The sequence below is a fragment of the Streptomyces sp. NPDC048142 genome, assembly GCF_043202835.1.
GTDB lineage: Bacteria > Actinomycetota > Actinomycetes > Streptomycetales > Streptomycetaceae > Streptomyces.
This window is the reverse complement of sequence record NZ_JBIDBC010000016.1, coordinates 1-57,671: the sequence shown is the minus strand read 5'-3', so window position 1 is coordinate 57,671 and position 57,671 is coordinate 1. Positions and strand designations below refer to the sequence as shown.

Annotated in this window: 44 protein-coding genes, 1 tRNA gene and 2 pseudogenes (1 of these 47 running past the window's edge); 26 read left to right on the top strand and 21 right to left on the bottom strand. The window is 72.0% G+C overall.

All coding sequences use genetic code 11. The features are described 5' to 3' along the window. Together ACGF2Y_RS20930 and ACGF2Y_RS20925 are read right to left on the bottom strand one after the other, a co-directional pair. Positions 1-1,051, bottom strand: partial view of a VWA domain-containing protein gene (locus tag ACGF2Y_RS20930; RefSeq protein WP_392949488.1) — the 5' portion only. 986 nt of this gene lie to the left of the window's left edge; the window shows 1,051 of its 2,037 coding nt (coding positions 1-1,051); the start codon lies at positions 1,049-1,051; its stop codon lies off the left edge, out of view. Between the two features lie 265 nt (positions 1,052-1,316). Then, positions 1,317-1,940 (bottom strand): response regulator transcription factor, encoded by a 624-nt coding sequence (locus tag ACGF2Y_RS20925; protein WP_392949486.1) that lies wholly within the window; start codon positions 1,938-1,940, stop codon positions 1,317-1,319. A gap of 213 nt (positions 1,941-2,153) precedes the next feature. Between ACGF2Y_RS20925 and ACGF2Y_RS20920 the strand changes: the two genes are divergently transcribed. Continuing rightward, positions 2,154-3,488 carry a hypothetical protein gene (locus ACGF2Y_RS20920; protein WP_392949484.1) on the top strand — a complete coding sequence of 445 codons (1,335 nt, stop codon included), beginning with the start codon at positions 2,154-2,156 and terminating at the stop codon, positions 3,486-3,488. 250 nt (positions 3,489-3,738) lie between these two features. Here the strand turns inward: ACGF2Y_RS20920 and ACGF2Y_RS20915 are convergent, their stop codons facing one another. After that, positions 3,739-4,674, bottom strand: a complete 936-nt coding sequence (locus tag ACGF2Y_RS20915; RefSeq protein ID WP_392949483.1) for a DUF4157 domain-containing protein — start codon at positions 4,672-4,674, stop codon at positions 3,739-3,741. A 271-nt stretch (positions 4,675-4,945) separates the two neighbouring features. Here ACGF2Y_RS20915 and ACGF2Y_RS20910 point away from each other — a divergent pair, with 271 nt between their 5' ends. The 4 genes from ACGF2Y_RS20910 (at position 4,946) to ACGF2Y_RS20895 (ending at position 8,756) form a co-directional block, all read left to right on the top strand. Beyond that, entirely contained in the window at positions 4,946-5,626 is a 681-nt protein-coding gene (locus ACGF2Y_RS20910; protein ID WP_392949481.1) for an HhH-GPD-type base excision DNA repair protein, read from the top strand. Between the two features lie 238 nt (positions 5,627-5,864). Continuing rightward, complete coding sequence (locus ACGF2Y_RS20905; RefSeq protein ID WP_392949479.1) at positions 5,865-7,394, top strand: M28 family metallopeptidase; 1,530 nt, start codon at positions 5,865-5,867, stop codon at positions 7,392-7,394. Between the two features lie 270 nt (positions 7,395-7,664). Then, positions 7,665-7,961 (top strand): type II toxin-antitoxin system VapB family antitoxin, encoded by a 297-nt coding sequence (locus ACGF2Y_RS20900; RefSeq protein WP_003967677.1) that lies wholly within the window; start codon positions 7,665-7,667, stop codon positions 7,959-7,961. A gap of 192 nt (positions 7,962-8,153) precedes the next feature. Then, the gene (locus tag ACGF2Y_RS20895) at positions 8,154-8,756 is read left to right on the top strand and encodes a LytR C-terminal domain-containing protein (protein WP_392949689.1); all 603 of its coding nucleotides are present in this window, start codon (positions 8,154-8,156) and stop codon (positions 8,754-8,756) included. Between the two features lie 174 nt (positions 8,757-8,930). Here ACGF2Y_RS20895 and upp read toward each other — a convergent pair whose 3' ends face one another. Further along, positions 8,931-9,566 carry a uracil phosphoribosyltransferase gene (gene upp / locus ACGF2Y_RS20890; RefSeq protein WP_383257276.1) on the bottom strand — a complete coding sequence of 212 codons (636 nt, stop codon included), beginning with the start codon at positions 9,564-9,566 and terminating at the stop codon, positions 8,931-8,933. A gap of 102 nt (positions 9,567-9,668) precedes the next feature. Between upp and ACGF2Y_RS20885 the strand changes: the two genes are divergently transcribed. The 7 genes from ACGF2Y_RS20885 to ACGF2Y_RS20855 all read left to right on the top strand — a co-directional run bounded on the left by ACGF2Y_RS20885 (position 9,669) and on the right by ACGF2Y_RS20855 (position 14,190). Continuing rightward, positions 9,669-9,932: a hypothetical protein gene (locus tag ACGF2Y_RS20885; RefSeq protein ID WP_392949475.1), complete on the top strand. Its 264-nt coding sequence runs from the start codon at positions 9,669-9,671 to the stop codon at positions 9,930-9,932. 241 nt (positions 9,933-10,173) lie between these two features. Beyond that, positions 10,174-10,725 carry a hypothetical protein gene (locus ACGF2Y_RS20880; RefSeq protein ID WP_392949686.1) on the top strand — a complete coding sequence of 184 codons (552 nt, stop codon included), beginning with the start codon at positions 10,174-10,176 and terminating at the stop codon, positions 10,723-10,725. A 200-nt stretch (positions 10,726-10,925) separates the two neighbouring features. Then, positions 10,926-11,354, top strand: a complete 429-nt coding sequence (gene tadA, locus ACGF2Y_RS20875) for a tRNA adenosine(34) deaminase TadA (protein WP_030575722.1) — start codon at positions 10,926-10,928, stop codon at positions 11,352-11,354. Positions 11,355-11,421: 67 nt separating this feature from the next. Then, positions 11,422-11,512, top strand: a tRNA-Ser gene (locus ACGF2Y_RS20870). Positions 11,513-11,696: 184 nt separating this feature from the next. After that, positions 11,697-12,167 carry a cation:proton antiporter regulatory subunit gene (locus ACGF2Y_RS20865; RefSeq protein WP_392949474.1) on the top strand — a complete coding sequence of 157 codons (471 nt, stop codon included), beginning with the start codon at positions 11,697-11,699 and terminating at the stop codon, positions 12,165-12,167. A 2-nt stretch (positions 12,168-12,169) separates the two neighbouring features. Further along, entirely contained in the window at positions 12,170-13,447 is a 1,278-nt protein-coding gene (locus ACGF2Y_RS20860) for a cation:proton antiporter (RefSeq protein ID WP_392949472.1), read from the top strand. 287 nt (positions 13,448-13,734) lie between these two features. Then, the gene (locus tag ACGF2Y_RS20855; RefSeq protein ID WP_392949470.1) at positions 13,735-14,190 is read left to right on the top strand and encodes a tellurite resistance TerB family protein; all 456 of its coding nucleotides are present in this window, start codon (positions 13,735-13,737) and stop codon (positions 14,188-14,190) included. A 41-nt stretch (positions 14,191-14,231) separates the two neighbouring features. Here the strand turns inward: ACGF2Y_RS20855 and ACGF2Y_RS20850 are convergent, their stop codons facing one another. After that, positions 14,232-15,305, bottom strand: coding sequence for a PucR family transcriptional regulator (locus ACGF2Y_RS20850; protein WP_392949468.1), 1,074 nt, complete (start codon positions 15,303-15,305; stop codon positions 14,232-14,234). A gap of 419 nt (positions 15,306-15,724) precedes the next feature. Here ACGF2Y_RS20850 and ACGF2Y_RS20845 point away from each other — a divergent pair, with 419 nt between their 5' ends. The 4 genes from ACGF2Y_RS20845 to ACGF2Y_RS20830 all read left to right on the top strand — a co-directional run bounded on the left by ACGF2Y_RS20845 (position 15,725) and on the right by ACGF2Y_RS20830 (position 26,353). Beyond that, entirely contained in the window at positions 15,725-16,411 is a 687-nt protein-coding gene (locus tag ACGF2Y_RS20845; RefSeq protein WP_392949466.1) for a hypothetical protein, read from the top strand. A gap of 193 nt (positions 16,412-16,604) precedes the next feature. Next, a complete protein-coding gene (locus ACGF2Y_RS20840; RefSeq protein ID WP_392949463.1) occupies positions 16,605-18,749 on the top strand; it encodes a flotillin family protein in 2,145 nt (714 codons plus the stop codon). A gap of 494 nt (positions 18,750-19,243) precedes the next feature. Next, positions 19,244-24,331 (top strand): DNA repair ATPase, encoded by a 5,088-nt coding sequence (locus tag ACGF2Y_RS20835; protein WP_392949461.1) that lies wholly within the window; start codon positions 19,244-19,246, stop codon positions 24,329-24,331. A gap of 30 nt (positions 24,332-24,361) precedes the next feature. Then, on the top strand, positions 24,362-26,353 hold the full coding sequence (locus ACGF2Y_RS20830) for an NAD-binding protein (RefSeq protein ID WP_392949458.1): 1,992 nt from the start codon (positions 24,362-24,364) through the stop codon (positions 26,351-26,353). Positions 26,354-26,379: 26 nt separating this feature from the next. On the opposite strand, the gene trpS is transcribed toward ACGF2Y_RS20830, so the two are convergent. Together trpS and ACGF2Y_RS20820 are read right to left on the bottom strand one after the other, a co-directional pair. Next, positions 26,380-27,462 (bottom strand): tryptophan--tRNA ligase, encoded by a 1,083-nt coding sequence (trpS, locus tag ACGF2Y_RS20825; protein ID WP_392949455.1) that lies wholly within the window; start codon positions 27,460-27,462, stop codon positions 26,380-26,382. A gap of 339 nt (positions 27,463-27,801) precedes the next feature. Then, entirely contained in the window at positions 27,802-27,942 is a 141-nt protein-coding gene (locus ACGF2Y_RS20820) for a DUF6126 family protein (protein WP_392949453.1), read from the bottom strand. 154 nt (positions 27,943-28,096) lie between these two features. Between ACGF2Y_RS20820 and ACGF2Y_RS20815 the strand changes: the two genes are divergently transcribed. From ACGF2Y_RS20815 to ACGF2Y_RS20800, 4 genes are all read left to right on the top strand, one after another. Then, positions 28,097-29,188, top strand: coding sequence for an LLM class flavin-dependent oxidoreductase (locus tag ACGF2Y_RS20815; RefSeq protein WP_392949452.1), 1,092 nt, complete (start codon positions 28,097-28,099; stop codon positions 29,186-29,188). A 5-nt stretch (positions 29,189-29,193) separates the two neighbouring features. After that, positions 29,194-29,853, top strand: a complete 660-nt coding sequence (locus tag ACGF2Y_RS20810) for a CE1759 family FMN reductase (protein WP_392949449.1) — start codon at positions 29,194-29,196, stop codon at positions 29,851-29,853. Between the two features lie 150 nt (positions 29,854-30,003). Then, positions 30,004-30,426, top strand: coding sequence for a universal stress protein (locus tag ACGF2Y_RS20805; RefSeq protein WP_392949446.1), 423 nt, complete (start codon positions 30,004-30,006; stop codon positions 30,424-30,426). Between the two features lie 77 nt (positions 30,427-30,503). Next, a complete protein-coding gene (locus ACGF2Y_RS20800; protein ID WP_392949443.1) occupies positions 30,504-34,049 on the top strand; it encodes an ATP-binding protein in 3,546 nt (1,181 codons plus the stop codon). A gap of 103 nt (positions 34,050-34,152) precedes the next feature. On the opposite strand, the gene ACGF2Y_RS20795 is transcribed toward ACGF2Y_RS20800, so the two are convergent. The 5 genes from ACGF2Y_RS20795 to ACGF2Y_RS20775 all read right to left on the bottom strand — a co-directional run bounded on the left by ACGF2Y_RS20795 (position 34,153) and on the right by ACGF2Y_RS20775 (position 38,705). Beyond that, the gene (locus ACGF2Y_RS20795) at positions 34,153-35,445 is read right to left on the bottom strand and encodes a MerR family DNA-binding transcriptional regulator (protein WP_392949441.1); all 1,293 of its coding nucleotides are present in this window, start codon (positions 35,443-35,445) and stop codon (positions 34,153-34,155) included. A 140-nt stretch (positions 35,446-35,585) separates the two neighbouring features. Further along, positions 35,586-36,443, bottom strand: a complete 858-nt coding sequence (locus tag ACGF2Y_RS20790; RefSeq protein WP_392949438.1) for an ABC transporter permease — start codon at positions 36,441-36,443, stop codon at positions 35,586-35,588. Continuing rightward, on the bottom strand, positions 36,440-37,411 hold the full coding sequence (locus tag ACGF2Y_RS20785) for an ATP-binding cassette domain-containing protein (protein WP_392949435.1): 972 nt from the start codon (positions 37,409-37,411) through the stop codon (positions 36,440-36,442). The genes ACGF2Y_RS20790 and ACGF2Y_RS20785 overlap by 4 nt, the downstream gene beginning before the upstream one ends. Before the next feature lie 57 nt (positions 37,412-37,468). Further along, on the bottom strand, positions 37,469-38,125 hold the full coding sequence (locus ACGF2Y_RS20780; protein WP_392949432.1) for an NADPH-dependent FMN reductase: 657 nt from the start codon (positions 38,123-38,125) through the stop codon (positions 37,469-37,471). Between the two features lie 172 nt (positions 38,126-38,297). Next, positions 38,298-38,705, bottom strand: a complete 408-nt coding sequence (locus ACGF2Y_RS20775) for a hypothetical protein (RefSeq protein ID WP_392949429.1) — start codon at positions 38,703-38,705, stop codon at positions 38,298-38,300. Positions 38,706-38,835: 130 nt separating this feature from the next. On the opposite strand from ACGF2Y_RS20775, the gene ACGF2Y_RS20770 reads away from it, so the two are divergent. Both ACGF2Y_RS20770 and ACGF2Y_RS20765 read left to right on the top strand, forming a co-directional pair. Then, on the top strand, positions 38,836-39,729 hold the full coding sequence (locus ACGF2Y_RS20770) for a hypothetical protein (RefSeq protein ID WP_392949426.1): 894 nt from the start codon (positions 38,836-38,838) through the stop codon (positions 39,727-39,729). Positions 39,730-39,753: 24 nt separating this feature from the next. Further along, a pseudogene (locus tag ACGF2Y_RS20765) lies at positions 39,754-39,828 on the top strand (DUF2630 domain-containing protein); the annotation flags it as partial. A gap of 95 nt (positions 39,829-39,923) precedes the next feature. On the opposite strand, the gene ACGF2Y_RS20760 reads toward ACGF2Y_RS20765, so the two are convergent. After that, the gene (locus tag ACGF2Y_RS20760) at positions 39,924-40,325 is read right to left on the bottom strand and encodes an RNA-binding S4 domain-containing protein (protein ID WP_392949423.1); all 402 of its coding nucleotides are present in this window, start codon (positions 40,323-40,325) and stop codon (positions 39,924-39,926) included. A 65-nt stretch (positions 40,326-40,390) separates the two neighbouring features. Next, positions 40,391-42,466 carry a PhoX family protein gene (locus ACGF2Y_RS20755; protein WP_392949420.1) on the bottom strand — a complete coding sequence of 692 codons (2,076 nt, stop codon included), beginning with the start codon at positions 42,464-42,466 and terminating at the stop codon, positions 40,391-40,393. Positions 42,467-42,780: 314 nt separating this feature from the next. Between ACGF2Y_RS20755 and ACGF2Y_RS20750 the strand changes: the two genes are divergently transcribed. Next, on the top strand, positions 42,781-44,283 hold the full coding sequence (locus tag ACGF2Y_RS20750; protein ID WP_392949417.1) for a VWA domain-containing protein: 1,503 nt from the start codon (positions 42,781-42,783) through the stop codon (positions 44,281-44,283). Here the strand turns inward: ACGF2Y_RS20750 and ACGF2Y_RS20745 are convergent. After that, positions 44,217-44,828, bottom strand: a pseudogene (locus ACGF2Y_RS20745) (ATP-binding protein); the annotation flags it as partial. The gene ACGF2Y_RS20750 and the pseudogene ACGF2Y_RS20745 sit on opposite strands and share 67 nt — an antisense overlap. Before the next feature lie 10 nt (positions 44,829-44,838). Here ACGF2Y_RS20745 and metG point away from each other — a divergent pair. Next, entirely contained in the window at positions 44,839-46,452 is a 1,614-nt protein-coding gene (gene metG / locus ACGF2Y_RS20740) for a methionine--tRNA ligase (protein ID WP_392949414.1), read from the top strand. 82 nt (positions 46,453-46,534) lie between these two features. Here metG and ACGF2Y_RS20735 read toward each other — a convergent pair whose 3' ends face one another. The 3 genes from ACGF2Y_RS20735 to aspS all read right to left on the bottom strand — a co-directional run bounded on the left by ACGF2Y_RS20735 (position 46,535) and on the right by aspS (position 50,051). Beyond that, positions 46,535-47,053: a Uma2 family endonuclease gene (locus tag ACGF2Y_RS20735; RefSeq protein ID WP_392949683.1), complete on the bottom strand. Its 519-nt coding sequence runs from the start codon at positions 47,051-47,053 to the stop codon at positions 46,535-46,537. Positions 47,054-47,206: 153 nt separating this feature from the next. Next, positions 47,207-47,998 carry a L,D-transpeptidase family protein gene (locus ACGF2Y_RS20730; protein ID WP_392949411.1) on the bottom strand — a complete coding sequence of 264 codons (792 nt, stop codon included), beginning with the start codon at positions 47,996-47,998 and terminating at the stop codon, positions 47,207-47,209. Between the two features lie 256 nt (positions 47,999-48,254). After that, positions 48,255-50,051, bottom strand: a complete 1,797-nt coding sequence (gene aspS, locus ACGF2Y_RS20725; RefSeq protein ID WP_392949408.1) for an aspartate--tRNA ligase — start codon at positions 50,049-50,051, stop codon at positions 48,255-48,257. Between the two features lie 334 nt (positions 50,052-50,385). On the opposite strand from aspS, the gene ACGF2Y_RS20720 reads away from it, so the two are divergent. Beyond that, positions 50,386-52,578: a SpoIIE family protein phosphatase gene (locus tag ACGF2Y_RS20720; protein ID WP_392949406.1), complete on the top strand. Its 2,193-nt coding sequence runs from the start codon at positions 50,386-50,388 to the stop codon at positions 52,576-52,578. Between the two features lie 37 nt (positions 52,579-52,615). Here ACGF2Y_RS20720 and ACGF2Y_RS20715 read toward each other — a convergent pair whose 3' ends face one another. From ACGF2Y_RS20715 to ACGF2Y_RS20705, 3 genes are all read right to left on the bottom strand, one after another. Then, positions 52,616-53,764, bottom strand: a complete 1,149-nt coding sequence (locus tag ACGF2Y_RS20715) for an AI-2E family transporter (protein ID WP_392949404.1) — start codon at positions 53,762-53,764, stop codon at positions 52,616-52,618. Positions 53,765-53,949: 185 nt separating this feature from the next. Then, positions 53,950-54,906 carry a pirin family protein gene (locus ACGF2Y_RS20710; RefSeq protein ID WP_392949401.1) on the bottom strand — a complete coding sequence of 319 codons (957 nt, stop codon included), beginning with the start codon at positions 54,904-54,906 and terminating at the stop codon, positions 53,950-53,952. Positions 54,907-55,118: 212 nt separating this feature from the next. Next, complete coding sequence (locus tag ACGF2Y_RS20705; RefSeq protein WP_006125898.1) at positions 55,119-55,586, bottom strand: SseB family protein; 468 nt, start codon at positions 55,584-55,586, stop codon at positions 55,119-55,121. 167 nt (positions 55,587-55,753) lie between these two features. On the opposite strand from ACGF2Y_RS20705, the gene ACGF2Y_RS20700 reads away from it, so the two are divergent. Then, on the top strand, positions 55,754-57,580 hold the full coding sequence (locus ACGF2Y_RS20700) for an acyl-CoA dehydrogenase (protein WP_392949398.1): 1,827 nt from the start codon (positions 55,754-55,756) through the stop codon (positions 57,578-57,580). Positions 57,581-57,671: the final 91 nt, after the last annotated feature.

Sequence of the window (57,671 nt, the reverse complement as noted above, 5' to 3'; positions counted from 1 at the left end):
CGGGCCCGATCGTGTCCGTCCCCGGCACCTGCGTCCCGAGCAGGAACTGCACGGTGCAGGTGAGCGTCGTGCCCTGCGGGGCGTCCTCCGACACATCGACGGTCTCCGCGAAGTGCGCGGTCCCGCCGCTGGTGAGCTGCCGGGTGGGCGGGTCGAGGGCGACGGTCAGATGGGGGTCGCAGACTTCGAGGCGGTAGCCCACGGAGGTGGGGAGGTTGTCGAAGCCGTCGACGATCGCCTCGGCGACCCGGTCCCCGTCGATGCCTTCGAGCAGCCGGCCGCCGGTGGCCTCGATGATGCGGGTGGCCTGGCCCGGTGTGGTGGGCGGGTCCTCGACGTAGTCCGGGTTTCCGGCGTCGCCGTTGCCGTTGAGGCCGTCGCCGATCGTGCTCTCCACATCGACGCCGATCACCCGGACGCCCTTGTCCTGGAGCGCGAAGATCGTGTCGTCGATGGTGTGGCCGTTGCTGGGCGAGTGGCTGGAGGCGTCCCCGACGAGCACCACGACCGGGCTCGCCCCGTCGCGGAACACCGTTGTGCCGCCCGCGCCGTCGGCGATCTGCCACAGCCCGTTGATCCAGTCCTCCGAAGGGCCACGGCTCGCACCGCCGAGGTCGGTCCTGAGCTGGTCGACGCCCTCCTGCACCTTCTCCAGGTCGTCCGTCAGCCCTGTGAGCACCTGGAATCCCGCGTCGACATCGCCCTCCTGGTCGCCGAACGTGGCCACCGCGAAATGCGAGTCGGGCTGCTCGGCGAGGATCTTGCCGGTGATGGCGGGCAGGTTCTCCCGGACGCTCCGGATCGGTTCGGCCATGCTCGCCGTACCGTCCACCAGCAGGATCACATCGGGCCGGGGCGGGATCGCCGGGGTCCGCACCTGCTTGTCCACGCCCGTCGAACCGCCCGGGTCGAGCGCCTCCTCCAGCGTCGCCGGGGTGACCCACGGCTCCGGCGGCACGGGCACGGCGGACGCGACGCCGCTCACGCCCGAGGCGGGGGCGAGTCCGGCGGCCAGCAGGAGCAGGACGAACGCGGCCGACCGGCGGCGCATCCCGGTGCGACTGCCCGCCCACGTTCCCGGCCCGGTGCGGCGGGCCTCCCGCGTTCCTGGGCCGGTGCGGCGGGCCTCCCGCGCTCCCGGCCCGGTGCTTGGCTGAAACCACCGCACAGCGTTCCCCTCCCGCGTCCTGCCACGTCCCGCCCGGTACCCGGAGACCACCGTCGCGCGCCGGCCGCCCCCGTACCGAGTTGGGCGAGCCACTCCCTCGGGTAGCCTCAGCTGCCCTATGGGGCAAGGGCGTTCGGGAAGCGGCCCGTCAGATCAGGCCCTGACGCATCGCGTACGCCACCGCGTGGGAGCGATTGCGCAGTTGCAGACGGGTCATCACCGAGTGCAGCACGTTCTTGATCGTGCGCTCGGAGTACGCCAGCTTCGTCGCGATGTCCGCCGTGTCGTACCCCTCGGCTACCAGGCGCAGCACGTCCACCTCGCGGGAGGCCAGGCCGGTGAAGTGCAGACCGCGCGGGCCGAGCACCTGGCCCTGGAGCCTGCCGACCTCTTCGAGGAGGCGTCCGAGCAGGTCGGAGGGCAGATGCCCCTCGCCCCGGGCCACCGTGCCGATGACCTGCACCAGATGTTCCGGGGTCGAATCGGACCGCCTGACGACCCCCGCGACCCCGCACTCCGCCGCGCTCACCAGCTTCTGCTCGTCGATGTCCGTGGTCACCAGCACCGTGCGGCAGGTGCTGGTGCGCTGGATGTTACGGAGGACGCGCAGGACTTCGTCGTCCACGGCGTCCACCACCATGACCACGACCTGGGGCGCCGCCTCGCCGTCCCGCTCGACGACACTGACCTCGGGGCGGGCGCGCAGCTGACTGGCCACTCCGGCCTGGGAAATCGGGTCCTGCGCCCGTAAAACGACAGTGATGCGCTCCATGCGAATGCTCCCCCTGGGCACCAGCCGGAAGCGTCACACAGCAGGCACAAGCTCCACAGCTGTAGTCGTCCGCCCCATCCGTTGTGAGGCGGTCTGAAGATTCCCGTTCCTCCCCGCGAGGAAACTGAAAGGTTGCTACGGGCATCAAATCTGCCCGAAAGTGTTCCTCCGTGACCGGTGCCCGCCCCCCGGCCCGGTTCTACGGTCCGCCGTATGAGTCTTACCGCAAGCCTCGACGCGTCGTCCGCCACCGTCGCACCGGGCGAGGAGGCGACCCTTCCCCTGCAGATCCTCAACTCCGGCCGGACCGTCGAGGAATACCGCTTCGAGGTGGTCGGCGCGTGTGCCGCCTGGTCGGCGGTGGAGCCCGCGGTCCTCTCCCTGTACCCGGGCGACTCCGGAACCGTCTCGCTGGTCCTGCGCCCGCCGCGCGACGCGACGGTCCCCGCGGGCGGGACGACGTTCGGGATCCGGGTGATACCGACCGGCGACCAGGGCGACACAGTGGTGCCCGAGGGCCGGGTGACCGTCCTGCCGTTCACCGAGACGACCGCCGAACTGGTCCCGCGCAGCTCGAACGGTTCGCGGAACGGACGGCACCAGTTCGCCGTCGACAACCGGGGCAACGTCCCGGTGACGGTGCGGCTCGGAGCCCAGCCCGGTACGGAGCAGGCGCGGGTGGTGTTCGCCGCCTCCGAGCTCCGCATCGAGCCGGGGCACGCCGAGTTCGCGAAGCTGCGGGTCCGCCCGGCGAAGCGGATGTGGCGCGGCACACCGGTGACGCACGCCTTCCAGGTGTTCGCCGCCCCGCAGCCGCCCGAGGGCGAGGAGCCGCCGGCCCCGGTGCTGGTGGACGGCTCCTACCAGCAGGAACCCATCCTGCCGCGCTGGCTGCCCCGGGCCCTGCTCACCGCGGCTCTGCTGCTCCTGGTCCTGGTGGGCCTCTGGTACGCGCTGCTGCGCCCGGCGGTGAAGTCCGCGGCCCGGGAGGCGGTCACTCCCGAGGCGGTACGGTCGGCCGCGGCGGCCGACCGGAGCACGGCCCCGGACGAGGGCGGCGCGGACTCCGGGGGCGGCGACTCCGCCGGTGCGGGCACGGGCGGCGGTTCGGCCGGGCCCACTCCGTCACCCGGCCCTTCCGCCCCGGGCGACAGCGGTGGCGGCGACGCGGCGCCGGGCACCCCGACCAGTGCGCAGGCCCGGGTACAGGACGCGGTGGGCGGCGGCCCGAACACCGGGACGGCCCTGGAGGTACCGGCCGGCCACACCTTCCAGCTCACCGACATCGTGGTGCAGAACCCGCAGGGCGACGCGGGCACGGTCACCGTCACGGCCGGCGAGGACACCCGGGTCCTGAGCCTCGGTCTTGAGAACTTCCGCGACTCCGACTACCACTTCGTGACGCCGATCCTGGTGCCCGCGGGCGGCAAGGTCACGATGACGATCGACTGCAGGCGGGTCGGCAGGCCGGTGGGCGCCCCGGCCCCCTCACGGTGCTCGTCCTCGATGTTCCTGGGCGGGACGATGCGCCCGGACACGGCAGGCTGATCCCCGCGTCGCCGGCCGGCCGACGCGTAACCCACCAGACCCGCCGGCCGACGCGAACTCCGCCGGCCCGTCGGCCGACGCAGCCAGACTGTTGCGGGCCGAACCGACGCGGACGGTGCCAGGCCGGCCGACGCGGACTGTGCCGGGCCGGGGGCGTCTCGCGCTCCCGTAGGGCCGGGGGCGGACCGCACTTCCGTAGGACAGGAGGCGTCTCGCACTCCGGTAGGGCAGGAGACGTCCCGCACTCCCGTCAGGCCGGGGGCGTCTCCTCCTCCTCTTCCTCCCCCGGCTTCTTCTCCGCCACACGCTGCACGAACGCCCCCTGCACGTCGGCGGGTTGCTCGTCCTCGTCCTCCGTGGCCGACCGCTGCACGGCAGCACCGGCGGCGGGCGCGGGGGTGGATACGGGCGCGGATACGGGGGTGGCGGCGGCCGGGGCCGCCTCCGGCGTGGGATCGGCCAGGACCCGGTCCGCGTTCGCGACGGCTTCGCGCTCGAACCGGTCCGAAGGGTCGCTGACCCGGATGCCGCCCGGGGCCTCGGTGCCCTCCACCGGGCCGTTGCGCTGCTGGATCACATGGGTCAGCTCATGGGCCAGCGTGGTGCGGCCCTGCGGCGATGCGGGGTCGTAGGCGTCGCGCTGGAACACCACGTTGTTGCCGACGGTGTACGCGTGCGCGCCGACGCCCTTCGCCGACTCGTGCGCGGCGGAGTCGTGGTGCACGCGCACGTCGGAGAAGTCCGCGCCCATGCGGCTCTCCATGTCCGTACGGGTGTCGGTGTCCAGGGGCGAGCCGCCGGAGGAGACCACGTCATGCACCGGCGACCGCTGCTCCGCCGCCTCCTCCGCCTTCCCCTCTTCCTCCGGCCGCCCGGCCCGCTCGGCGGCGGCTTCCGCGGTCCCGGACCGGGCCCGCTGGACCATCGCCCCGAGTGCGCCGTTGCCGGCCGTCCGCTGGAGCAGTCCCATCCCGGCCGCCCCGACCACATCGGCCCGGCCCGCGGCGGCTGCCCGGAAGACATGGTGGGCCTGCTCCCCGGGTGCCTCCGCAGCGGTTTCACCGCGCTGCTCACCGCGCTGCTCATCGCGCTCGTGGGCCTGTTCCCACCCGGCGCCTCCGCCATGCCCGCCGTGTCCGTGGTGCTCGTGGTGTTCCTGCTCGATGTCGTGCGCGTCCATGCTCATCTCCCTGACCGCACCGCCCTCGGCACTCCACGATGGCGGCGCGCCCCCCGGACCGTCCAGCCCGCGCCCCGGCCGGACCGGGGCATCCGGAACTGCCTCATCGGGCAGCGCGGCGGCACGGACGGACGCGCACACGACGGCCGGCCCGCTCCCCTTGGACCCACCGGCGGGTGGACCCACCGGCGGGTCTTACTCCCTTCGGCCGACAGGGAAGAGGCCATCGGCGCAGTCCCGGTCGCCGTCGTCCGCCGGGCTCGCGATGATCGGCGGCATGACCACCAGCGACAGCGGCAAGGACATCACCCTGCGGATCGCCCAGAATCCGGCGGCCGACGAACTCCTCGGCCGCAGCCCGCTGGCCGCCCTGGTCGGCATGCTGCTGGACCAGCAGGTACCGATGGAGTGGGCGTTCACCGGCCCGTACACCCTCGCGGAACGGATGGGGTCCGACGACCTGGACGCGGGGCGGATCGCCGCCTACGACCCCGACGCCTTCACCGAACTGTTCACCGCCAAACCGGCCCTGCACCGCTATCCCGGCTCGATGGCCCAGCGGGTGCAGCAGCTGTGCCAGTTCCTGGTGGCGGAGTACGACGGCGACGCGAGCGCGGTGTGGCGGACCGCCGCGACCGGCGACGAGTTGCTGGAACGCCTCAACGCGCTGCCCGGCTTCGGCGCCCAGAAGGCCCGGATCTTCCTGGCGCTGCTCGGCAAGCAGTTCGGCGTACGGCCGACGGGCTGGCGGGAGGCGGCGGGACCGTACGGGGAGGCCGGATCGCACCGTTCGGTCGCCGACATCACGGGCCCGGAGTCGCTCGTCGAGGTGCGCGCGTACAAGCAGGAGGCCAAAGCGGCGGCGAAGGCGGCCAAAGCGGCGAAGGGCTCCGGGACATCGCCCGGGAAGGCAGGCGCGTCGTCGCCGAAGAAGCCCGGCGCCTCGCGGAAGAAGTGACGCGGCCATGCACCGGAACAGGCCGACACCTACGCCCTACCGATCAGAACCAGCCACAACGGTTCACAGGCGTCACGCCACTCGCTAACTTTCGCAGCACATTCGTTCAGCCGTTCAGATGCTGAGCCGTTCGGATGCCGAGCCGTTCAGATACTGAGCCGTTCGGAGCACCGGCCGCTCAGAGCACCAGCCGTTTCGGACCGGAAGGACTCCTGTGCACGCAACACGTCGCAGAGCCATGGCTGTCGTGGCCGCCACCGCCCTGGCCACACCGCTCCTGCTGGCCGCGTCCCCGCACCCCGGGCGCCCCGCACCGCACGACCCCGGCAAGGAAGCAGCCAAGCTGTCACGGGAGTTGGTGAGGAAGGCGTCCGCACGCGACGCCCACCGCCACCTCCGGCAGTTCCAGGCGATAGCCGACTCCGCCGAAGGTCACCGTGCCGCCGGCTCACTGGGCCACGACGCCTCGGCGGCGTACGTCTACCGCCAGCTCCAGCGGGCCGGGTACAAGGTCTCGTACGAGAGCTTCCGCTTCACCTACACGGAGACGCTGGCCGAAAAGCTCTCCGTGGTGACGCCGACGCCCCGGGACGTCACGATCAAGGCCATGACGTACACGCCGTCGACGAAGACCGGCGGGCTGACGGCAGGGCTCATCGCGGTGCCCGACGACGAGACTCCGGGCTGCGAGGCGGCCGACTACGCTTCCGCGAACTTCACCGGCAAGATCGCGCTGATCAAGCGCGGCGGCTGCTCCTTCGCCGCGAAGCAGGCGGCCGCCGCCGACGCGGGCGCGGTCGGAGCGGTCATCCACAACCACGTCGATGGCACCCTGTCCGGCACGCTCGGCGACGTCGCCGCCGGCCGGATCCCGACCGGCGGTCTGACCAAGGCGGAGGGCGAGAAGCTCCTCGCCGACCTCGCGGACGGTGAGGTCACGGTCTCCTTCGAGATCCGCGAGCTCCAGGAGGACCGCGCCACCCGCAACGTCATCGCCGAGACGCCCGGCGGCAACGCGGCGCGGACCGTGATGCTCGGCGCCCACCTCGACTCGGTGACCGAGGGTCCCGGCATCAACGACAACGGCTCCGGATCCGCCGGTCTGCTCGAAGTCGCCCTGCAACTGGCGAAGTCGAAGAGCAACCCCGCCAACAAGGTCCGGTTCGCCTGGTGGTCGGCCGAGGAGAACGGTCTGATCGGCTCGGAGAAGTACGTCGCGGCACTCTCCGAGGAGCAGCGCGAGCAGATCGCGCTCTACCTGAACTTCGACATGATCGCCTCGCCGAACGGCGCCCAGTTCGTCTTCGACGGCGACGACTCCGATCAGACCGGCGAGGGCCCCGGCCCGGAGGGCTCGGCCCAACTGGAGCGCGACATCAACGAGTTCCTCGACGGCAAGGGCAAGCCGCACGAGGGCACGGACTTCACCGGCCGCTCGGACTACGGGCCGTTCATCGAGGCCGGCATCCCCTCCGGCGGTACGGACACCGGGGCGGAGGGCATCAAGACGGCGGCCCAGGCCGAGGTGTTCGGCGGCGAGGCGGGGATCGCGTACGACCCCTGCTACCACGCGGCCTGCGACGATCTGGACAACATCGACATGGGCCACTTCGACACCAACATCGACGTGATCGCCAACGCCGTCGGGACGTACGCCCATGACCTGCGCTCCCTGACCCGCCCGGTCACCCCCGAGACCGGCACCGGCACCGGAACGCCCGGCAGCGGCGGCGGCCTGCGCGAGGGCCACGGCCGGGACACGGAGTAGCGGCCACCGCCGGAGCCCGTAGGCGGCGGACCCCGAGCACGTGAACCGTGAGTGAGCCCGGTACGGATCCCGTACCGGGCTCACTCACGTCCCCCTCCGCATGGACGCCCGCCCCGACGTCCAGCCCCGTATTCGCGCTGCCGCTCCCGCTGATCCCGGCAACCCCTGTCCCGGTATCCCGCCCTATTCGGCGCTATACGCCCTTTGTGCCTGCACCGAGGCGAGCTTCCCTGGCTGCGCCCGGTGGCCCTTGCCCGGTAGGCTTTCCGTGTGATCTTCAAGCGCATCGGAAATGGGAAGCCATACCCCGACCACGGCCGGGAAAGCACCCGCCAGTGGGCGGATGTCGCGCCGCGTCCGGTTCGCCTGGACCAGCTCGTGACCACCAAGGGCCAGCTGGACCTGGAGACCCTCCTCGCCGAGGACTCCACGTTCTACGGCGACCTGTTCGCGCACGTCGTGAAGTGGCAGGGCGACCTCTATCTGGAGGACGGGCTGCACCGGGCGGTCCGCGCCGCGCTCCAGCAGCGCCAGGTGCTGCACGCCCGCGTCCTCGACCTGGGCTGACGCCTCCCGCCGCCCGCGCACCCCGCCGCGAGGCACCCGCACACCTCACCCGGTTTCCGCACCCCGCCGAGACCCGATTCGGGCCTTTCGGGTGCTTTCACGCTCATCCGGGTGCCCTGCGTTGATCATTTAGTACGCATCATCACCGGGTCGCACTACGCTGCGTCCATGAGCATGCTCACTCCCCCCGGCATGGGCGGAAAGTACCGCATCACGGGCGACGCCTACCCCCGCATGCGCCGCCCCCGGCATCGCCGCAGGCTGGTCCTCGCGGGCATCGGGGCCGTCGTGGCCCTCGGCCTGGCCGGCTGGGGCACCCTGCAGCTCATCGACGTCTTCACCGGCGGCGACAAGAGCGCCCGCGCGGCCGCCCACGAGCGGAACTGCCCCACCCCGAAGCCGTCGGCGGCCCCCGTCAAGGCGCTGCCGAAACCGGCCGCCATCAAGGTCAACGTCTACAACGCGACGACGCGCAGCGGGCTGGCCAAATCCGCCGCGGAGGAACTCAAGAAGCGCGGCTTCACCATCGGCGAGGTGGCCAACGCGTCCAAGGAGTACGACAAGAAGGTGCCGGGCGCGGGCGTGCTGCTCGGCGCACCGAGCGCGACGAACAGCAGCTTCACGGTGCTCGACACCCAGCTGGCGGGCACGGTGCACAAGACCGACACCCGCAAGACGGCCGAGGTCGACCTGATCCTGGGGGCGAAGTTCAAGGCGTTCAGCACCCCGCAGGAGGCCACCGCGGCGATGGCGGCCCTGACGAAGCCGGCCCCGGCCCCGTCCTCCTCCTGCTGAGCCCCCGCACCTGAACCCCTGCTGACCCCGCACACGGAAGCGCGCCCCGCCCCGGCACCGTACGAGACCGTACGACGCCGGAACGGAGCGCGACACCGGGAGGGTCAGGACCCGGCCCGCCCCCGTTCGGCCGTTCCGCCGCCTGTTCGGCTGTTCGGCTGTTCGGCCAATCAGCTATTCGGCCGTGCCGTACATCCGGTCGCCCGCGTCCCCGAGGCCCGGCACGATGTAGCCGTTCTCGTTGAGCCGCTCGTCGACGGAGGCGGTGACGACGGTGACCGGGGCCCCGGCCAGCTCGCGCTCCATGACCTCGACGCCCTCGGGCGCCGCGAGGAGGACGACGGCGGTGACATCGTCGGCGCCGCGCTTGATCAGCTCGCGGATGGCCGCGACGAGGGTGCCGCCGGTGGCCAGCATCGGGTCCAGGACGTAGACCTGGCGGCCGGAGAGGTCCTCGGGCATCCGGGTCGCGTACGTCTCCGCCTGGAGCGTCTCCTCGTTACGGATCATGCCGAGGAAGCCCACTTCGGCGGTCGGCAGCAGCCGCACCATGCCGTCCAGCATGCCGAGGCCGGCGCGCAGGATCGGGACGACGAGGGGCCGGGGATGCGAGAGCTTCACCCCGGTCGTGGGCGTCACCGGGGTCTCGATGTCGACCTGCTCGGTGCGCACATCCCTGGTGGCCTCGTAGGCGAGGAGGGTGACCAGCTCGTCGGCGAGCCGCCGGAAGGTCGGGGAGTCGGTGCGCTTGTCGCGCAGCGTGGTGAGTTTGTGCGCCACCAGCGGGTGGTCGACGACGTGGATCCGCATGCGTCAACAGTAACCGCGCCGCCCGGCACTCTGCGCTGGCATCAACCACCTGTTCGGAGGGAAGGTGGGGGCATACGGACCCAGCACTGGGGTGGTGTGTCGATGGCTGACGGGGAACTGCGGCGCAACCCGGCCTCGCGCGGGCCGCGCGACGGGCGCGACGCCGAGGGCGCGGCAGGTGACGCCGAAGACGCGGCGGGTGACGCCGAGGGCGGGCAGGAGAGTGACACGGCCCGCCGCCGCCGACGCGCCCAGTTCCTCCGTGAGCTCCACGAGGCCAAGCAGCTGCGCGACCGGGTGCAGCCGCGCCGGGCCCGTGCCGCCCGGATGCGGCAGCAGATGCGGATGCGCACTTTCCGCTGGTGAGGCCGGACCACCAGCCCTTCCGTACCCCCTCCTGTACCACCGGCGCACTCCCTCGCCGACCGGCTCGTCAGGGAGAGGGCCGACCAGGCACTCCTGGAACTGATGGCCGACGCAACGGCCGAAGAGGTCTCGCACGGCGCTTGTTTCTGCCACGATGCCGATGGAGCGGGGCACAGGACGGACGGATGACCGTTCGCCCTCCCGCCGGACCGATTCGCCTATGACCAGTGGGAGAGTCACGGTGTACTTCGCCGCACTGCTCGCGCGCACCGAAGACGGGTGGAAAGCGAGCGATACAGAGCTCGACGATGTGGAGACCCTGTCCGATCTGACGGATCTGGCCCGGGAGATCTCGGTGGACGAGGACACGGTCCTGGTCTACATCGAGCAGGAGGACGCCTGGTTCGGCGTCGTCCGGGTGGACGGTGAGGAGGACCCCCGAATCTACGTCTCGGACGCGTCCGCCGCCGCCCGCTCCTCGTACGGGGAGATCCTGCTCACCGACGAAATGCTCGGCCGCGAACCAGGGGCCGAGGACGAGATCGCCGCTCTGGAGGAGCTCGTCGACCTCGACGGCACCGAGGACGGCGAGCCGGAACGGTCCGCCTCCGCGGCCGTCGACCCGGACGACGCCGCCGACCCGGACGCCGTGCCTGCGGGGCCGATCGGTGAACTCGGGGTCCTCGCCGACCTCGGGATGTCCGAGAAGGAGCTGCTCACCCTGCAGACCGACGCACTCGCGGAGATCGCGGAGGCCGTGGGAGCGGCGGAGATCCTGGAGTCGGTCCGCTGAGGGCGCTCCGGCATCCGGGCCGGTTCCCTGCGGGGCAGCTTCCCGTACGCCGTCCCTTCACCACCTGTCCCGTCCCGTCCTGTCCCGTCCGCTAGGGTCCGCGGGTGACCGCACGACCGCCGATCCCCTCACCAGAGCCCGCCCCGGATCCCGTACCCGATCCCGTACCCGATCCCGTACGCGATCCCTGGCAGGCACCGATGCGCCGCGCCCTGGCCGAGGCCGCGCGGGCGGCGTCGGCCGGCGATGTGCCGGTCGGCGCCGTCGTCCTCGGCCCCGACGGCACCGAGCTGGCCGCCGCCCACAACGAACGCGAGGCCACCGGCGACCCGACCGCGCACGCCGAGATCCTGGCCCTGCGGCGGGCGGCCGAGGCCCACGGCGAGTGGCGCCTGACCGGCTGCACACTCGTGGTCACGCTGGAGCCCTGCACGATGTGCGCGGGCGCCCTGGTCCAGTCCCGGGTGGATCGGGTCGTCCACGGGGCCCGCGACGAGAAGGCCGGCGCGGCGGGCTCCCTCTGGGACGTCGTCCGCGACCGCCGCCTCAACCACCGCCCGGAGGTGATCGGCGGCGTCCTGGAGGACGAGTGCGCCGAGCAGCTCACCGCCTTCTTCCGTGCGCTCTGACCCCGTACCTCCGGGCCGCCGGGAACCGATTTCTGTCCACGCCCCGGGATGGTCTAAGCTCTCTCTCGGTAGCGTGTCCGAGCGGCCGAAGGAGCTCGCCTCGAAAGCGAGTGTGGCGTAACCCGTCACCGTGGGTTCAAATCCCACCGCTACCGCCATCGACGCCCTCCCGGACTGCGGAAACGCAGTCCGGGAGGGCGTTCGCGTGCCGCCAGGCACCGACCCCGGCCCGCCGCTTCCCGCGCCCGGCTGCGGCCCCTCGCCGGAAATTCGCCGCCCGATAAGGTAATGGCCGGATAAAGAGATCGCCAAGCGCGCCGCCGCGCGTCCCGGGAGGAAGCCATGGGAACCCGCCGCACGTCACTGCCCGGAGTGGGTGCCCAGTACGACTTCACGACTGTGACGGGGCAGCACATCTCGGTCGTCGTCCACAACGACGGTCGCCGGTTCATCGGGTTCTACGAACAGGACGACCCTGATGCGTGCCGGCTCTCCGTCCCGCTGACGACGTCCGAGGCCACCGCACTCGCGCACCTCATCGACCCGGCGCCCATCGACGCCGTACGGACCGAGGGCATCGACCTCGTCACCGAGCACATCCCGCTGGGGTCCCGCTCCCCGTACGGCGGGCGGCTGCTGGGGGAGACGCGGGCGCGGACCCGGACCGGGGCGTCCATCGTGGCGGTGCTGCGCACCCACAGCGCGCATCCGTCGCCGGAACCGGATTTTCGACTGGCCATCGGGGACACGCTCGTCGCCGTCGGAACGCGTGAGGGCGTCGACGCGCTCTCCGAGATCATTGCGGAGGGCTGACCGTGCATGACACGACTGCGTTGCTGGTGGAGCTGGGGGCCGTCATCCTCGGGCTGGGGCTCGTCGGGCGGTTCGCCGGCCGGATAGGGCTCTCTCCCATCCCGCTCTACCTCCTCGCCGGGCTGGCTTTCGGCCACGGAGGCCTGATTCCGCTCAAGGCCAGCGAAGAGTTCACCATGGTGGGCGCCGAGATCGGCGTCATCCTGCTCCTTCTGCTGCTGGGCCTGGAATACAGCGCGTCCGAGCTGGTCACCAGTCTGAAGACGCAGTATCCGTCCGGTGTCGTCGACTTCGTGCTCAACGCGACGCCCGGCGCCGTCGCCGCCCTGATCCTCGGCTGGGGTCCCGTGGGCGCCGTCGCGCTCGCCGGGGTCACCTGGATCTCCTCGTCCGGCGTGATCGCGAAGGTCATGACGGATCTCGGCCGGCTCGGCAACCGCGAAACCCCGGTCATCCTCGGCGTCCTCGTCATGGAGGACCTGGCGATGGCGGTGTACCTGCCGCTGCTCACCGCCATGCTCGCCGGGGTCAGCCTGGCCGGCGGCAGCCTCGCGCTCCTGATCGCGCTCGGGGCCGTCGGACTCGTCCTCTACCTGGCGCTCCGCCACGGCCGTCTGATCAGCCGCGCGGTCTCCTCCGACAACCCCGAGATGCTGCTCCTGGTCGTCCTCGGCCTCACCGTCCTGGTCGCCGGCATCGCCCAGCAGCTCCAGGTGTCCGCGGCCGTCGGCGCGTTCCTCGTCGGCATCGCGCTCTCCGGCGAGGTCGCCGAGGGCGCCCGCAAGCTGCTCACGCCGCTGCGGGACCTGTTCGCCGCCGTGTTCTTCGTCTTCTTCGGACTCTCCACGAACCCGGCCGACATCCCGCCGGTGCTGCTGCCCGCGGCCCTGCTGGCCATCGTCACCCTCTTCACCAAGATCGCCACCGGCTACTACGCGGCCCGGCGCGCCGGAATCGGCTCGCGCGGCCGCTGGCGGGCGGGCGGCACCCTCGTGGCGCGCGGTGAGTTCTCCATCGTCATCGCCGGTCTGGCCGTGGCCACCGAGCCGCGCATCGGTCCCATCGCCACCGCGTACGTCCTGATCCTCGTCATCGTCGGCCCGCTCACCGCCCGGTGGACGCAGCCCGTCGTGGCGAGGATCGAGGCCCGTCGCGGCGGCGGCAAGGACACGAGCGGCGCGGCGGCGGAGAAGGAGCCCGTCGCGCCGTCCGGCGCCGAGCACCGGCTGCCGGCGCACGCCGACCTCACCCCGGAGCCGGTCGGCGAGGGGCGCGAGTAGGCGAGACGCGCGAGTAGCCGCGTCCCTGCCGCAGCCCCAGCCGCTGCCTCTGCCCTGCCGCTCGCGGCCCACGACGAAGCCCCCGGACCATCGCGGCGACAACCGCGGCGCGTCCGGGGGCTTCGTCGTCGCAGGCGTCAGTACGTCTCGGCGCGTTTCCGTTCGTCTCTTCCCCAAGGCCGCGGAGCCGCTCGAATCCAGGGCCCGGAGCGGCCCCAACTGCTAACCTCTACACGTTTGTAGAGTTTTCCCAGCCCCGCCTTCGCACCGCAATGTAGGGAGATGTCATGGCTCTGTGGGATCGCATCAAGGAATCCGCTTCGTCGATGCAGACGCAGTTGGAGGCGAAGAAGAACGAGCTGAAGTCGGGGTCGTTCCGGGATGCGAGCATGGCCATGTGCGCGCTGGTCTCCGCCGCCGACGGCTCCATCGACCCGTCCGAGCGCCAGCGCGTCGCGTCGCTCATCGCGACCAACGACGTCCTGCAGAACTTCCCCGCGGACGATCTGCAGCGGCGCTTCAACACGTACGTCGACCAGCTCACCGCCGACTTCGCCCTCGGCAAGGTCAGCGTGCTCCAGGAGATCGCCAAGGCGAAGAAGAAGCCGGCCGAGGCTCGGGCCGTGATCCAGATCGGCATCGTCATCGGCGGCGCCGACGGCGACTTCGACGCGTCCGAGCAGTCCGTCGTGCGGGAGGCGTGCTTCGCGCTCGACCTGCCGCCGCACGAGTTCGACCTCTAGAGAACCGCGCGGGGCAAGCCCCACGGGCCGGCCGGGGCGCGTCACAGCTCCTTGGCCGGCCAGTCCAGCAGCCGGGCTCCGATCACCGCCGTCTGCAGGCTGTAGCGGTGTACCGGGTCCGAGGGGTCGGACCCGGTCAGCTGATGGATGCGCTCCAGTCGGTACGTCAGCGCCCGTACGCTCAGGGCCAGCCGGCGGGCCGTCTCGGCGGCGACACAGCCCGCGTCGAAGTAGACCGCCAGCGTGTTCAGCAGCGGTTCCGCGCCGCCCCTCGCCTTCTGGAGCGGGCCCAGCTCGCTGCGCACCAGGTCGGACATCGCCTGCCGGTCCCGGGTCAGCACCGGGTAGACCAAGAGATCCGCGGCGTACAGCACGGGGTCGTCCATCCCCATCCGGTCCGCCAGACCGAGGGCTTCGAGCGCCTCGTCGTACGAGTGGACCACCCCGCCAGGACCCTTGTGCGGGCGGCCGATCGCGACCCGGCCGCCGTCCGTCGCCGCGTGCGCCTGCTTGGCGAAGTAGCGCAGGACGTCGGGCTGGCTGCCCGGGGCGATGCAGACGATCCGGCCGTCCTTCGTCGTCAGCAGGATCTTGCGGCCGCTGAACCGTGCCAGCAGCGCCGTCTCCACACTGCGCGGCACCGCGTCCGTCTCCGTGTACGCCTCCGGGCCCGACGCCACCGCGACCGCGTGCGCCCGGGAAAGCCGCAGGCCGAAGCGGGTCGCCCGCTCCGCGAGCCGGACCAGATCGCTGCGCCCGTAGAGCAGATCGTCGATGAACTCCCGGCGCGCCGCCTCCTCCCGCCGTACGGTGAGCCGCTGGGCGCGCTCGAAGCCCTCGGCGAACGCGTCGACCGCCTGCTCCACCGCGGCCAGGACGGCGTCGGCCACAGCAGGGGAGTTTCCGGCAGCGGCGTGCGGCCAGGCCTCACGCGTCCGCGCCAGATGCATCGCCACCAGGGCACGCAGCTGATGCCCCGCGTCCGCCGCAGCACGGCCCAGCGCGCGGCTCTCCTCCAGCTCGTTACGCGTCAGACGACGTCCGGTCAGGGCGACTTCACCCAGAATATGAGCATAATTACCCAGCACTTCCTCGGGGATCCTCGGCTCGGCCACGCACTTTCCTCCGGCCTTCCAAACAGTCCTGCCATTTCCCCAACGCACAGGGGGCGATGCCGGTGCCCGGCATGAGCCAAGCCTAAAGATTGCCGGGATCCGGCAGTGCGTCGCACCGGCCCCGAATGTCAGGATCAGATCAGCAACAACACGGGGGAAGCACACACGGGGGAGCACGGGGAACGGGGGAACGGGAGCCCTTCCCGGGTCTCGGATCCCGGATCGTCCACGGGGGACCGGGGATGGTCCGGGGCCCGCCGAGGGGGCTCACGGGGGAACCACCCGGCCGTTGCGGCAGGTTACGACAACGCCGCAGCGCCGGGCCCCGGCGCCCGCCGGCCGCTCGCCGCCCCCGTACCGGCATCTTGGACGCGCACCGCCACAGGGCCCGTGCGCAGAACCGCAGGGGGGTGGGACCGATGGACGAGTTCCTGGGCGCGGCACTCGGATTCCCCGCCGTCATCTTCGGCGCCGCACTGGTGGTCGTCGTCTGCTTCTGGCTGCTGGTGCTGGCCGGGGCCGCCGGCCACGACTCCTTCGACGCGGACCTCGACACCGGCCCGGCCGGTCTCGGCGGTGTCCCCGTCTCCGTATCCGTCTCGCTGCTGGTCGTCTTCGCCTGGTTCGGGAGTCTGACCGGTACGGTCCTGCTGCACCGGAGCGACACCGGCACCGCCACCCGCGCCGTACTCGCCGTCGCCGTGCTCGCCGGGTCGCTGTTCCTCGCCTGGGCGGCCGTCCGTCTCCTCCTCCACCGCTTCCGCCGGTACTTCCCGGCGGAACCTCCACCATCGCGGCTGGACTTCGTCGGGAGTCTCTGCACGATCCGCACCGGTTCCGTCACCGCGACGTTCGGCCAGGCCGAGGTCGTGTCCCACGACGGATCGACGGCCATCGTGCAGGTCCGCCGGGCCGAGCCGTTCCCGTCCCCCGCCCGGCCGTCCGCGCCGAGCGCCGAGGAAGCGCCGCTCGTCATGGGCGGCTCCGGACTCCTCTACGCGTACGACGAGGACGGCGAGTTCTTCTGGGTCTCGCCCTACGACGCGGCGCTCGATCCGGGCCCGGACACCCGACCGCACCGGCTACCTGACGGGACGAACGGCTGACCCGGGCGGGCCACCGGGCCATCGGAACACCGAAACACCGGGCGGGTCACCGGGGCTCCCGCCCTCCCCGGCGGACACACCCGTAAGCCTCGTCCGCCGTCGGCCGCTGTCCGGCCGCCCGTCTCCGTGCGGGCCGGCCACCCCGACTTCGCTTGTGCCACTTCCCTACCAACAAGCCGCCAAGGACTCTTCTATGGATGCCATCTCCTTGGGCATCGGCGTGCTCATCGCCGTTGTCCTGCTCGTCGTCATCGCCATCGCCTTCGTCATCACCCGGCTGTTCCGCAAGGTCGAGCAGGGCAAGGCGCTGATCATCTCCAAGACCAAGAAGGTCGATGTCACCTTCACCGGTGCCGTCGTCCTGCCCGTGCTCCACAAGGCCGAGACGATGGACATCTCGGTGAAGACGATCGAGATCCGCCGTGCCGGACGCGAAGGCCTCATCTGCCAGGACAACATCCGCGCCGACATCCAGATCACCTTCTTCGTCCGGGTCAACAAGACCCGCGAGGACGTCATCAAGGTCGCGCAGGCCATCGGTACGGGCCGGGCCAGCGACAAGGCCGCCATCCAGGAGTTCTTCTCCGCGAAGTTCTCCGAGGCGCTCAAGACCGTCGGCAAGCAGCTCGACTTCGTCGACCTGTACACCAAGCGCGAGGAGTTCCGGGACCGGATCATCCAGGTCATCGGCACCGACCTGAACGGCTACCACCTCGACGACGCCGCGATCGACTTCCTGGAACAGACCCCGATGGCCCAGCTCGACGGGGCCAACATCCTGGACGCCCAGGGCATCCGGAAGATCACCGAGCTGACCGCGATCGAGCACGTGCGCACCAACGAGTTCCAGCGCACCGAGCAGAAGGAGATCACCCGGCAGGACGTCGACGCCCGCGAGACGATCCTGGAGCTGGAGCGCCGGCAGGCCGAGGCGGAGATCAAGCAGCGCCGGGAGGTCGAGGTCCTGCGGGCCCGCGAGGAGGCGGCCACCGCCCGGGTGCAGGAGGAGGAGCGGCTCGGCTCGCAGACCGCGTTCATCAAGACCGAGGAGCAGCTCGGCATCCAGCGCGAGAACCAGGCGCGGGAGGTCGCCGTCGCGCAGAAGAACCGCGAGCGCGTCATCGCCGTCGAGAGCGAGCGCATCGAGAAGGACCGGATGCTGGAGGTCATCGGGCGCGAGCGCGAGACCGAGCTGAACCGGATCGCCGCCACGAAGGAGGTCGAGGCCGAGCGCCGCGAGGTCGCCGACGTCATCCGGGAGCGGATCGCGGTGGACCGTACGGTCGCCGAGCAGGAGGAGTCGATCCTCACCCTGCGCGCCGTCGAGGACGCCGAGCGGTCCCGCAAGTCGGTCATCATCGCGGCCGAGGCGGAGGCCCAGGAGAAGCTGGTCAAGGACATCAAGGCGGCGGAGGCGGCCGAGGCGGCGTCCACGCACCTGGCGGCCGAGCAGCTCACACTCGCCGAGGCCCGGCTCAAGACCGCGGACCTCGACGCGCAGGCCAAGCTGCGGCTCGCCGAGGGCATCCAGGCCGAGACGGCCGCACCCGGGCTCGCCGCCGTACAGGTGCGCGACGCGGAGGCGGACGTCACCGAGAAGGCCGGTCTCGCGGAGGCGGAGGCGACGGCGGCCCGGCTCAAGGCCGAGGCGGAGGGCTCGCGGCTCAAGGCACTCGCCACGGCGGAGGGCACCCAGGCGCAGGCGACCGCCGACGCGGCGGTCATCGGCGAGAAGCTGAAGGCGGAGGCCGCGGGGCTCACGGAGAAGGCGGCCGCGATGGCGGCGCTGGACGAGGCTTCGCGCGGGCACGAGGAGTACCGGCTGCGGCTGGAGGCGGAGAAGGAGATCCGGCTGGCCGGCCTGGAAGTGCAGCGGCAGGTCGCCGAGGCGCAGGCCACGGTCCTGGCGACGGGTCTGGAGAACGCCGACATCGACATCGTCGGCGGCGACTCGGTCTTCTTCGACCGGCTCGTCTCGTCGGTCTCGCTCGGCAAGGCCGTCGACGGGTTCGTCGACAACTCGCAGACCGCGCAGGCGCTGGCGGGGCCGTGGCTGGACGGTTCGTCGTCCTTCACGGACGACATCAGCCGGGTGCTGGGCTCGTTCTCCACGGGCGATGTGCAGAACCTGACGGTGTCGGCGCTGCTGATGAAGCTGATGGGTCCGGGGTCCTCGGGGGCGGCGTCGGGGCAGGTGCAGCAGCTGCTGGCGGCGGCGAAGGAGCTGGGTCTCGCGGATCTGCCGGTGTCCTCGCTGACCGGTGCCGCGGGGGGCGGTACGAAGGTGGCTCCGGCCGCTGACGTCACGGCCCGCAACGGGGCCGGGGCGCTCGGGTAGCCCGATATCTCCGGCCCGTCCGGCGTTGGAGAACGGAACCCCCGGCCGGCGGGCCCGGCGGTCCGGTGCGCGTCCCACGGGGGTGGGCGCACCCGGGCCCGGCCTGCCCGGCAGGGGCGGGCCCACCGGCCCGGGGGTTTCGTCCTCCAGCGCCGGACGGGCCGGGTTTCCGGGCCCGCCCCCGCACGCCGGGAGGCGGGCCCACGGCCCGGGGGTCCACCCTCGAACGCCGGACCGGCCGACCCCGGCCCGGACCGGCCGACCAGGGTCCGGGGCGGCCGACCAGGGTCCGGGGCGGCCGACCAGGGTCCGGGGCGGGCCGGCCAGGGTCCGGGGCGGGCCGGCCAGGACCCCGGGCAGGCCGACCACGGCCCCGGGCAGGCCGACCACGGCCCCGGGCAGGCCGACCACGGCCCCGGGCAGGCCGACCACGGCCCCGGGCGGGCCGGACCGGCTGTACGCAGGAAGAGACACGCACGTAGGGAGCCGTACGCATGGACAGCGACATCACCGCCACCGCCACCGCGCCGCAGGGCGGGGAGGGCGATGTGGATGCCGGTGCCTACGAGGTGCTGCGGCGGCGGCTCTCGGCGCAGGCCGGGGAGCTCGTGCGGCGGGCCGAGGCGCTCAACGCACGGCGGACCGAGGAGTTCGGGTCGACCGGGCTGCGGCTGCTGGCCACCGAACAGGTGCGCACCGAGCGGGCCTCCGTGCCGCGTGATCTCATCGCCGTGGGCGGGAAGCTGCTCTTCGGCTTCGAGCGGGGGCCGGGCGCGCGCGGGGAGGCCGGGGTCGAGGACGTCCTCCTCGTCCGGGACTCCGGCGCGAAGGGCGACGGGCCCGAGGACGGCACCACTGGAACAGGCGCCGCTGGAACAGGCGCCACTGGACCGGACACCCCGGGGCCGGACGCCCCGGGAGCGGAAGGCACCCTCCTCGACGGCGAGGACTTCCGGCGCGAGTTCTCCTCCCTGCACCGCTACTTCCGCGACGCCCGCCTCCTGCGGCTGCGCCGCGTCAACGGCAAGCTGCTGGCCGTCTTCCGCACCGGGGAGAACGCCGAGGACATCCGGGTCCTGCGGTGGGCCCTGGGCGCGGACGGGTCGCCGGGGGCGTTCCTGGACGCGCAGGGCGAGCGCGACCACGTCTTCCCGGCCTCCCACGACTTCGAGTGGACCGTGGCGGGGCGGGAGGCCCACGTCCCGGGGCGGCATCCGCACATCGCCATCGGCAAGGGCGGCGGGCTCTTCGTCGACACGCTCGGCGGCACCCTGACCGTCAAGGTCACCGACGACACCGAGTCGCCCGACGGGATCTACGAGGAGCCCGTCGACGAGCCGTTGCAGTCGCTGGCCGACGCCGACGTCGAGTACGCCGAGGTGGGGCCGCTGGTGCTGCTGCGGGTGCGGCCCTACAAGGAGGACGCCTGGCGGCACCTGGTCTTCAACTCGCTGCTCTCGACCGTCCAGCGGCTGGACGGCATCGGGCCCGCCTGCCACCGGCTGCCCGAGGACCAGGGGATCATCTTCCCCGGCGGCTACTACCTCACCACCGGCACCGCGAAGACCTTCGACACCGCCGAGGAGCTGACCGAGCCGGTCTTCGAGGGCGCGGTCCGCTCGCCCAACGGGGAGGACGTGCTCTACGTCTTCCGTTCCCGCGACGGCCTCCGCAGCCTTCTCCTCCCCTACAACCTGATCCGCCAGGAGGTCGCGACCCCGCTCACCGGGCGCGGGCACGCGCTCCTGGACGACGGGACGCTGATCCTGCTCCGGGACAACCCGGACGGGCCCGCCCGGGTGCACCCCTTGCAGCGCTGGCAGACCCCGTACGTCTCCGACACCTACGCCGCCGCCCGCCCCGCCGGGACCGGGCCGCTCGCCCGGACCGGCAACGCCGACCTGGTGCGCGGGATCTCCGACTGCCTCGCCCTGGCCCACGGCGTACGGGACATGACGCCGACGACCGCCGTGTACGGGCAGCTCGCCGCCGACTGCGCCCGCGCCCAGGACCGCTACCACTGGCTGTCGGATTCCGAACTGGGTTCGCTCGCCGAGCCGTTGGGGGAGCTGCGGGCCACCGCACAGCAGGTGCTGGCCGAGTTCACCGCCGTACAGGAGCTGACCCGGCGGGCCGCCGACGCGCTGGAGGAGACCGCCGCACGGATCACCGCGCTGGTGCGTCGGGTGCGCGGCGAGGTGCCCGGGTCGGCGGCCGTCTGGGTCGAGCGGCTGACCGAACTGCGCCAGGCGCACGGCCACTTGGCGACCGTGGGCGAGATGCGGTACGCCGACGTCGAGCGGATCGCGGAGCTGTCGGCCCGGACCGAGGACGACATCGCGTCCGCCGCCCAGCGGGCCGTGTCGTTCCTGGCCCGCGAGGACGCGTTCGACGGGTATCACGAGGACATCGCGGGGCTCGTGGCCGACGCGGGTGCGCTGGAGACCGTGCGGGACGCCTCCGCCGTGACCGACCGGCTGTCCGCGATGACGCAGGGGCTGGCCACCGTCACGGACGTGGTCGCCGGCCTGGAGATCGGCGACGCCACCGTGCGTACCTCGATCCTGGAGCGGATCGCCGAGGTGCTGGGCGGCGCGAACCGGGCCCGCGCCACGCTGGACGCGCGCCGCCGGGAGCTGCTGTCGAAGGAGGGGCGGGCCGAGTTCGCCGCCGAGTTCGCGCTGCTCGGGCAGGCGGTGACGGGTGCGCTGGCCGCCGCCGGCACCCCGGAGACCTGCGATGACCAACTGGCGCGCCTGTTGCTCCAGTTGGAGAACCTGGAGTCGCGGTTCGCGGAGTTCGACGACTTCCTCGCCGAGCTGTCCGAGCGCCGCACCGAGGTGTACGAGGCGTTCTCGGCGCGCAAGCAGACCCTCCAGGACGAGCGGGCGCGGCGCGCGGAGCGGCTGGCCGGGTCGGCGGAACGGGTGCTGGAGACCATCGCCCGGCGGGTGGCCACGCTGGCGGACCTCGACGCCGTCCACACCTACTTCGCCTCCGACCCGATGGTCGCCAAGGTCCGCCGTACGGCCGGCGAGCTGCGCGAACTGGGCGACCCCGTACGGGCGGAGGAGCTGGACGGGCGGCTGAAGGCGGCCCGCCAGGAGGCGGGCCGCGCCCTGCGCGACCGCACCGAGCTGTACGCGGACGGCGGGTCCGTGATCAAGCTGGGCCGCCACCGGTTCGCCGTGAACACCCAGCCGTTCGACCTGACGCTGGTGCCCGCCGGGGAGAGCCTCGCCTTCGCGCTGACCGGGACCGACTACCGGGCCCCGGTCACCGATCCGGCGTTCACGGCGGCCCGGCCGTACTGGGAGCAGCTGCTCCCCTCGGAGAACGCCGCCGTCTACCGCGCCGAGCACCTGGCCGCCCGGCTCCTCGACGAGCACGGGGCGAGCCGCCTCACCTCGCTCACGGACGCCGAACTGGCCTTGTTGGTACGGGAGTCGGCGGCCGAGGCGTACGACGAGGGGTACACGCGGGGCGTCCACGACGAGGACGCCACCGCGATCCTGGCCGCCCTGCTGCGCCTGCACGCGGACGCCGGGCTGCTGCGCCACGAGCCCGGGACGCGGGCGGCCGCCCAGCTGTTCTGGGCGTACGGCGTGGACGCCGCGGGGCGCACGGCCTGGCAGCGGCGGGCGGTGTCGCTGGCCCGCGCCCGCGACACCTTCGGCCTGGCCCCGGCCATCGCGGTGCTCCAGGAGGAGTGGGCGGCGGCCATCGCGGACTCCCCCGCCGCGTCCGGCGGGGCCCGGCCCGGGGCCGTCGCCGCGTACCTCTTCGAGGAGCTGACGAGCGGACCTGCCGGGTTCGTCCGGTCCGCCGCGGCCCGGGCGTTCCTCGACGGCTTCCACCGGGCCGCCGGGCCCGACGTGTACACGCAGGACCTGGCGGCCCTCGGCGACGACCTGGCCGCCCGCCGGCAGCTCGTGGAGGGCTGGCTCGTCCCGTACGCCGAGGCCACCGGGGCGGACCTCGGCGGCGGCGACCTGGCGGAGGCCGTGGCGGTGGAACTCTGCCCGGAGCTGGAGCGGTACGCGTGCGACGCGCCGCTCACCGAGCGGCTGGAGGGCCTCCTCGGCGACCACCCGCGCATCGCGGGCGGCGGGGCCCTGACCGTACGGATCGACGAACTCCTCGCCCGTACCGCCGCGTTCCGCGCGGACACCGTGCCCGGCTTCCGCGCCTACCAGCGGCTGCGCACCTCCCTGGTGACCGCCGAGCGCGGGCGGCTGCGGCTGGACGACCACCGGCCGCGCGTGATGTCGGCGTTCGTCCGCAACCGGCTGCTCGACGAGGTGTACCTGCCGCTGATCGGCGACAGCCTGGCCAAGCAGCTCGGCACCGCCGACGCCGACCGGCGCACCGACTCGCAGGGCCTGCTGCTGCTCGTCTCGCCGCCCGGCTACGGCAAGACGACGCTGATGGAGTACGTCGCGGACCGGCTCGGCATGGTCCTCGTCAAGATCAGCGGACCCAACCTCGGCCACGACGTGACCTCCCTCGACCCGGACGGGGCCCCGAGCGCCACCGCCCGGCAGGAGATCGAGAAGATCAACTTCGCGCTGGAGGCGGGCAACAACACCCTCCTCTACCTCGACGACATCCAGCACACCTCGCCCGAACTGCTCCAGAAGTTCATCCCGTTGTGCGACGCCACGCGCCGGATCGAGGGCGTGCGGAACGGCGAGCCGCGCAGCTACGACCTGCGGGGCAAGCGGTTCGCGGTGTGCATGGCGGGCAACCCGTACACCGAGTCGGGTGAGCAGTTCCGGATCCCCGACATGCTCGCCAACCGGGCCGACGTCTGGAACCTCGGCGAGGTCCTCAGCGGCCGGGACGACGTCTTCGCACTGAGCTTCGTGGAGAACGCGCTGACCGCCAACCCGGTCCTCGCCCCGCTGGCCGCCCGCTCCCGGGACGACCTGGCGCTGCTGGTGCGGCTGGCGGGCGGCACCGACCCGGCGGCGCGTGCGGAGCACCTGGAACACCCGTACAGCGCCACCGAGTTGGACGGGATCCTGGCCGTGCTGCGTCATCTGCTCACGGCCCGGGACACCGTGCTCGCGGTGAACGCGGCGTACATCGCCTCGGCCGCGCAGACCGACGCCACGCGCACCGAACCGCCGTTCCGGCTCCAGGGCTCCTACCGCAACATGAACAAGATCGCGGAGCGGATCGTGCCGGTCATGAACGACGACGAGCTGTCCGCCGTCGTCGTCGACCACTACGCGGGCGAGGCCCAGACCCTCACCACCGGGGCCGAGGCGAACCTCCTCAAGCTGGCCGCCCTGCGCGGCACGCTCACCGCCGAACAGGCCGGGCGGTGGGCGGCGATCACCGCCTCCTACGTCCGCACACAGGCGCTCGGCGGCCCGGACGGCGACCCGATGACCCGGGCGGTGGCCGCGCTCGGACTGCTCGCGGACCGGATCGCGGCGGTGGAGAGCGCGATCCAGCGGGCGGCGGATCCCCGGCACCTGCTGACGGGGCCGCCGGCCCCGGCGAACCCGCCCGGCGCGGTGAACCATCAGGCCACGCCCGACCACCGTGCGAAGATCACCAACACTCCACACTGATCGGGAAGACCGAGCCGGGAGGGTCACGGCATGCTGGGTTTCATGCCCCCACTTCCTCAGCAGCCGGGACGCCCGCCGTCCACCGGCCACATGATCGTCTGCGGTGACGACGCCCTGGCGCGCCGACTCGCCGTGGAGCTGCGCTACGTCTACGGGGAACGGGTCACCCTGCTCCTGCCGCCGGGCCGGGACCCGAGCGGCCCCGAGACGCCGCTGACCCAACGGGGGCGGGCGGCCGCCCTGTTCGGCCGGATGTCGGCGGCGATGAACCGCGCGGGCAACGGCGGCGGCAGCGGCGACACCAACGCCGGGGTCGAGGCCGTCCGCATCATGGAGGCGCCCGAACCCTCCGACGACGTCCTGGAGGAGGCGGGCGTCGACCGGGCCGCCGCCCTCGCGCTCGTCTACGACGACGACGAGCGCAACATCCGCGCCGCCCTGACCGCCCGACGCCTCAACCCCCGTCTGCGGCTGGTGATCCGGCTCTACAACCGCAAGCTCGGGCTCCACCTGGAGGAGCTGCTCGACCAGGCGGCGGCCGTCGCCATGCCCGGCATCGACCCGGCGCTGCTGGATGCCTCCACCACTGTCCTGTCCGACGCCGACACCGCCGCCCCGGCCCTCGCCGCCACCGCCCTGACCGGCAGCAGCAAGGTCATCCAGGCCGAGGGCCTGCTCCTGCGCGCCGCCGAACGCCCCCCGCCCCGCCCCGGCGAGACGGCCGACCCCGGTCTGTGCACCCTCGCCCTGCTCTCCTCCACCACCAACGACCCGGCGGGCGCGGAGGGTTCGGACAGCAGCGGCGACGAGGCCCCGCAACTGCTGCCCGACGAGAGCGCCGTCGCCGCCGCGACCGGCCGGGGCACGGTGGTCCTCGAAGCGGTCAGCCGGGCCGCCCCGGACCGTCCGGCCACCCGCATGGGCGGCAGGGGCGCCCCGCTCTCCCAGGTGTTCTCCAGCAGGCTGCGCTGGTCGGCCCTCGGCGTCGCGGCCTCCGCGCTCGCCCTGGTGGTCGCCTCGCTCCTGACCACCGAGGACACCGCGATCCACTCCACCTATCTGACCCTGCTCGACCTGCTGGGCATGAACGACCCGGCGGAGGGGGCGCCGCCGGCCCGGCAGATCATCCAGATCCTCTCCGGCGTCGCCGGGCTGCTCCTGCTCCCGCTGCTGCTCGCCGCCGTCCTGGAGGCGTTCGGCACCCTGCGCACCGCCTCCTCGCTGCGCCGCCCGCCGCGCGGTCTGTCGGGGCATGTGGTGCTGCTGGGGCTCGGCAAGATCGGCACGCGGGTCCTCGTACGGCTCCGCGAGCTCGACATCCCCGTGGTCGTCGTCGAGGAGGACCCCGACGCGCGCGGCATCCCGCTGGCCCGCTCCATGCACGTGCCGACCGTCATCGGCGACGTCACCCAGGAGGGCGTCCTCGAAGCGGCCAAGATCCGCCGCGCCCGCGCCCTCCTCGCCCTCACCAGCAACGACACCACGAACCTGGAAGCGGCGCTGTACGCGCGCTCGGTGAAGCCGGACCTGAGGGTGGCGCTGCGGCTGTACGACGACGAGTTCGCGACCGCCGTCTACCGCACCCTGCGCACCGCGCACCCCCAGGCCCTGACCCGCTCCCGTTCGGTCTCCCATCTCGCCGCCCCCGCCTTCGCCGGCGCCATGATGGGCCGGCAGATCCTCGGCGCGATCCCGGTCGAGCGGAAGGTGATGCTGTTCGCGGCCCTGGAGATCGCGGGGCACCCGCAGTTGGAGGGCCGCACGGTCGAGCAGGCGTTCCGGGCGGGCGCCTGGCGGGTCCTGGCCATCGACGCCACCCCGCCCGCCGACCGCAACCCCGACCTCGCCGCGATCCCGCCGTACCACCCGGACGGCGACGCGACGCCGCCGCCGCCCTCCGGCCTGGTCTGGGACCTGCACCCCGGCTATGTCCTGCGCGCCCAGGACCGGGTGGTGATCGCCGCCACCCGCCGGGGACTCGCGGAGCTGCTGCGGCGGCGGACGGTGGTGCCGAGGCAGTAGGAGGCCGTCGCGGCTGACGCGCGTACCTACCGGAACGTGCCCATCGCCTCCCGCACCTCCCCCAGGGTCCGCTCCGCGACCGCGTTCGCCCGTTCGTTGCCCTCCCGCAGCACGGACCGTACGTACGTCAGGTCCGCCGCGAACTCCGCCCGGCGGGCGCGTACGGGGGCGAGGTGGGCGTTGACCGCCTCGGTCACCGTCCGCTTCAGCGCGGCCGAACCGCCGTCGCCGATCTCCGCCGCGACCTCGTGCGGGTCCCGGTCCAGGCAGAGGGCGGCCAGCAGGACGAGCGAGGAGACGCCGGGCCGGCGCTCGGGGTCGTAGGTGATGTGCCGGTCGGCGTCCGTCGTCGCCCCCTTGATCAGGCGGGCCGTCTCGTCGGCGGTGGCGGAGAGCGGGACGGAGTTGCCGCGGCTCTTGCTCATCTTGCCGCCGTCGGTGCCCAGCAGCAGGGGCGCGGCGGAGAGCAGGGCGTCCGGTTCCGGGAAGACGTGCCCGTACCGCTCGTTGAAGCGGCGGGCGATCGTCCGGGTGAGTTCCAGGTGCGGCAGCTGGTCCTGGCCCACGGGGACCACGTCGCCCTTGCAGAAGAGGATGTCGGCGGCCTGGTGCGCCGGGTAGGTGTACATCAGTCCGCTGACCGAAGACTGCCGCGCGTGCGCGATCTCGTCCTTGACCGTGGGGTTGCGGCCCAGCTCCGCGACGGAGACGAGGCTCAGGAAGGGCAGCAGGAGCTGGTTGAGCGCGGGGACGGCACTGTGGTTGAAGACGGTGCTCCGTGCCGGGTCGATGCCGAGGGCCAGGTAGTCGAGCAGCAGCCCGTCGGTGTACTCCTGGAGCCGCTCGGCGGTGTCCCGGTCGGTGAGCACCTGGTAGTCGGCGATCAGGACGAACACGTCCAGGCCGAGGCCCTGGAGGCGGACCCGGTTGCGCAGGGTGCCGAAGTAGTGCCCGAGGTGCAGGCGGCCGGTGGGGCGGTCCCCGGTGAGGACCCGGAAGCGGGCGGGGTCCCGGGTCAGCCGCTGCTCCAGCTCGGCGCTGCGGCGCTCGGCGGGGGTGGTGGTGGTTGTGGGTACGGAGGTGGATGTGGTTGTGGGTGCGGTGCTCATGGGGTCTGGTCTCTCCTCGCGTGGGTGGATGCGTGGAGGACGGCCCCGCCGGTGCGCCGCTGCGCTCGGTCTCCGTGTCCGCGCCGTACGAGGTGCCGTACGAGGTGCCGTACGAGGTGCCGTACAAGGGCAGCGAAAAGGGCCGTCCATGTCGAACGGCCCTGGTTCCGTGCAGATGCTGCGGCCGCTCCTATGAGGAGCGCCACCAGCGTCGGCACGGGACGGAGATCATGGCCTCAGTGTACGAGCCCGGCCCGGCGCGGAGCCAGTCCGGCGCGGAGCGAATCCGGCGCGGAGGCCGTCCGGCGCGGAGGCCGTCCGGCGCGGAGGCCGTCCGCGTCACTTCGGGGCGTGCCCGCCCACGTAGAAGAGAAGCCAGATGAAGCCGGCGAACAGGTGCGTCGCGAAGACATAGACGAAGACGCGCAGGAACACTCCGCGCGCTTTCCACTCCTCGTTGTCGCTCTCCCGCTCGCTCACCGTTCCAGAGTACGTGCGCCCCGGATGGACGCCCCAGCCGCGTGGAACAGGTGGAATAGGACGGAGGGGGGTCCCGTTGTAGGGTGTAGTTCAACGTTCAACTAAATCGGTCAGGGTCTCCGGATTCCCGGCCGGGACCAGGAAGGCGGACGCCATGCAGTTCGGGATCTTCACCGTCGGGGACGTCACGACCGACCCGACCACCGGCCGCACCCCCACGGAGAACGACCGGATCAAGGCGACCCTGGCCATCGCGCAGAAGGCCGAGGAGGTCGGCCTGGACGTCTTCGCGACCGGCGAGCACCACAACCCGCCGTTCGTCCCGTCCTCCCCGACGACGACCCTCGGCTACATCGCCGCCCGCACCGAGAACCTGATCCTGTCCACCTCCACCACGCTGATCACCACCAACGACCCGGTGAAGATCGCCGAGGACTACGCCACCCTCCAGCACCTCGCGGACGGCCGCGTCGACCTGATGATGGGCCGGGGCAACACCGGACCGGTCTATCCGTGGTTCGGCAAGGACATCCGCCAGGGCATCCCGATGGCCATCGAGAACTACGCCCTGCTGCACAAGCTGTGGCGCGAGGACGTCGTGGACTGGGAGGGCAAGTTCCGTACGCCGCTCCAGTCCTTCACCGCCACCCCGCGCCCGCTGGACGGCGTCCCGCCGTTCGTCTGGCACGGCTCCATCCGCTCCCCCGAGATCGCCGAGCAGGCCGCGTACTACGGCGACGGCTTCTTCCACAACAACATCTTCTGGCCCATGGAGCACACGAAGAAGATGGTCGACCTCTACCGCCGCCGCTACGCCCACTACGGGCACGGCACCGCCGAACAGGCCATCGTCGGGCTCGGCGGACAGGTGTTCATGCGCAGGAACTCGCAGGACGCGGTACGGGAGTTCCGCCCGTACTTCGACAACGCGCCGGTCTACGGCCACGGCCCGTCCCTGGAGGACTTCACCCGCGAGACCCCGCTGACGGTGGGCTCCCCGCAGGAGGTCATCGAGCGGACGCTGACGTTCCGGAAGGAGGTCGGCGACTACCAGCGCCAGCTGTTCCTGATGGACCACGCGGGGCTCCCGCTGAAGACCGTCCTGGAGCAGCTCGACATCCTCGGCGAGGAGGTCGTGCCGGTGCTGCGCAAGGAGTTCGCCGACCTGCGGCCGGCCGGAGTGCCGGAGTCCGCGCCCGTCCACCCGGCGGTCGCCGCCGCCCGAGCAGCCAGGAAGGGGACCTGACCCCGATGTTCGCCACCACGCCCCTGCGCATCGTCGCCGTCTCGGCCGGACTCGGCCGGCCGTCCTCCACCCGGCTGCTGGCCGACCGGCTGGCCGCCGCCGCCCGCGAGCGCCTCGCGGCCGAGCAGGACCGCAACGTCGAGGTCCAGGTCGTCGAGCTACGCGACCTCGCCGTGGACATCGCCCACCACCTGCTCAGCGGCTTCCCCTCGGCCGCGCTGCGGGAAGCGATCGACGCGGTGACGGAGGCCGACGGGCTGATCGCCGTGACGCCGGTGTTCACCGCCTCGTACAGCGGCCTGTTCAAGTCGTTCTTCGACCTGATCGACAACACCGCGCTGACCGGCAGGCCCGTCGTGATCGCCGCGCCGGGCGGCACGGCCCGGCACTCGCTGGTCCTGGAGCACGCGCTGCGCCCGCTCTTCGCCTATCTGCGGGCCGTCACGGTGCCCACCTCCGTCTACGCGGCGTCGGAGGACTGGGGCTCATCGGGCGACGAGTACACCGAGGGCCTGCCGTCCCGGATCCGGCGCGCGGGCGGCGAGCTGGCCTCCGCGATCCTGGGCCGTACGGTCTCCGGGGCCTCGCGGGCCCCGGGCCTGGACGACGGGGAGGACGCGGTCGTCCCCTTCGAGCAGCAGCTCGCGGACCTGCGGCCGGCCTGAGGCAGACGAGGGCGGGCTACACCAGCCCGCCCTTGTTGTCCGATGTGATTACAGTGAGAGCAGACGCTGTACGGCGCTGTACGGCGCTGTACCGGGCCGTACGGGGCTGCACCTCGCTCGGTACTGGGCTGTACCTAGCTGGAGGCAGATATGGGCAGGATCGTTGTGGGCGTCGACGGCTCCGACTCCTCGGTCAAGGCACTGCACTGGGCCGTGCGCCAGGCCGAGCTGACCGGCGCCACGGTGGAGGCCGTGAACAGCTGGGAGTACCCCACCACCAGCTGGGCGTCGATGATGCCCGGCATGCCGGAGGACTTCGACCCGCAGGCCCTGGCCACCGTCTCCCTGACCGAGGCGCTGGAGGAGGCCCTGGGCGCCGCGGGAGCCGCCGCGGTCAGCAAGGTCGTGGTCATCGGCAATCCGGCCCAGGCCCTGCTGGACCGCGCCCAGGGCGCCGACCTGCTCGTGGTGGGGGCCCGTGGCCACACCGGCCTCAAGGCCACCCTGCTCGGCTCGGTCAGCCTCCATGTCACCCAGCACGCGCCGTGCCCGGTGACGGTCGTACGCGACTGACGGCCCCGCAGAGAACGGCCGCGCGGAGACGGCGAATTCGAGGGGCCGTTGTCAGTGGGTGCTCCTATCGTGTGGTCATGACCCATGCTCTCTTCGGGCGCGACCATCCCGTCGGCGTTCTCCGCGCGGAGATCGCCCGCGCCACGGACAGCCACGGCGGTCTCGTACTGGTCACCGGCGAGGCCGGGATCGGCAAGAGCACTCTCGTCACCGACGCCGCGCACGAGGCGCGGCGTCGCGGGGCGCTGGTGGTCGGCGGCTCCTGCTGGGACTCCGACAACACCCCCGGCTACTGGCCCTGGGTGCAGGTCCTGCGCGGCCTGCGCCGGTCCGCCTCGGCGGCGGAATGGGCGGCGGCCCAGGAGGCGTCGGACGGCCGGCTCGCCGTGCTCCTCGGAGACCCGGTCACCGTCGCCACGGGCGGAGCGGACGGTCCGGGACCCAGCACGCTTCCGGCTCCGGGGCCCAGGACTCTTCCGGCTCCGGGAACCGCCGGGAGCCCGGGTTCCGAAGGCGCACACGGCGGCGAGCCCGGCAAGGAAACGGGCACGAGTCCGCCGGGCGGCGGCTCGCAGAGCGGCAGTTCGCAGGGCAGCAGCCCGCAAGGCACCGGTTCGCAAGGCAGCAGCTCGCAGGGCGGCAGTTCGCAGGGCAGCGGTTCGCAGGGCAGCGGTTCGCAGGGCAGCGGTTCGCAGGAGGGCGCCGAGGCCTTCGGGCTCTTCGACGCGGTGACCACGGCCCTCGTCACGGTCTCCCAGAGCCGGCCGCTGGTGGTCGTCCTCGACGATCTGCACAGCTCCGACCCGGCCTCGCTGCGACTGCTCGAATTCGTCGCCCAGCACGCCTGGTTCGAGCGGCTGCTGCTGATCGGCACCTACCGGGACGTCGAGGTGGAGGCCCCCGGACACCCGCTCCAGCAGCTGATCCTGCCGCTGGTCTCGCGCGCCACCGCGACCCTCACCCTGACCGGCCTCGGCCGGGACGAGGTGGGCGCGCTGATGACGGTGACGACGGGCCGCGAGCCCGCACCGCGGCTGGTCGACGAGGTCCACCGGCGTACCGGCGGCAACCCCTTCTTCGTGGAGCAGACCGCCCGGCTCTGGCACAGCGGAAGCCCGGTCTCCACCATTCCGCCCGGTGTACGGGAAGCGGTCCGGCAGCGGCTCGCCCTGCTGCCCGAGCCGGTCGTCTCCCTGCTGACCAGCGCCGCCCTGCTCGGCCGGGAATTCCGCCGGCAGGTCCTGGCCGTGGTGCACGGCTCGCCGGTCCCCCACGTGGACCGGCTCCTGGAGGCGGCCGTCGTCGCCCGGGTCGTCGTCCCCCGCCTGTCCGGGCAGTACGCCTTCGCCCACGACCTGCTGCGCGAGACGCTGTACGCCTCGCTGGACGACTCCGAGGCCCGCGAACGCCATGCCGCCGCCGTACGGGCCCTGGACGCGCACGGCGGCCTCGGCGACGCGGTGCGGCCCGGCGCCCTCGCCCGGCACGCCCACCTCGCCGGCGGTGCCCTGGAGCGCGACCGCCGGATCGACCTGCTGCTGGCAGCCGCCCGGGACGCCTCGGGACGCCTGGCCGACGAGGAGGCCGTCGGCCACTACCGACGCGCCCTCGCGGCGGCCTCCGGCGAGACGGGGGAGCCGGGCGGACCGGCGGACCGGGGTCCGGACCTCCGGCGTGCCGCGCTGATCGGTCTCGACCTCGCCGGACAGCTCCGGCACGCGGGGGAGACGGCCGAGGCGCAGCGCCTGCTGGACCGGTCGGTCGCCCTGGCCCGGGAGCAGGACGAACCGGAGCTGCTCGCCCGGGTGGCGATCACCCTCCACCGCGACGGCTCCTTCGGCGGCCACGACGCGCCCCCGACGGGCCTCCTCGCCGAGGCGCACCGCCGGATCACCGGCAAGGAGGGCCAGGAGAGCCTCTCCGACGACCGGCTCGCCCAGGAGCTGGCCATCCACATCATGGCGCTGGCCCGGAGCGGCTCGGACGACGAGGCACTCGCCTTCTCGCTCTGGGCGCGCCACGACTCCGTGTGGGGGCTCGGCTCGGCGGTGGAGCGGCTCGGGCTGACCGACGAGATGACCGTCTTCGGCCGGCGCACTCAGCAGCAGGACATGGAGCTGCACGCGACGTCCATGCGGTGGGTGGCACTGCTGGAGCTGGGCGACCCGGCCTTCATCGACCAGTTCCGTACGTTCGTCCGGCTCGCCGAGCAGACCGAGCTGCCCCGGTTCGCCCTGGGCATCGCCGTCGACACCAGCCTGATCGCCTCGCTGCGGGGCCGGTTCGCCGAGGCGACCACCGCACTGCGGGACGACTCACTCGACCCCGAGAGCAGCGACCATGTGGACTTCGGCTTCATGGGGCACCACCTGCACTGGGCGCTGCAACTGCTCCAGGGGCACTTCGCCGAGGCCGAGGAGATCCTCGGCAGGCTGCCGGGCACCGGGTACCCCTACCCCGGGCTCCTGGAGTCGGTCACGGCGGTGGAGCAGGGCGACGCGACGCCCGCGCTGCGCCTGATCGCCGAGCAGGCGGACCGCGCCGCCCCTTATCCGCGGGCGTTCATGCCGCTGTGGTTCCGGCTGCTGGCCCAGACGGCCGCGGTGACGGGCGACCCACGGCTCATCTCCCGGGCGGAGGACGAGCTGACCCCGTACACGGGCCAGTGGATCGTCTCGCTGTACGGGTGCGACATCGGCGGCCCCGTCGATCTCTGGCTCGGGATGCTCGCCGCCGCGCGCGACGACCAGGACGCGGCGGTGGCGGCGCTCACCGGGGCCGCCGCCTCCTCGGACCGCCTCGGCGCCCGCCCCTGGGCCGTACGGGCCCGGCTGTGCCTGGCCCGCTCCCTCCTCGCCCGCGCAGGTGCGGCCGGCGATGCCGGTGCCGGTGACGCCGGGCGGGCTCGTCGGCTGCTCGGTGAAGTGGCGCGGGAGGCCGGCGAGTTGGGCCTGGACCATGTGGAGGCCGAGGCCTCGGCCCTCCGTACGGCACCGCCCACCCCCGCTGCTGCCACCACCGCTCCTGTCACTGCCGGGACCGCCGCCAGGACCGGGGCCGGGACCGGGGCCGTGCTGTCCGCCGAGTTCCGGCGGATCGGGCCGGTGTGGCAGCTGCGCTGGGACGGGGTGACCGTGCACGTCCCGGACGCCAAGGGTCTGCGGGACCTGCACAGCCTGCTGGGACTGCCCGGCGCCGACGTGCCGGCCGTCCAGCTCCTCGCGCCCGAGGGCGGGGACCTCGTCGTCGCCGCCGGGCAGCTCGGCGGCGATCCGGTACTCGACGAGGAGGCCAAGCGCCGCTACAAGGAACACCTGGCCCGGCTGGACGCCGAGATAGACCGAGCCGCCGCCCGGGACGACGCCGGGCTGGCCGAGAAGTACGACCGGGAGCGGCAGGCCCTCCTCGACGAGCTCCGCACCGCGGCCGGGCTCGGCGGCCGGTCCCGCCGGCTGGGCGACCAGACCGAACGGGCCCGCAAGACGGTCACCGCCCGGATCCGCGACACCCTGCGCAAGCTGGACACCCTGCACCCCGCGCTGGCGGCCCACCTGAAGGCCTCCGTGACGACCGGGACCACCTGCGCCTACCGGCCCGGACACTCCCCCGACTGGCGGCTCTGACCCGCACCGCCCCAGCGTTCCGGAACGCTGGGGCGGTGCGGAGTGCCCGGCTCCGTCCGCTCCGGGCCTCCCGGAACGCTGGGGCCCGCCCGCTCCCGCGCCGCTACTCCTCGACGAGGACATCGGCGACGGCACACGCCACGTTGTCGGGTCCGCCCGCCTCACGGGCCAGGCCGGCCAACCGGCGTACGGCCTCCTCCGGGTCGTCCGCCGCGATGACCGCCGCCCTCAGATCCGCCTCGTCCACCACCGCCGACAGTCCGTCCGAGCAGAGCAGATAGCGGTCCCCGGCCACCACCTCCCGCAAGCGGACGTCGGGGCGGCACGCCACGGCCACCGGGGCGGACCGCGCCCCGCCGACCAGGGCCTTCAGCAGCAGTGCGCGCTCCGGATGGGACGCGGCCTCCTCCTGGCTCAGCGAACCGTCGTCGATCATCGACCGGACCAGGCTGTGGTCGTGCGTGATCCGGAACAGCTCCCCGCCCCGCAGCAGATACGCCCGCGAGTCCCCGATGTGCACGAGCCCGAGCCGCGACCCGGTCCACAGCATCGCGGTGAGCGTGGTCCCCGAACCGTCCGGGGCCGCACAGTGCGCGACCGCGTCCCGGACCGCCCGCGAGGCGGAATCCGCCTTGTCCTCCAGGGCGTTCAGCAGATCCGCGGCGGACAGCGCACGCTCCCGGGCACCCCACACGGGGGGCTTGAGCGCCTCGATCGCCGCAGCACTCGCCTCGGCGCCGCCCTCCCCGAAACCGTCGGCGACCGCCAGGAGCCGGGGCCCCGCGAACGCCGCGTCCTGGTTCGCCGTACGCACCGCCCCGGTATCGGTCAGCGCCGCACACCGGATCGCGAGCGGCGCCGTCCCCGGACCGTCCGACGCCCCGGGCCCGCCCGGCACCCCCGAACCCGAGCTCCCCCGGCCGCCCCGGCTTCCCGTGGTGCCCGCGCTTCCCCTGCTCCCCACGCTGCCCGTGTTGCCCGCGCTGTCCGTGCTCCCCGCATTGCCCGGTATCCGCGACATTCCCCTGCCTTCCGCTGACAGATGGTCGACGAGGTACACCGCCAGATCGCGCCGGGCCGCCGTCTCGGCCTCCACCCGCACCCAGTAGGCCCGGATCTCCACGGCCGCCGCACCCGCGTCGAGCGCCACGACCCGGCCGATCCGGCTCAGCGGCATGCCGATCCTGCGCAGCCACGCCACGAGCCGGGCCCCCTCCGCCTGCACCGGGTCGTAGTACCGGTAGCCGTTCACCGGGTCGACCCGAGCGGGCCGGAGCAGGCCCAGCTCGTCGTAGCGCCGGAGCGCCTTGGCGGAGAGCCGGGACAACCGGGCGAACTCGCCGATCGTCACCAGCTCCCCGCCCCCGGCGCCCACCGCGCGGCCTTCGCGTTCCACCCCGTACCTCCTCGTACCGGGCGCTTCCCGCCCGGCCCCACCGATGCTGGGGCTTCCCCTGCGGGGAAGGTCAAGGATGCCCGGGACGGATACGTCCCCGACGCACGCGGCGGGTACCCCCGCCGTCGGTCACCGGTCCGTCACTTCCGGTTGTAGAGCCGCATCGTCACCACGCCGAAGACCACCAGGAGCCCCCCGGACCAGCCCAGCGTCCAGGCGATGTCGGCGGCCGGCCAGTTGCCCGCCATCAACTCACGTACCGCCGTGGCGAGGTGGGTGACCGGACTGTTGTTCACGAAGGCCTGGAGCCAGCCCGGCATCGTCTTCGGATCGACGAAGACATTGCTGAGGAACGTCAGCGGGAAGATCACCATCATGCTGACGCCCATCACCGACTTCTCGGAACGCAGCAGCAGCCCGAACATCGTCCAGATCCAGGAGAACGCGAACGAGAACACGACCAGCAGAGCGACGCCGGCCAGCACGCCGAGCAAACCGCCGTCCGGACGGAACCCGATGAGCATGCCGACGGCGAGCATCACCACCGACGCCAGCAGATAGCGCAGGACATCACCGAGCAGATAGCCGACCATCGGGGCGGGCCGCCAGATCGGCAGCGTGCGGAACCGGTCGAAGACGCCCTTGGCGATGTCCGTGTTCACCGCGACACCCGTGTACATCGTGATCATCACGACGCTCATCACCATGATGCCGGGCAGCAGGAACTGGATGTACTCCTCCGTGGAATCGGCCAGTGCCCCTCCGAAGAGGTACGTGTACATCAGGACCAGCATGATCGGGAAAGCCGTCACATCGAAGAGCTGTTCCGGCACATGCTTGATCTTCAGCATGGCGCGCCAGCCGAAGGTCATCGATGCCGACAGGGCACTGGGCCTCGGCGGGCGCTCCTGGCCCACCAGGAGCGCCGAGAGGCGTTCCTGGTCCGGTGCGGCGAGCGCGACGCCCTCCAGCTCCGTCTTGGCGGTAGCGGTGCTCATGCCGCCACTCCCTTCTTGTCCGTGAGTGCGAGGAAGACCTCGTCGAGGCTGGGCTGTCCCAGCGAGAAGTTGTCGACCGTGATGCCGGACCGGGCCAGCTCGGCCAGGGCACGCCCGGCCTGTTCCGCCGCGCCCTGATCGGTGCTCTGGCCGTCGACCCGGGCGGTCAGCGCCACCGGGTCCGCTTCCAGCTGGACCTCAGCGTTCAGCGCGAGCGCCAGCACCTGCTGCGCCTCGGCCCGCTGTTCGGCGTCCCGCAGCCGCAGATGGACGGTGCCGGCGCCGACGGAGGCCTTGAGCTCGCCCTTGGTTCCCTCGGCGATGACCTTGCCGTGGTCGATCACCGCGATACGGGAGGCCAGCTGGTCGGCCTCGTCCAGATACTGCGTGGTCAGCAGGACCGTGGTGCCGTGGGCGACGACCGCCCGCACGATGTCCCACACCTGGTTGCGGCTGCGGGGGTCGAGTCCGGTGGTCGGCTCGTCCAGGAACAGCACGTCCGGGGTGTTCAGGATGGACGCGGCGATGTCGATGCGCCGCCGCATGCCTCCCGAGTAGTTCTTCACCTGCTTGCCCGCCGCCTCGCTCAGCCCGAACCCTTCGAGCAGCTGGGCCGCCCGGTCGCGGGCCGCCCGCTTGGAGTGGCCGAGCAGCCGGCCGAGCAGGAGGAGGTTCTCCGAGCCGGTCAGGTCCTCGTCCACCGAGGCGTACTGCCCGGTCAGGCTGACCCGGCTGCGGACCGCGTCGGCGTCCTTCACGACGTCCTTGCCGAACACCCTGGCCGTGCCGCCGTCGGGGCGCAGCAGGGTCGCGAGCATGCGGACGGCGGTGGTCTTGCCGGCGCCGTTGGGTCCGAGGACGCCGTAGACGGTGCCGGTGGGGACGGCGAGGTCGATGCCGTCCACCGCACGGTTGTCGCCGAAGACCTTCACCAGCCCCGTGGTCTCGATGGCCAGTTCAGTGCTCATGATCCATTTCCTTGTGGGTCGTCGGTGGGAGTCTGCGATCCGCGCCGGGCCGGGAGTTCACGAGACATACGGGCGGACGGCGCGCGCCTCGCGCAGGGCCCAGCCCCACCAGCCGAGCTGGTCGAGCATCAGGCCCACGGACCGGTCCCGGCCGGTGTCGCCGGGGTGGCCCTCCAGCGGCTGCCGGAGGAGGTCGAGCGCGACCCCGTTTCTCAGGGTCACCGTGTGCAGCTCGGTGAAGACCGAGCGCAGCTGCTCCACGGCGTACAGCCCGGCGGAGCCGTGTCCGTAGCTCACGAAGGCGACCGGCTTGGTCTGCCACTCCTCGTAGGCGAAGTCGATGGCCTGCTTCAGGGAGGCGGGAAACGAGCGGTTGTACTCCGGGGTGACCACGACAAAGGCCTCGGCCCTGGCGATCTCCTCGGTGAACTCCGCCATCTGCCCGGTCGCCCGCTCCGGGTAGTGCACGGGGAAGTCGAAGCCGGCGAGGTCCAGCACGGCGAGTTCCAGCTCGCTCCGGTCCTGGGCCCGCTCCATGAACCAGCGGCCGACCGCATCGCCGATGCGGCCTTCACGGGTGCTGCCGATGATCACCGCGACACGCAGCGGAAGGCCGCTTCCGACGCCCCGCGCAGTCACCGTCCGGGATTCCCTGTCCTCGCCGACCGGGTCCTCGCCGAACCGGTTCTCGCCGGTGCTGCCGTCCGTCGTCATCGCTCGCTCCTCCCCCCGCGTCCTCCGCCGCCTCCCGGGCCTCCCGTCCGGGCCGCTCCGCTCCCTCACCTCTTGGGCGCCAGACGCGGGGGCGCGGCCGCCAGATTCGATCTGGCGGCCGCGTACGCGGCCGGAGAAGCCCGGACTCCGGGCCCGGGACGCCGGGCGGGCTTCAGGTCTCCCGTGTGTAGAAGATGTAGAACGAGACGCAGAGAACGCCCGCCCCGACTGCCAGGCCCAGGACGGTCGACCGCAGCACACTGGTGTCGGTGAGGCTCACCAGGAAGCCGATCGCGCACGCGGTCAGCGCACCGTACGCGGCCGCCCGCAGCTCGCGCGGCAGCGAGTGCTGGATCCGGCCCAGCGCGAAGCAGAGGGCCGCCAGAGCGACACCGGAGACGAGCCCGAGCAGGACCTGCCCGCCGGTGCTGGGGCCGCCGTCGCGACGGATGAACGCCGCGTAGAACCCGTAGATCACGCCGAGCACCAGAGGCAGTGCCCAGGCGAGCGGGGTGTGGTGGCGGGTTCGCGCGTGTGCGCGTGCGCCCCTCCGGCCGGGCGTGGCTGCGTGTGTGGCCATCGCGGACAGCTCCTTCCGTCGCCCCGTCTCACGCCCCCGTTCCTCCAGAGCACACCCGACCGCGCCGCCCGGCAACTCGAATGGTGTACGGCCCGGAGCGGCCCGGCTCCGCACGGGATCTCCTGGAGAGGTGCGGACCCCTTCCCCGGCGATCCCGGCGACCTCAGCGGCCTTCTCGGCGGTCCTTCTCGTCCTGCTCACCGTCCTCGTGCCGTTCAGCGCGCTCTCCGCCTGGGTCGACCTGGAGATCGACGACACCGACCGGTACGTCGCCGCCGTGTCCCCGCTCGCCTCCGACCCGGCGGTGCAGAACACCGTCGCGGACCTGGTCACCGAAGAGGCGATGCGGCAGATCGATCTCGGCCCGCTCCAGGACACGGTCCGGGAGTTCCTGCACGGGACCGTGCGGTCCTTCACCACCACCGAGGCCTTCCAGAACGCCTGGGACACCGCGAACCGGGCCGCCCACAAGGCGGTGGCGGCCGCCCTGGACGGCGACAGCGGACAGCCCGTGACGATCGACCTGGCCCCGGTGATCGACCAGGCCAAACAGGATCTGGTCCGCGACGGGGTGCCGTTCGCGGACCAGATCCCGGTCGAGCGGACGGAGATCACCGTGCTCGGCCCCGGTCAGGCCGACGACCTCAGGAACTCGTTCCGGTGGCTTCGCTACTGCAGCATCTGGCCGGCCGTCGCCACCCTGGTGCTCCTCGTCCTGGTGGTGGGCCTCGCGACCGTACGGCGTGGGCTGCGGGCCGGGTTGTGGGCCACCGCGACCGTGGGCGCCGGGTTCGTGCTCGGCGCGATCGTGCTCCGGGTGCTGGTCGCGGTCGCCCGCAGCCGGGTACTGGACGAGGTGCCGGGCAGCGACCGGGACGCCGCCGCCGCGGTGTTCGACGCCCTGACCGCCTCGCTGAGGACCACGGTGTGGGCGGTGACGGCGGTCGGTGCGGTCCTGCTCGTGGGAGCGGTGTCGGCGCGGGTGCTCCTGCGGCGCGGCAGGTCCCCGGCCGGCGTCCGATGAGGCCGACGTGCGACGAGGCGGGCGCTCAGCGAGTACGGCGAGGACCCCTCGACGGCGAAGGTCCGCCCCGCCGACGAGGTGGAGGGATACCAGAGCTGAGGCATCAGAGGGGTCTGCGCGGCGTACGCACGGCGTCACCGCGGCGTGCCCACGGCCTCCGCCCGGTGTTTCACGTGAAACACCGGGCGTTGCTCTCAGTTCTCCGGCGGGCGTCCCTGAAGACGTTCCATCTCCCGGCGGTCACGCTTGGTCGGACGGCCCGTGCCCCGGTCCCGTACCGGTACCTGGATCGCGATCTCGCGGGGCGGCGGTGGCGGACTGTTGTCGACGAAGCACTCCACGGCCACCGGTGGGCCGACCCGCTTCTTCACCATCTTCGAAACGACGACCACCCGGTCCCGCCCCGCGTGCCGGAGCCGCACCTCGTCGCCGACGCGTACGGCCTGTGCGGGCTTGGCCCGCTCGCCGCCGACCTTCACATGTCCTGCCCGGCAGGCGGCGGCCGCCTGGGCACGGGTCTTCGTCAGCCGGACCGACCAGAGCCACACGTCGACCCGGACGCTTCCTGCCGCCTGCGGTGCGTCACCGGAAACCATGGGTCCGACTGTAATGCGGACCGGGCGGCAGGCGGGAGGCAATAAGGCCTCCCGCCCACCGGACCTCATACGCCGATGTCGCGCCCGTCCCTGCGCCAGACGGCGACGACGGAGGGGCGGACGATCTTCCCCGGTCCGTCGGGCCAGACGCTCGCCGGATTCTCCACGGAGGCCCCGTCGACCTCGCCCGGGTGCTGGACCGCGACCAGGACGCGGCGGTCCTGGATGACCGGGCCGCAGGTCTCGGCCCCGGCCGGAACGGTGAGGAACTGCTTCAGTTCGCCGCGCCGGTCACCGTGGGTCGCCACGCCGAACAGCCCGTCGTGCGAGCCGAGCTTGTTGCCGTCCGTGGAGATCCACAGGTTGCCGTGGGCGTCGAACGCCACGTTGTCCGGGCAGGAGATGGGACTGACGTTCTCCTTGGGGAAGCCCGCGTAGTACGTCGACGGATCGTCCGGGTCGCCCGCCACGAGGAACAGCCGCCAGGCGAAGCCGTCGCCCGCCGGGTCGTCCCAGTTCTCCGCGAGCTCCAGGACCTGCCCGTGCTTGTTGCCGTTGCGCGGGTTCGCCTCGTCCGCGCCGGGCTTGCCCTCCTTGCCGCGGTCCGAGTTGTTGGTGAGCGCCACATAGACCCGGCCGGTGCGCGGCGAGGGCTCGACGTCCTCGGGGCGGTCCATCTTGGTCGCGCCGACCTTGTCACCGGCCAGCCGCGTGTAGACGTACACCTCGTCGGCGGTCATGCCGGGCACGTGCGAGGTGGTACCGGTGGCCAGCGGTATCCAGACGCCGCTGCCGTCGAACTCCCCGTCCGCGGGCAGCTTTCCGGTGCCGTCGATCTCGGTGACCGGCGAATCGCCGGTCAGCTTGGCGACGTACAGCGTGCCCTCGTCCAGCAGCGTCAGGTTGTGCTCGCGGGCGGCACGCGAGTTCCCCTTCTTCATCCGCTTGCTGGAGACGAACTTGTAGAGGTAGTCGAACTTCTCGTCGTCGCCCATGTAGACGACCGGGCGGCCGTCGGAGGTGAGCCGGGGCTCCGCCGCCTCGTGCTTGAACCGGCCCAGCGCGGTCCGCTTGCGCGGGGTGGAGTCCGGGTCGTACGGGTCGAGTTCGACGACCCAGCCGAAGCGGTTGGCCTCGTTGGGCTCCTTCGCCAGGTCGAACCGATCGTCGAACCGCTCCCACTTGCGCCCGGAGCCGCTCGTGCGGATCCCGTACCGCTTGTGCATGTCGGTACTGCCGTTGGCGAAGTACTGGTTGAAGTTCTCCTCACCGTGCAGCGTGGTGCCCCACGGGGTGGTGCCGCCCGCACAGTTGTTGAGGGTGCCGAGCACCTTGCGGCCGGTACGGTCGGCGGACGTGCGCAGCAGGGCGCTGCCCGCGGCCGGGCCCGTCATACGGAACTCGCTCGTCGCGGTCAGGCGGCGGTTCAGCGGGTGCCTGTTGACCGGACTCAGCCTGCCGGTGCGGTATTCCTCCTGCACGACGACCACGGAGAGTCCGTGCGCCGCCCAGGCGATCTCCACCTGTTCGCGGGTCGGGTTGGCCGGATCGTAGCCGCGGAACATGAGGATCTCGTCCGTGTACTCATGGTTCGCGACCATCACCTGCCGACCGCGCTCGCCACGCAGCGGGAGCAGGGAGAGGAAGTCGTTGTTGTAACCGAACTGACCCGCCTGCGCCTTCGCCGTCTGGCTCTCCGGGTCGAAGGCGGGCGCGCCGCGCAGGATCGGCTCGCCCCAGCGGATCACCACGTTCTGGGCGTACCCGTCGGGGATCGTGACCTTGTCGTCCCTGTTGGGCGCGACCGGCGAGAACCGCAGGCCACGTGCACCGGACCGGCCCGGTTTGTGGGGCGGCCACGGTTTGTGGCCATGCCCGTGCCCGGCGAGCGCGGCGGCCTCGGCCTGCGGGGCGCTCGGGCCGGTCAGGGCGGCGGCCCCGGCGGCGGTGGCGACGGTGACCACGGCGGCGGCGCGCATCATCGAGCGGCGCGACACGGCACCGGCGATGATGTCACCGGCGTATTCGTTGTCGCTGTTGTTGGGTGTCTCCTGGAAACAGGCGTCCCCGCAGCGGAAGCGGCAGGTCAGCGCGGAACGCCCACCCGGATGCGAGCTGATGAACGGCAGCAGATTGCGCACGTGGATTCCCTCCGTCTGGTGTCGTGCGTGACGGTAGGTGCGTCTCAACGCGGCCTGAGGGACTCTCGGTGAACGGCGAGTGAAGTCCGGGCCACCGCTGTTCCCCTGACGACCACCGCTGTTCCCTCGGGGGCCGATGGCGGACACGCCCGTGGACTCGGTCCGGGAACGGATTCGGCTCGGTTGACACAGGGGTGGGCCGTACCGGCGAGCGGCCGGATCCGGCCGCTAACCTTACGTATCCGTCCTGGCCAGGGATGAATTCACCCAGGTCGGACATTCCCCGCACCCAACTCATACGAAAGGCCTCGCCCATGGGCATTCGGAGCTTGCTGCGTAAGGTGTTCGGCCGAACGGAGCAGGACGAGCCGACCACGGCCACCGTCCCGCCCCAGGCCGAGCGCACTCAGTCCAAGGAGCCGGAGCCGGAGACCACTTCGGTGGCCGAGCCCGCGGCGGAGCCGAAGGCGTCGATTCCGGCCCCGGCCGCGGCCTCGCCCTCGTCGCCGGTCCCGTCCTCCGCCGACGCACCGTCCACGGCGTCCGTGTCCAAGGCGTCCGCGTCCAAGGCGTCCACCGCCGCCGACTCCGCCGGGCGTGACGGCTCGCCGGCCACCGACCTGGTGGCGGAGGCCTTCGACAAGGCGGCTGCCGGCGCCAAGCCGTCTCCGACCGTACCCGCGCAGGCGTCGGCCCCGGAGGAGACCGCGAAGGAGGAGAAGCCCGCCGAGGCGGAGAAGCCCGCGGAGCCGAAGCCGGAGCCGGTGGCGGCCGAAACGCCGGTGGCGGCCGAGGAGCCCGTCAAGGCGGAGAAGCCCGCATCGGCCCCGGAGCCGATCACGATCGACCTCGACGAGACCCCGGTGCCGGAAACCGCACCGGAACCGGCAGCGAAGGCCGCACCGGCAGTGGCAGAGGTCCCGGAGGCCGCCCCCGAGTCGTCCAAGGCCACCTCCAAGGCCCCCGAGGCCTCCGACACTTCAGCGGCACCGGCAGCCACAGAGACACCGGCCGTCGCAGAAGAGACCCCGGCGGCCCCCGCCACATCGGAGCCCGCCCCCGCCACATCGGAGCCCGCCCCCGCCGCGCCGGAGCCCGCCCCGGCCGCGTCGGAGACCGCCCCCGGCAAGCCCGCCACCACGCTCGCGCGGGTCAAGTCGCGCGCTCCGCAGCTCGTCGCCCCGTACAAGGCGGCACAGACAGCGCTCAAGGCGCACGGACTGACCGGGCTCCGCGCCCGCGTCTACCTGGTGCTCGACCGCTCCGGCTCGATGCGGCCGTTCTACAAGGACGGCAGCGCCCAGCACCTGGGCGACCGGACGCTCGCGCTCGCCGCACACCTGGACGAGGACGCCACCGTGCCGGTCGTCTTCTTCTCGACCGACATCGACGGCACCGGGTCCATCGAGCTCTCCGGCCACGAGGGCCGCGTCGACGAGCTGCACGCGGGCCTCGGCCGGCTGGGCCGGACGCACTACCACCGCGCGGTCGAGGAGGTCGTCGCGCACTACGAGAAGACGGAGGCCACCGGTCCGGCCCTCGTGATCTTCCAGACGGACGGCCCGCCGGACGTCAAGCAGGCCGCCCGCCAGGCCCTGGCCGAGGCGGCGCGGCTGCCGCTGTTCTTCCAGTTCGTCGCCTTCGGCGAGCAGGACGCGAAGGGCTTCGACTTCCTGCGGAAGCTCGACGCCCCGAACACCGGCTTCTTCCACGCCGGCCCGGTGCCCCGCGAGATCACGGACGCCGAGCTCTACCGGGAGATCCTCGCCGGGCTGCCGGCCTGGACCGCCGCGCGCGCGGCCGGTTCCGAGGCCTGACCGACCGGCAGCCGTACGGTCACGGCGAGACCGCCGCCCTCCGGGCCCGGTACCGCCGTGACCGTTCCGCCGCGGGCCACCCCGATCGACCGGACGATCGACAGACCGAGGCCCGACCCCGGGCCCATCCGGTCCCGGCCCTCGCCCCGCCGGAACGGTTCGAAGAACCCCGCGATGTCGGACGCGCAGACCACCGGACCGGTGTTGCGCACCAGCAGGGCGCCCTCCCCGGTCACCGAGACCTCCACCGAGCCGCCCGGCACGTTGTACGTGACCGCGTTGGCCAGCAGGTTCGCCACCAGCTGGGCGAGCAGCAGCCGGTTGCCGCGCACGGAACAGGCGGCCACCGCGACGTTCACGACCGGTCCGCCACCCGCCATCCGGTCCTCCGGACCAGCGCCGTCGCCCGCCCTCCGGTCCTCCGGGCTGCCGCTCATGCCCCGTACCGCCGGATGCCGGGCCGTCTCCTCCTTGACCACCTGATCGAGCCGGACCGCCTCGCACTCGTCCGTGGCCGTGTGAGTGGATCTTGCTGTGGCCGTTAGGATTTCGACCATGGCGGCCACTGGATCCGAGAAGCAGGGGGCGACGGCGTACTACGTCTCGACCCCCATTTACTACGTCAACGACGCTCCTCACCTGGGCCACGCCTACACGACCGTCGCAGGCGACGTGCTCACGCGCTGGCACCGCCAGCGCGGCGAGAAGGTGTGGTACCTCACCGGCACGGACGAGCACGGTCAGAAGATCATGCGCACGGCCGAGGCGAACGACGTCACTCCGCAGGCTTGGTGCGACAAGCTCGTCGAGGAGGCGTGGAAGCCCCTCTGGGAGCACCTCAACATCGCCAACGACGACTTCATCCGGACGACGGAGAAGCGGCACACCGACCGTGTGCAGGAGTTCGTGCAGGACCTGTACGACAAGGGTGAGATCTACAAGGGCGGGTACGAGGGCCCGTACTGCGTGGGCTGCGAGGAGTACAAGCTCCCCGGCGATCTGATCGACGGCGAGGGCGAGTTCGCCGGTCAGAAGCTCTGCCCGGTCCACAAGAAGCCGGTGGAGCTCCTCAAGGAGGAGAACTACTTCTTCAAGCTGAGCGAGTACGGCCCGAAGCTGCTGGAGTTCTACGCGGCGAACCCCGGCTTCATCCAGCCCGAGTCGGCGCGCAACGAGGTCGTGAACTTCGTCGAGCAGGGCCTCCAGGACCTGTCGATCTCGCGCTCGACCTTCGACTGGGGCGTCCCGGTGCCGTGGGACGACCAGCACGTCATCTACGTCTGGATCGACGCGCTGCTCAACTACGCGACGGCCGTCGGCTACGGCGCCAACCAGGAGAAGTTCGACGGTACGTTCCCGGCGAACGTGCACCTGATCGGCAAGGACATCCTCCGCTTCCACTCGGTGATCTGGCCCGCGATGCTGATGGCCCAGGGCCTGCCGCTCCCCGGCAAGATCGTCGCCAACGGCTGGCTGATGGTCGGCGGCGAGAAGATGTCGAAGTCGAACCTGACCGGCATCAAGCCGCAGGACCTGACCTCGCACTTCGGCGTGGACGCCTACCGCTGGTACTTCCTGCGGGCCATCGCGTACGGCAGCGACGGATCGTTCTCCTGGGAGGACTTCACCGCCCGCTACACCTCCGAGCTGGCCAACGACTACGGCAACCTCGCCTCGCGCGTCGCGGCGATGGTCGGCAAGTACTTCGGCGGTGCGCTGCCGGAGGCGACGGCCGCCGGTGACGCCGAGCGGGCCGTACAGGAAGGCCTCGCGAAGGCCGTGGCGACCGCCGATCAGAAGATCAGTGAGGAGCTGGACTTCCAGTCCGGCATCCTGGCGGTCTTCGAGTTCGTGAAGCAGGTCAACGGCTACATCACGGAGCAGGAGCCGTGGAAGGTGGCCAAGGACACCACTCCCGAGGGCCAGGCCCGCCTCGCGACCATCCTGTACACGGCCGCCGAGGCGCTGCGCGGAGTCGCGGTCCTGCTGAACGCCGTGATGCCGGAGACCTCGCAGCAGCTCTGGGAGTCCCTGGGCGCCGAGGAGTCCCTGGGCGCGCTGGCCGACCAGAAGGTCCAGGACGCGGGCACCTGGGGTGTTCTGCCCGCGGGCGCGACGGTGACGAAGGGCGCGGTGCTGTTCCCACGCCTGGAGCAGAAGCCGGCGTAGCGGGTTCGTACGTACGTCAGGAGCCCGGGACCACCGCTGATGGTCCCGGGCTCCTGGCGTACCGGCGCTCACCGGTGCGGGGTCAGCGCACCCAGCTCTTGAGCGGCTCGGTGTCCAGCTCGATCCCGACCGGGTCGGGGAGGGTGACGGTCTTGCCATACGGCACCGTCACGACCTGCTCGTAGCGCACGCCGTCGGGCCCCGAGTGGACCTTCACCTCGCAGGCGTCCCGGTCGATCAGCAGATAGACGGGAATTCCGGTCTCGGCGTACGCGCGCGGCTTCTCGACGCGGTCGCGACGGTCGGTGTCCTCGTCGTACGAGGTGACCTCGACGACCATGAGGACGTCGTCGGGGCCGGCCCATTCGCCCTGGCCGACGAAGGCGTCGGTCGGGGCGAGCGCGGCGTTGGGGCGAGCATTGCCCTCGTGGCCGCTCTCGATCCGAAGTCGCTGGTAGGCATAGAGCCACCGGTTCGGATCCGCCCGCACACACAGGCGCGTCAGCCACTCGATGATCCGCCCACGTGTCCCGTCCGGCACAGCCTTGACCCACAGTTTCCCGTGCACGAACTCCAGCCATGGCGCCTCCTCGACCCGCATGGCGTGACGGGCCAGATCCTCGAAGACGTCCTGTGTCAGGACGCGGCGCTCGACCACGCTCACAACGGCCTCCTCCTGTGCGGGGCCACCGAGTCATCGGGAAATGCCTCCAGCCTACGGACACGATCCCCGCCCGTACGCCCGATCACCTGCTCACCGCCCCAGCGTCTCCGCATCCCCCATCACGATCACCGGGCTCATGGCCGGGTCCAGGGTGCGCAGCAGCTCCTCCATGCGCTCCTCCGGGATGGAGACGCAGCCCTGGGTCGGGCCGCCGTGGTCGACGTGGATCCAGATGCCGCCGCCGCGTTCGAGGCCGAGCGGGCGGGTGCGGTCCAGGGGGCTGACGCCCTCCGTGCGGTTGTAGTTGATCGCGACGACGTAGTCGAAGGAGCCCTCCAGCGGCTCTCCGAAGAAGCCCTCGCCGTCCACCGCGAACCGGGGGTGCTCGTCGTACGGCAGCAGCGCTCCCGGGTCGGGGAGCCGGCCGCCCGCGTCGGTGAGCGGGTAGACGCCCGTGGGGGACCTCAGGTCGCCCGCCACATGGTGGTCGGTCCAGCCCTCCATGCCGTTGTGCGCCGGCCAGGGACCCGCGACCGGCTGCCAGCCCTTCACGGGGTCCTCGCGGCTGTACAGGACCGCGATGGACCGGTTGGAGTCGGTCTCCTCGCCGGTCACGACGAACGCCTGCCGGGCCTCGGCGGGGATCGCCGCGCGCGTCCGCGGTCCCAGGTCCGGGATCTCGGCGGGGCGCGGGGCGGGCGCCGCGGTGGGTGAGGCCCCGAGCGCGGACGCGGCGTCGGACTGCGGGCCCGCGGCGCCCTGCCCCGGGGCGCCCACGGGAGTCTTCGCGGGAGCGGCATCGGAGGCGCAGCCGGTGAGCAGCAGGGCCAGGACGAGGAGCGGTGCGGCGAGCAGGGCGGGCGGGCGGCGCGGGACGGACACGGTGGCGGGCTCCTCGGGTGGCGGCGGGCGGCGCGACGCGGCAAAGGCGGGGTGCGAGAGGGGTGTCTCGGTGCCAGTCCTTGCCGGGCCCTGCCCGGCCGAACCCGAACCGGGGCCATCCGGCTGTACCGCGTCGCCCTGCCGTCACCGGCTCCCCGTCACGTGCAACGAAACAGCCCCCGATCGGGTGATCGGGGGCTGTTTCACGTGAAACATCCGCGGAGCGGGAGGAGCCGCGAGGGCTACCTCTCCGAAACTACTTCTCCGAGGCCGGCTTCTCCGACGCGCCCTTCGCGGCGACCGGCTTGCGCAGCTGGATGTTCAGCTCCCGCAGGCGGGTCTCGTCCAGCTCGGTCGGCGCGCCCATCATCAGGTCCTGGGCGTTGCCGTTGAGCGGGAAGGAGATCGTCTCGCGGATGTTCGGCTCGTCGGCGAGCAGCATCACGATGCGGTCGACGCCCGGGGCGATGCCGCCGTGCGGCGGGGCGCCGAGGCGGAACGCGCGGAGCATGCCCGCGAACTCGTGCTCGACGGTCTCGCGGTCGTAACCGGCGATCTCGAAGGCCTTGAGCATCAGCTCGGGCTCGTGGTTACGGATGGCGCCCGAGGACAGCTCGGTGCCGTTGCAGACGATGTCGTACTGCCAGGCGAGGATGTCCAGCGGGTCCTTCTCCTCCAGGTCGGCCAGGCCGCCCTGGGGCATCGAGAAGGGGTTGTGCGAGAAGTCGATCCGGCCGGTCTCCTCGTCCTTCTCGTACATCGGGAAGTCGACGATCCAGCAGAACCGGAAGACGCCCTCCTCGAAGTGTCCGGCGCGCTTGGCGGCCTCGACCCGCACCACCGACATGATCTTGGAGACCTCGTCGAACTCGCCCGCGCCGAAGAAGACGGCATGGCCCGGGACCAGCGAGAGGCGCTCGGTGAGCGTCTTGACGTCGGCCTCGGTGAGGAACTTCGCGATCGGACCGGCCAGCGCCCCGTCCTCGCCCACGCGCACCCAGGCCAGGCCCTTGGCGCCGTGCTCGACGGCGTAGTCACCGAGGCCGTCGAAGAACTTCCGGGACTGGCCCGCGGTGTCCGGGACCGGCAGCGCGCGGACGTGCTTGCCGGCGAACGCCTTGAACCCGGAGTCGGCGAAGACGTCCGAGATGTCGACGAGCTCCAGCTTGGCGCGCAGGTCCGGCTTGTCGTTGCCGTACTTCAGCATCGACTCGCGGAACGGGATGCGCGGGAACGGCGAGGTGACCTCGCGGCCGTTGCCGAACTCGGTGAAGAGCTCGGTCATCAGCTTCTCGATCGGCTGGAAGACGTCTTCCTGCTCGACGAAGGACATCTCGACGTCGAGCTGGTAGAACTCGCCCGGCGAGCGGTCGGCGCGGGCGTCCTCGTCGCGGAAGCAGGGTGCGATCTGGAAGTAGCGGTCGAAGCCCGAGATCATCAGCAGCTGCTTGAACTGCTGCGGGGCCTGCGGCAGCGCGTAGAACTTGCCGGGGTTCAGCCGGGACGGGACGACGAAGTCGCGAGCGCCCTCGGGGGAGGTGGCGGTGAGGATCGGGGTCGCCATCTCGTTGAAGCCGAGGGCCACCATCTTGGAGCGGATGGAGGCGATCACGGCCGAGCGCAGCATGATGTTGCGGTGCATGCGCTCGCGGCGCAGGTCGAGGAAGCGGTACTCCAGGCGACGCTCCTCGTTGACGCCGTCCTCGGTGTTGATCGTGAAGGGCAGCGGGCCGGCCTCGCCGAGCACCTCGACCTCGGTGACCTCGATCTCGATCTCGCCGGTCGGCAGCTCCGGGTTGACGTTGTCGGCTCCGCGGGCGGAGACCTTGCCGTCGATCCGGACGACGGTCTCCTTGGTGAGCTTCGCCAGGGCCTCGTTGCCGGGGGTGCCGGGGCGGGCGACGAGCTGCACCAGACCGTAGTGGTCGCGCAGATCGATGAAGAGGATGCCACCCAGGTCTCGGCGATTGTGCAGCCAGCCGCTCAGCCGGACGTCGGTGCCGACGTCAGAGGCGCGGAGCTCGCCGCAGGTGTGGGACCTGTACCGATGCATCGTCGTTCATCCAGTCTTCGCGGTTTGGGGGGTATCCCGTGGATCAGGGCCGGGCAGGGCGCGGCGTCCGGTGCGGTGCATCGCAAGGCGCCGGAGCGTCCTCATCGCGGAGCGATTCGGGCGTTTCGGCAACGCCGCGAGGTGCCGTGCCAGACGTCGTGACCCCGGTCATGATCCGCCGGGCACCCCCTGGGGGTGGATTGGAGCCTCCCCCAGGCTACCGTCCGGGGCCGGGAGCCTTCATTTCCCTTTACGCGGCCGCACTCGCCGGGCACCCGGGCAGGTGGCGGCCCCTCGGTGGCGTCCAAGGAGTACATCTTCCTAAAGTGGGGCAATGCGCACCGAGGAAGTCCTGGCCGCGATCGCGACGGGCCTGTGGCGCTGGGACAACGCAGCCGGCACGGTCACGCTCGACGCGGAGGCGGCCCGGCTGCTCGGCCTGCCGCCCGAGCCCGGCAGCTACCGGGAGGCCGCGGTGCGCTCCCGTTTCCACCCGGTCGACTGGAACGAGATCTACGGGGTGGTGAACCTCGCGGTCACCGAGGGCACCCTCGCCGAGGCGCGGCTGCGGATCGTGGACGAGCGCGGGCAGGTCCTCCGTACGGTGCGCAGCCGCTCCAAGCCGGTCGTCCCGCCGGGCCAGGACACCGGGAACTACGTGCTCATCGGCACGCTCCAGGAAGTCGCCGAGCCGCAGCCCGGCTCCACCGACGCCGCCCACACGCCGATCACCGGGGACTGGCGCCGGTCCCGGGAGGCGTTCCTGCTGGACGCCGGGCGCGCGCTGGCCGAGGCCCGGTCCACCGCGGAGGTGCTGCGGGTCGCCGGATCGCTGTCCATGCCCGGCTTCTCCCCGGACGGCCTCGCGGTCTTCGGCTCCGCCGGGGAGCGGCTGACGATCATCGGGCACCACGGCCACAACGCGGGGGACGAGGAGCCCTTCACCGACATGCCCCTGGAAACCGACTACCCGGCCGCCGAGGTCGTCCGCACCGGCCGCGCGATCTACCTCCCCTCCCCCGAGGAATACCGCCGCCGCTACCCGGCCACCTGGCCGCTCGCCCGGCGCTTCGGACGGCAGTCCTGGGCCTTCCTGCCGCTGGTGTCCTCCGGCCGCACGATGGGCGCCTGGATGGCCGGGTTCCGGCATCCGGTGGGGTTCTCCCCGGACGAGCGCGCGGTGCTCTCGACGGTCGCCCGGATGCTCGCCCAGGCCCTTGCCCGCGCCGGGGTGGCCGAGACGGAACGCGAGCTGTCGCTCGGGCTCCAGCGCTCGATGATGCCGACCCTGGGCCCGGACATCCCCGGCATGACGGTGGCCGCGCGGTACGTTCCGACCGGCGGCGGGCTCCAGGTCGGCGGCGACTGGTACGACATGATCCCGCTGCCCAACGGCCGCATCGCCCTGGTCATCGGCGACGTCCAGGGCCACGACGTCCGGGCCGCCGGGCTGATGGGCCAGCTCCGCATCGCCCTGCGCGCCTACGCCTCCGAGGGGCACCGCCCGGACGCGGTGCTCTCCCGGGCCTCGCGCTTCCTGTCCGGGCTCACCGACGCGTACGAGAGCGTCGAGGGCGACGCGGAACCGGCGGCGCCGCGCTTCGCGACCTGCCTGTACGCGGAGGTGGACCCGGAGACCGGGACCCTGGACATCGCCCGCGCGGGCCACCCCGACCCGGTGGTGATCAGCGCCGACGGGACCGCGGTGATCCGGCAGACGGCGGGCGGGCTGCCGCTGGGAATCGAGACGGACTCCGACTACCCCACCACCCGGGTGGTCCTCGAACCCGGCGAAACGATCATGCTGTGCACGGACGGCCTCATCGAGACCGGCGGGCACGACATGGCCACCGGCTGGACCCGGCTGCGCCCCGTCCTGGAGGAGCCTGCCGGGGACCTGGAAGAACTGGCCGACGCTCTGGTCCAGGCCGTGCACGGTCCCGCCTCGCACTACACGACGGGGCCGCTCGCGGACCGGCGGGAGGACGACATCGCGGTCCTGGTCCTGCGGCGCGGGAGCACCACCGCCCGGAAGACGCCGCCGCGCCGCAGCGTCCTGACCATCGCGCAGGCCGAACCCGAGCGGATCGCGGTCGGCCGGCAGCTCGTGCGCGAGCTGCTGCACGACTGGAGCGATCCCGAGCAGGTCGACTCGGCGGTCCTGATGGTCTCCGAGATGGCCACCAACGTGCTCGTCCACACGGACGGGGACGCGCTGATGGTGGCGGAGGTCTCCGGGGAGCAGGGGCAGCGGCGGCTGCGCGTCGAGGTCGCCGACGCCAGTGACGAACTGCCGCACAAACGGCGGCCGGGCGAGATGGCGTCCAGCGGGCGGGGTCTGCTGCTGATGGAGATGCTGGCGGACGCGTGGGGGGTGGATCCGCGCGGGGAGGGAAAGTCGATCTGGTTCGAGCTGCACGAGTCGTCCGAGCCGGAGGGGCCGGGAAGCTCGGGGAAACCGGGGAAACCGGGGAAACCGGAGGAGCTGGAGGAGCTGGAGGAATCGGCGGAGCCGGTGGAGGCCTGATCCCAGAGGCCTGATCCCGGAGGCCTACGGAGTGACCCTACGGAGTGACGGGGCCGCCGGACGGGCGGGATTCGTCGCCCGGCGCTCCGCCCGGCGGTCCGGAAGGCTCTCCGCCCGGCGGCCCCGAAGGTGACCCGTACCCGCTTGCCCCGTACCCCTTTCGCAGCTCGCCCAGGACGCCGAAGGCCGCCGCGCACAGGGGCACGGCCAGCAGCATGCCGAGCAGGCCCGCCACGCTCGCCCCCGCCGTCAGCGCGATCATGATCATCGCGGGGTGCATCTGGACCGTACGGCTCTGGATCATCGGCTGGAGCACATGCCCCTCCAGCACCTGGACCGCGAGCACCACCCCCAGGGCCCAGAGCGCGATCACGAACCCCCGGTCGGCCAGCGCGACCAGCACCGCCACCGCGCCGGAGAGGAACGCCCCGAGGTACGGGATGTACGCGCCGACGAACACCAGCGCGCCGAGCCCCACCGCCCCGGGAACGTCCAGGATCAGCAGGCCCAGCGTGATGCACACGGCGTCGATCAGAGCGATGAACGTGGTGCCGCGCATAAAGCCTTCGACGGCCTCGAACGCCCGGCGCCCCATGGCCTCCACCAGGTCCCCGGTGCCGCGCGGGGCCACCGAGTGGGCCAGGTTCACCGCCCGGTCCGAGTCGCGCAGGAAGAAGAAGGTCAGCAGCAGGGCCAGCACACTGGTCGCCACCAGCGAACCGACCAGGCTGATGCCGCTGAGCAGACCGCCCGCCGCGCTCGCCCCGAACTTCTCGACCAGGTTCTTCGCGTTGTCGGCCAGGTCGTCGATGTCCGTGGCCCCGGCGATGTCCAGATGGTCGACGACCCACTGACCGGTGTCCTTCAGCGAGGAGACGATCTGGGAGCCGGAGTCGACGAGGGCGGTGACCACGATGTACCCGGCGCCGCCGACCACCGCGACGAGCGCCGCGCAGGTCAGACCCGCGGCCAGCGACCGGTTGAGCCTGCGGGCGATCAGCCACCGGTGAACGGGCCCGAGCAGCGCGGTGCCGAGCAGGGCGAGCAGCACCGGGGTGACCGCGGTCTTGAGGACGACGACCAGCCAGATCGCGACCGCGGCGACGCCCACGACGAGCAGGACGACACCGCACCAGGCGGCCGCGCGGCGGGCGCTCTCGGGAAGGAGGGGCTTGGGTGCGGGCACCCTCCCACCCGATCACGGGGCACGGCGGCTGTCCTGTCCGCCGCCCCGTACGGGTGACGGAGCGTCACCTCGCGGAGGCGGTACGGGCCGGGCCCCGCACGCCGCACACCGCGGAGCACGGGGCCGCCCCGCCGCGAGGCCCGGGGCCCTTCCGGGCCGTCAGCCGGCCCGAACGGCGGGAGGCGTCACATGCCGTGGACGGCGGGCACCGTGCCCAGACGGCCGGCCTGGAAGTCCTCGAAAGCCTGCCTCAGCTCGGCCTGACTGTTCATCACGAACGGACCGTAGTGCGCCATCGGCTCCCGGATCGGGCGGCCGCCGAGGAGGACGACCTCCAGGTCCGGGGTGTTGCCGTCCTGCCGCTCGTCCGCGCGGACGGTCAGCGAGCCGCCGGCTCCGAACACCGCGGTCCGGCCCATCGCGACGGGGCGGCGCTCCGCGCCGACCGTGCCGCGGCCGGCCAGGACGTAGGCGAGGCCGTTGAAGTCCTCGCGCCACGGCAGGGTCACCTCGGCGCCCGGCCGGACGGTGGCGTGGATCATCGTGATCGGCGTGTGGGTGATACCGGGGCCCTGGTGACCGTCGAGCTCACCGGCGATGACCCGGAGCAGCGCGCCGCCGTCGGGGGAGGCGAGGAGCTGGACCTCGCCGCCGCGGATGTCCTGGTAGCGCGGGGCCATCATCTTGTCGGTCCTGGGCAGGTTCACCCAGAGCTGGAGGCCGTGGAAGAGCCCGCCGGACATGACGAGCGACTCCGGCGGAGCCTCGATGTGCAGGAGGCCGGAGCCGGCGGTCATCCACTGGGTGTCACCGTTCTCGATGGTGCCGCCGCCACCGTTGGAGTCCTGGTGGATGAAGGTCCCGTCGATCAGGTACGTGACGGTCTCGAAGCCGCGGTGCGGATGCCAGGGGGTGCCCTTCGGCTCGCCGGCCGCGTACTCCACCTCACCCATCTGGTCCATCATGATGAACGGGTCGAGGTGCCGGTAGTCGATCCCCGCGAACGCACGGCGGACCGGAAAGCCCTCGCCCTCGAATCCGCTCGGCGCGGTCGTGACGGCGAGCACGGGACGGGCCGCGGCGTCACCCGAAGCGGTCACCTTGGGCAGGGTCAGCGGGTTGTCGACAGTCACTGCGGGCATGGAAGCCACCTCCGGGCGAGTGTTCTGGAATCAAATTAGTTGAATGGTGAACATCCTGCAAGGTGTCACGCATTCCCGGGCGGCCACCCCGGTGGGCCCGCCCGTGATCCCGACCGCGAAAAGGGTCCGCGCCACTCCTGGCACGGACCCCTCGACCGAACGACGAAACCGCAGGTCAGCGGCGCACTAGGACGCCGCTCCCGCCCGCGCGCCTACCCGTACATACGGCGCATGGCGAAGTCGACCATCTGCTCGACGGCCTTGGCGTCGAAGACCATCCGGTGATCACCCTCCATGTCCAGGACGAAGCCGTAGCCCGTCGGCAGCAGGTCGATCACCTCGGCCCCGGTGATCACGAAGTACTTGGACTCCTTGCCCGCGTACCGCCGCAGCTCCTTGAGCGTGGTGAACATCGGGATCACCGGCTGCTGTGTGTTGTGCAGCGCCAGGAAACCGGGATTGTCGCCGCGCGGGCAGTAGACCTTCGACGTGGCGAAGATCTGCTGGAAGTCCTCGGCGGAGAGGGAGCCGGTGGTGAAGGCCCGGACCGCGTCGGCCAGGGAGGGCGGCGACGGTTCGGGATACAGCGGCTGCTCCCCGTAGCCGCCGCCCATCTGACCCATCTGGCCCATCTGACCCATCTGCTGCTGAGCACCAGGGTTCTGGTCGTAGCCGTACATGCTGCAAAGAGTAATCGGACACATCTACGGCTTGAGGGGTTGCGCCTTATTACTGACGGGTAGCATCATCGTAGAGGTCAGCTGATAGACCTACGCCTGCCTGTCGCCCGACCCGCATCACTCCCCGGGGCGCTGTGCGCCACTGCTATTGATTACGGAGCCTTCCCATGGGGCACTACAAGTCGAATCTCCGCGACATCGAGTTCAACCTCTTCGAGGTCCTCGGGCGCGACAAGGTGTACGGCACCGGTCCGTTCGCCGAGATGGACGTCGACACCGCGAAGAGCATCCTGGACGAGATCGCCCGCCTCGCGGAGAACGAGCTCGCCGACTCCTACGCCGACGCCGACCGCAACCCGCCGGTCTTCGACCCGGAGACCAAGACCGCCCCGGTCCCGGCGAGCTTCAAGAAGTCGTACCAGGCCTTCATGGACTCCGAGTACTGGCGTCTGGGCCTCCCCGAGGAGATCGGCGGCACCACCTCCCCCCGCTCCCTGATCTGGGGCTACGCGGAGCTGCTGCTCGGCTCGAACCCGGCCGTGTGGATGTATTCCTCCGGCCCGGCGTTCGCCGGCATCCTCTTCGAGGAGGGCAACGACGAGCAGAAGAAGATCGCGGAGATCGCCGTCGAGAAGCAGTGGGGCTCGACGATGGTGCTGACCGAGCCGGACGCCGGCTCGGACGTCGGCGCCGGCCGGACGAAGGCCGTTCAGCAGGAGGACGGCTCCTGGCACATCGAGGGTGTGAAGCGCTTCATCACCTCGGGCGAGCACGACATGTCCGAGAACATCCTCCACTACGTGCTGGCCCGCCCCGAGGGCGCCGGACCCGGCACCAAGGGCCTCTCGCTCTTCATGGTCCCGAAGTTCCACTTCGACTGGACCACCGGCGAGCTGGGCGAGCGCAACGGCGCTTACGCGACGAACGTCGAGCACAAGATGGGCCTCAAGGCCTCCAACACCTGCGAGATGACGTTCGGCGACCAGCACCCCGCCAAGGGCTGGCTGATCGGCGACAAGCACGACGGCATCCGCCAGATGTTCCGCATCATCGAGTTCGCCCGCATGATGGTCGGCACGAAGGCCATCGCCGCCCTCTCCGCGGGCTACCTGAACGCGCTGGAGTACGCCAAGGAGCGCGTCCAGGGTCCGGACCTGGCGAACTTCATGGACAAGACCGCGCCCAAGGTCACCATCACGCACCACCCCGACGTGCGCCGCTCGCTCATGACGCAGAAGGCGTACGCCGAGGGCATGCGCTCCCTCGTGCTGTACACCGCCTCCGTCCAGGACGCGATCCAGGAGCAGGAGGCCGCGGGCGAGGACGCCAAGGCGCTGAACGGCCTCAACGACCTGCTGCTGCCGATCGTGAAGGGCTACGGCTCCGAGAAGTCCTACGAGCAGCTCGCGCAGTCGCTCCAGACCTTCGGCGGCTCCGGCTACCTCCAGGAGTACCCGGTCGAGCAGTACATCCGGGACGCCAAGATCGACACCCTCTACGAGGGCACCACGGCGATCCAGGGCCAGGACTTCTTCTTCCGGAAGATCGTCCGCGACCAGGGCGCCTCGCTCAACACGCTCTCCGAGGAGATCAAGAAGTTCCTCGCGGGCAACCAGGGCAACGAGGAGCTGGCCCCCGCGCTGGACTCGCTCGCCAAGGCCGCCGTGGACCTGGAGGCGATCGTCGGCACGATGATCACCGACCTCACCGCGACCGGCGAGGACGTCAAGAACATCTACAAGGTGGGCCTCAACACGACCCGCCTGCTGATGGCCTCCGGCGATGTCGTCGTCGGCTACCTGCTGCTCAAGGGCGCGGCCGTGGCGGCCGAGAAGCTGCCGACCGCCGCCGCCAAGGACGTCGCCTTCTACCAGGGCAAGATCGCCGCCGCGAAGTTCTTCGCCGCGAACGTCCTGCCGGGCGTCTCCACCGAGCGCGCGCTCGCCGAGTCGATCGACAACTCCCTGATGGAGCTGGACGAGGCCGCGTTCTAGGGCCTGTATCGAGTCGTGATCAATCTGCGGGATTCGCCCTCGCTTCGGGGGTGGATCGTGTAGTCCGGTGTGCATGACGCGGAGACAGTTG

Excerpts from the sequence above, each read along its gene's own strand:
- ACGF2Y_RS20845 (WP_392949466.1), top strand. The coding sequence starts at position 15,725 with ATGGACGAGTTCCTGGGCGCGGCACTCGGATTCCCCGCCGTCATCTTC.
- ACGF2Y_RS20720 (WP_392949406.1), top strand. The coding sequence starts at position 50,386 with ATGCGCACCGAGGAAGTCCTGGCCGCGATCGCGACGGGCCTGTGGCGC.
- ACGF2Y_RS20810 (WP_392949449.1), top strand. The coding sequence starts at position 29,194 with ATGTTCGCCACCACGCCCCTGCGCATCGTCGCCGTCTCGGCCGGACTC.
- ACGF2Y_RS20910 (WP_392949481.1), top strand. The coding sequence starts at position 4,946 with ATGACCACCAGCGACAGCGGCAAGGACATCACCCTGCGGATCGCCCAG.
- ACGF2Y_RS20855 (WP_392949470.1), top strand. The coding sequence starts at position 13,735 with ATGGCTCTGTGGGATCGCATCAAGGAATCCGCTTCGTCGATGCAGACG.
- ACGF2Y_RS20925 (WP_392949486.1), bottom strand. The coding sequence starts at position 1,940 with ATGGAGCGCATCACTGTCGTTTTACGGGCGCAGGACCCGATTTCCCAG.
- ACGF2Y_RS20840 (WP_392949463.1), top strand. The coding sequence starts at position 16,605 with ATGGATGCCATCTCCTTGGGCATCGGCGTGCTCATCGCCGTTGTCCTG.
- ACGF2Y_RS20835 (WP_392949461.1), top strand. The coding sequence starts at position 19,244 with ATGGACAGCGACATCACCGCCACCGCCACCGCGCCGCAGGGCGGGGAG.
- tadA (WP_030575722.1), top strand. The coding sequence starts at position 10,926 with ATGCGCCGCGCCCTGGCCGAGGCCGCGCGGGCGGCGTCGGCCGGCGAT.
- ACGF2Y_RS20735 (WP_392949683.1), bottom strand. The coding sequence starts at position 47,053 with ATGCGGGTCGAGGAGGCGCCATGGCTGGAGTTCGTGCACGGGAAACTG.
- ACGF2Y_RS20700 (WP_392949398.1), top strand. The coding sequence starts at position 55,754 with ATGGGGCACTACAAGTCGAATCTCCGCGACATCGAGTTCAACCTCTTC.
- ACGF2Y_RS20750 (WP_392949417.1), top strand. The coding sequence starts at position 42,781 with ATGGGCATTCGGAGCTTGCTGCGTAAGGTGTTCGGCCGAACGGAGCAG.
- ACGF2Y_RS20805 (WP_392949446.1), top strand. The coding sequence starts at position 30,004 with ATGGGCAGGATCGTTGTGGGCGTCGACGGCTCCGACTCCTCGGTCAAG.
- trpS (WP_392949455.1), bottom strand. The coding sequence starts at position 27,462 with ATGAGCACCGCACCCACAACCACATCCACCTCCGTACCCACAACCACC.
- upp (WP_383257276.1), bottom strand. The coding sequence starts at position 9,566 with ATGCGGATCCACGTCGTCGACCACCCGCTGGTGGCGCACAAACTCACC.
- ACGF2Y_RS20710 (WP_392949401.1), bottom strand. The coding sequence starts at position 54,906 with ATGCCCGCAGTGACTGTCGACAACCCGCTGACCCTGCCCAAGGTGACC.
- ACGF2Y_RS20785 (WP_392949435.1), bottom strand. The coding sequence starts at position 37,411 with ATGAGCACTGAACTGGCCATCGAGACCACGGGGCTGGTGAAGGTCTTC.
- ACGF2Y_RS20865 (WP_392949474.1), top strand. The coding sequence starts at position 11,697 with ATGGGAACCCGCCGCACGTCACTGCCCGGAGTGGGTGCCCAGTACGAC.
- ACGF2Y_RS20915 (WP_392949483.1), bottom strand. The coding sequence starts at position 4,674 with ATGAGCATGGACGCGCACGACATCGAGCAGGAACACCACGAGCACCAC.
- ACGF2Y_RS20790 (WP_392949438.1), bottom strand. The coding sequence starts at position 36,443 with ATGAGCACCGCTACCGCCAAGACGGAGCTGGAGGGCGTCGCGCTCGCC.
- aspS (WP_392949408.1), bottom strand. The coding sequence starts at position 50,051 with ATGCATCGGTACAGGTCCCACACCTGCGGCGAGCTCCGCGCCTCTGAC.
- metG (WP_392949414.1), top strand. The coding sequence starts at position 44,839 with ATGGCGGCCACTGGATCCGAGAAGCAGGGGGCGACGGCGTACTACGTC.
- ACGF2Y_RS20760 (WP_392949423.1), bottom strand. The coding sequence starts at position 40,325 with ATGGTTTCCGGTGACGCACCGCAGGCGGCAGGAAGCGTCCGGGTCGAC.
- ACGF2Y_RS20905 (WP_392949479.1), top strand. The coding sequence starts at position 5,865 with ATGGCTGTCGTGGCCGCCACCGCCCTGGCCACACCGCTCCTGCTGGCC.
- ACGF2Y_RS20705 (WP_006125898.1), bottom strand. The coding sequence starts at position 55,586 with ATGTACGGCTACGACCAGAACCCTGGTGCTCAGCAGCAGATGGGTCAG.
- ACGF2Y_RS20775 (WP_392949429.1), bottom strand. The coding sequence starts at position 38,705 with ATGGCCACACACGCAGCCACGCCCGGCCGGAGGGGCGCACGCGCACAC.
- ACGF2Y_RS20800 (WP_392949443.1), top strand. The coding sequence starts at position 30,504 with ATGACCCATGCTCTCTTCGGGCGCGACCATCCCGTCGGCGTTCTCCGC.
- ACGF2Y_RS20830 (WP_392949458.1), top strand. The coding sequence starts at position 24,362 with ATGCTGGGTTTCATGCCCCCACTTCCTCAGCAGCCGGGACGCCCGCCG.
- ACGF2Y_RS20815 (WP_392949452.1), top strand. The coding sequence starts at position 28,097 with ATGCAGTTCGGGATCTTCACCGTCGGGGACGTCACGACCGACCCGACC.
- ACGF2Y_RS20920 (WP_392949484.1), top strand. The coding sequence starts at position 2,154 with ATGAGTCTTACCGCAAGCCTCGACGCGTCGTCCGCCACCGTCGCACCG.
- ACGF2Y_RS20895 (WP_392949689.1), top strand. The coding sequence starts at position 8,154 with ATGGGCGGAAAGTACCGCATCACGGGCGACGCCTACCCCCGCATGCGC.
- ACGF2Y_RS20780 (WP_392949432.1), bottom strand. The coding sequence starts at position 38,125 with ATGACGACGGACGGCAGCACCGGCGAGAACCGGTTCGGCGAGGACCCG.
- ACGF2Y_RS20885 (WP_392949475.1), top strand. The coding sequence starts at position 9,669 with ATGGCTGACGGGGAACTGCGGCGCAACCCGGCCTCGCGCGGGCCGCGC.